38 protein-coding genes and 1 pseudogene are annotated in these 46,273 nt (G+C 42.4%); 18 read left to right on the top strand and 21 right to left on the bottom strand.

Going from position 1 to position 46,273, the window contains the following annotated elements; genetic code table 11:
• From EZ437_RS21785 to EZ437_RS21140, 16 genes are all read left to right on the top strand, one after another.
• Positions 1–214, top strand: a 214-nt coding sequence (locus EZ437_RS21785) for an integrase core domain-containing protein (protein WP_225869647.1), incomplete at its 5' end; no start/stop codon positions are given.
• 375 nt (positions 215–589) lie between these two features.
• A complete protein-coding gene (locus EZ437_RS21070) occupies positions 590–2,947 on the top strand; it encodes a gliding motility-associated C-terminal domain-containing protein (RefSeq protein ID WP_131598114.1) in 2,358 nt (785 codons plus the stop codon).
• A 39-nt stretch (positions 2,948–2,986) separates the two neighbouring features.
• Complete coding sequence (locus EZ437_RS21075) at positions 2,987–3,514, top strand: DUF2911 domain-containing protein (RefSeq protein ID WP_131598115.1); 528 nt, start codon at positions 2,987–2,989, stop codon at positions 3,512–3,514.
• A gap of 153 nt (positions 3,515–3,667) precedes the next feature.
• Positions 3,668–4,897 (top strand): glutamyl-tRNA reductase, encoded by a 1,230-nt coding sequence (gene hemA, locus EZ437_RS21080; protein ID WP_131598116.1) that lies wholly within the window; start codon positions 3,668–3,670, stop codon positions 4,895–4,897.
• A gap of 23 nt (positions 4,898–4,920) precedes the next feature.
• A complete protein-coding gene (hemC, locus tag EZ437_RS21085) occupies positions 4,921–6,501 on the top strand; it encodes a hydroxymethylbilane synthase (protein WP_131598117.1) in 1,581 nt (526 codons plus the stop codon).
• Between the two features lie 4 nt (positions 6,502–6,505).
• The gene (hemB, locus tag EZ437_RS21090; protein ID WP_131598118.1) at positions 6,506–7,474 is read left to right on the top strand and encodes a porphobilinogen synthase; all 969 of its coding nucleotides are present in this window, start codon (positions 6,506–6,508) and stop codon (positions 7,472–7,474) included.
• Position 7,475: 1 nt separating this feature from the next.
• Positions 7,476–8,849, top strand: coding sequence for a glutamate-1-semialdehyde 2,1-aminomutase (hemL, locus tag EZ437_RS21095; RefSeq protein WP_131598119.1), 1,374 nt, complete (start codon positions 7,476–7,478; stop codon positions 8,847–8,849).
• A gap of 57 nt (positions 8,850–8,906) precedes the next feature.
• Complete coding sequence (locus EZ437_RS21100; RefSeq protein WP_131598120.1) at positions 8,907–9,773, top strand: sensor histidine kinase; 867 nt, start codon at positions 8,907–8,909, stop codon at positions 9,771–9,773.
• A 2-nt stretch (positions 9,774–9,775) separates the two neighbouring features.
• Positions 9,776–10,480, top strand: a complete 705-nt coding sequence (locus EZ437_RS21105; protein ID WP_108203296.1) for a response regulator transcription factor — start codon at positions 9,776–9,778, stop codon at positions 10,478–10,480.
• A complete protein-coding gene (locus EZ437_RS21110) occupies positions 10,480–10,995 on the top strand; it encodes a hypothetical protein (protein WP_131598121.1) in 516 nt (171 codons plus the stop codon). Before EZ437_RS21105 ends, EZ437_RS21110 begins: the two co-directional genes overlap by 1 nt.
• Before the next feature lie 17 nt (positions 10,996–11,012).
• The gene (gene hemE, locus EZ437_RS21115; RefSeq protein WP_131598122.1) at positions 11,013–12,035 is read left to right on the top strand and encodes a uroporphyrinogen decarboxylase; all 1,023 of its coding nucleotides are present in this window, start codon (positions 11,013–11,015) and stop codon (positions 12,033–12,035) included.
• A 6-nt stretch (positions 12,036–12,041) separates the two neighbouring features.
• Positions 12,042–12,590, top strand: coding sequence for a protoporphyrinogen oxidase HemJ (gene hemJ / locus EZ437_RS21120; RefSeq protein ID WP_131598123.1), 549 nt, complete (start codon positions 12,042–12,044; stop codon positions 12,588–12,590).
• A gap of 96 nt (positions 12,591–12,686) precedes the next feature.
• On the top strand, positions 12,687–13,253 hold the full coding sequence (locus EZ437_RS21125) for an RNA polymerase sigma factor (RefSeq protein ID WP_131598124.1): 567 nt from the start codon (positions 12,687–12,689) through the stop codon (positions 13,251–13,253).
• Positions 13,243–13,953 carry a hypothetical protein gene (locus tag EZ437_RS21130; protein WP_131598125.1) on the top strand — a complete coding sequence of 237 codons (711 nt, stop codon included), beginning with the start codon at positions 13,243–13,245 and terminating at the stop codon, positions 13,951–13,953. The genes EZ437_RS21125 and EZ437_RS21130 overlap by 11 nt, the downstream gene beginning before the upstream one ends.
• Before the next feature lie 21 nt (positions 13,954–13,974).
• Positions 13,975–14,826 (top strand): outer membrane beta-barrel protein, encoded by an 852-nt coding sequence (locus EZ437_RS21135; RefSeq protein WP_131598126.1) that lies wholly within the window; start codon positions 13,975–13,977, stop codon positions 14,824–14,826.
• Positions 14,827–14,917: 91 nt separating this feature from the next.
• Positions 14,918–15,910 (top strand): ABC transporter ATP-binding protein, encoded by a 993-nt coding sequence (locus tag EZ437_RS21140; protein ID WP_131598127.1) that lies wholly within the window; start codon positions 14,918–14,920, stop codon positions 15,908–15,910.
• Positions 15,911–15,917: 7 nt separating this feature from the next.
• On the opposite strand, the gene EZ437_RS21145 is transcribed toward EZ437_RS21140, so the two are convergent.
• The 17 genes from EZ437_RS21145 to atpD all read right to left on the bottom strand — a co-directional run bounded on the left by EZ437_RS21145 (position 15,918) and on the right by atpD (position 38,755).
• Entirely contained in the window at positions 15,918–17,864 is a 1,947-nt protein-coding gene (locus tag EZ437_RS21145; RefSeq protein WP_131598128.1) for an OmpA family protein, read from the bottom strand.
• Between the two features lie 36 nt (positions 17,865–17,900).
• The gene (locus EZ437_RS21150) at positions 17,901–20,015 is read right to left on the bottom strand and encodes an InlB B-repeat-containing protein (protein WP_131598129.1); all 2,115 of its coding nucleotides are present in this window, start codon (positions 20,013–20,015) and stop codon (positions 17,901–17,903) included.
• Between the two features lie 616 nt (positions 20,016–20,631).
• A complete protein-coding gene (locus EZ437_RS21155) occupies positions 20,632–21,042 on the bottom strand; it encodes a hypothetical protein (RefSeq protein ID WP_131598130.1) in 411 nt (136 codons plus the stop codon).
• Positions 21,043–21,168: 126 nt separating this feature from the next.
• A complete protein-coding gene (gene ilvA / locus EZ437_RS21160; protein WP_131598131.1) occupies positions 21,169–22,404 on the bottom strand; it encodes a threonine ammonia-lyase IlvA in 1,236 nt (411 codons plus the stop codon).
• Positions 22,405–22,416: 12 nt separating this feature from the next.
• Positions 22,417–23,475, bottom strand: coding sequence for a 3-isopropylmalate dehydrogenase (gene leuB / locus EZ437_RS21165; RefSeq protein ID WP_131598132.1), 1,059 nt, complete (start codon positions 23,473–23,475; stop codon positions 22,417–22,419).
• A 125-nt stretch (positions 23,476–23,600) separates the two neighbouring features.
• Entirely contained in the window at positions 23,601–25,118 is a 1,518-nt protein-coding gene (locus tag EZ437_RS21170) for an alpha-isopropylmalate synthase regulatory domain-containing protein (protein ID WP_131598133.1), read from the bottom strand.
• Between the two features lie 18 nt (positions 25,119–25,136).
• Positions 25,137–25,733, bottom strand: coding sequence for a 3-isopropylmalate dehydratase small subunit (gene leuD, locus EZ437_RS21175; protein WP_131598134.1), 597 nt, complete (start codon positions 25,731–25,733; stop codon positions 25,137–25,139).
• Positions 25,734–25,752: 19 nt separating this feature from the next.
• The gene (gene leuC, locus EZ437_RS21180; protein ID WP_131598135.1) at positions 25,753–27,168 is read right to left on the bottom strand and encodes a 3-isopropylmalate dehydratase large subunit; all 1,416 of its coding nucleotides are present in this window, start codon (positions 27,166–27,168) and stop codon (positions 25,753–25,755) included.
• Between the two features lie 14 nt (positions 27,169–27,182).
• The gene (locus EZ437_RS21185; RefSeq protein ID WP_131598136.1) at positions 27,183–28,352 is read right to left on the bottom strand and encodes a 2-isopropylmalate synthase; all 1,170 of its coding nucleotides are present in this window, start codon (positions 28,350–28,352) and stop codon (positions 27,183–27,185) included.
• A 36-nt stretch (positions 28,353–28,388) separates the two neighbouring features.
• The gene (locus tag EZ437_RS21190; RefSeq protein ID WP_131598137.1) at positions 28,389–29,852 is read right to left on the bottom strand and encodes an ATP-binding cassette domain-containing protein; all 1,464 of its coding nucleotides are present in this window, start codon (positions 29,850–29,852) and stop codon (positions 28,389–28,391) included.
• A 1-nt stretch (position 29,853) separates the two neighbouring features.
• Positions 29,854–31,335 carry a ketol-acid reductoisomerase gene (ilvC, locus tag EZ437_RS21195; protein ID WP_131598138.1) on the bottom strand — a complete coding sequence of 494 codons (1,482 nt, stop codon included), beginning with the start codon at positions 31,333–31,335 and terminating at the stop codon, positions 29,854–29,856.
• Positions 31,336–31,419: 84 nt separating this feature from the next.
• A complete protein-coding gene (gene ilvN, locus EZ437_RS21200; protein ID WP_131598139.1) occupies positions 31,420–32,037 on the bottom strand; it encodes an acetolactate synthase small subunit in 618 nt (205 codons plus the stop codon).
• Between the two features lie 10 nt (positions 32,038–32,047).
• The gene (ilvB, locus tag EZ437_RS21205) at positions 32,048–33,787 is read right to left on the bottom strand and encodes a biosynthetic-type acetolactate synthase large subunit (RefSeq protein WP_131598140.1); all 1,740 of its coding nucleotides are present in this window, start codon (positions 33,785–33,787) and stop codon (positions 32,048–32,050) included.
• Positions 33,788–33,816: 29 nt separating this feature from the next.
• Entirely contained in the window at positions 33,817–35,514 is a 1,698-nt protein-coding gene (ilvD, locus tag EZ437_RS21210) for a dihydroxy-acid dehydratase (RefSeq protein ID WP_131598141.1), read from the bottom strand.
• A gap of 83 nt (positions 35,515–35,597) precedes the next feature.
• Positions 35,598–36,488, bottom strand: a complete 891-nt coding sequence (locus EZ437_RS21215; RefSeq protein ID WP_131598142.1) for a branched-chain amino acid transaminase — start codon at positions 36,486–36,488, stop codon at positions 35,598–35,600.
• Between the two features lie 520 nt (positions 36,489–37,008).
• Positions 37,009–37,251 carry an ATP synthase F1 subunit epsilon gene (gene atpC / locus EZ437_RS21220; RefSeq protein ID WP_131598143.1) on the bottom strand — a complete coding sequence of 81 codons (243 nt, stop codon included), beginning with the start codon at positions 37,249–37,251 and terminating at the stop codon, positions 37,009–37,011.
• 1 nt (position 37,252) lies between these two features.
• Entirely contained in the window at positions 37,253–38,755 is a 1,503-nt protein-coding gene (atpD, locus tag EZ437_RS21225) for a F0F1 ATP synthase subunit beta (RefSeq protein WP_131598144.1), read from the bottom strand.
• Between the two features lie 151 nt (positions 38,756–38,906).
• Here atpD and EZ437_RS21230 point away from each other — a divergent pair, with 151 nt between their 5' ends.
• Entirely contained in the window at positions 38,907–39,812 is a 906-nt protein-coding gene (locus EZ437_RS21230; protein ID WP_131598145.1) for an SDR family oxidoreductase, read from the top strand.
• Between the two features lie 22 nt (positions 39,813–39,834).
• On the opposite strand, the gene EZ437_RS21235 is transcribed toward EZ437_RS21230, so the two are convergent.
• From EZ437_RS21235 to EZ437_RS21250, 4 genes are all read right to left on the bottom strand, one after another.
• Positions 39,835–42,609: a hypothetical protein gene (locus EZ437_RS21235; RefSeq protein WP_131598146.1), complete on the bottom strand. Its 2,775-nt coding sequence runs from the start codon at positions 42,607–42,609 to the stop codon at positions 39,835–39,837.
• Positions 42,610–42,652: 43 nt separating this feature from the next.
• The gene (locus EZ437_RS21240) at positions 42,653–44,176 is read right to left on the bottom strand and encodes a hypothetical protein (RefSeq protein ID WP_131598147.1); all 1,524 of its coding nucleotides are present in this window, start codon (positions 44,174–44,176) and stop codon (positions 42,653–42,655) included.
• 12 nt (positions 44,177–44,188) lie between these two features.
• Positions 44,189–45,001 (bottom strand): fimbrial biogenesis chaperone, encoded by an 813-nt coding sequence (locus tag EZ437_RS21245; protein WP_131598148.1) that lies wholly within the window; start codon positions 44,999–45,001, stop codon positions 44,189–44,191.
• Between the two features lie 100 nt (positions 45,002–45,101).
• Positions 45,102–45,614 carry a hypothetical protein gene (locus tag EZ437_RS21250; protein WP_131598149.1) on the bottom strand — a complete coding sequence of 171 codons (513 nt, stop codon included), beginning with the start codon at positions 45,612–45,614 and terminating at the stop codon, positions 45,102–45,104.
• Between the two features lie 420 nt (positions 45,615–46,034).
• Between EZ437_RS21250 and EZ437_RS21255 the strand changes: the two are divergent.
• Positions 46,035–46,273, top strand: a pseudogene (locus EZ437_RS21255) (hypothetical protein); the annotation flags it as partial.

Here is a 46,273-nt window from a genome sequence, read left to right on the forward strand (position 1 = left end):
TGGCATCTTAAAAACAGAATTTGGCCTGTATCAGACATTCCAATCTTATTCCAAGGCGGTGGGACCGGTCTGCAAGGCAATAGAAAAATATAACAACGTAAGACCCCACATGAGCTGTGAAATGATGACACCCGACAAAAGACACAACCAGGAATTTAGCCAATACCAAAAAAACAGTGTAAGGGCATATCTGTATGATGAAAATTTGATGTAAGGATATATCAGTATATCTTTTTATAATTGTAAGGATTTAACCGTTTAACTATCCGATTTTTGTAAGGACAATTCAGTATAAGACATTCTGTTTGTCTTCAATCTGTGTACTTATCACCTTCGGACGGGCAACTAACCATCATCGGGCCAGCTGCGGCTCACAATCGGGTTTTTCCGAGCGTGGTCCGAACCTGAGCCGAACCTGAGCCGAAGCTGGCCCGAAGCTGAAAGGGTAGCAGACCGTTAACAAATGAGACGATTCCTCAATTTGTTCCTAATATGGCTATACCCAAATCATTCGCAAACATTCTGCAAATCATTTCTCAAAGGCTAATTTTTGTTTAAAATATTACGGGCGAATTAAGTAAATTGCCTTATGAAATTATCCTCTCTGGTTACACTTTTGTTGCTGATGATGTCTTTGCAGGGCTTTTCTCAGCTTCAATTGCAGCTGGACCCTACGCCTTTTATGCAGGGGGTGGAGATGGGCAAGGTGATAGTGTGTAAAGACGACCAATCGGTATGGGCGCTGTCCGCTGCAGGCAAGGTGTATGTAAAGCGTGCTGCGGATTCCGATTTTTCTCTGTATGCACCTATGAGTGCGCGCACAGTGATTGACCTGGATGGATATAGCTACAATGAAATGTATTTTCTGACGGCCCCGGCCACCATTTACTATTTTAAGAATCAGGTGGGTACCACTATGAGCCTTTCTAGCGTAACAAAAATAAACAATATCGCGATAGTTTATGGCTCGCAGAACAGTACATTGACGGGTTACTATGACAACCGCGACTGGCTTGCTGCGGCTACAAGTACGGGCATCCATCCGATCTTTAGAAATGATATAACTGGTTCTGCGCCGGCTCCGCTTGGCGGAATGCCGGTATTAGCAGGTAATCCTGAATGGCGTATTACCAATTCAGGCTTTAAATCTATTGACTTTCAATTTAAACATCAGAGCACTGATCCCTGTGCGGGTGCAACTACACATCAGTATTACAATATGATAGGTAGTAATTATAAGACAACGCGACTACCTGAAGCGCCTTCGCCCAATGATGTGGTAACCTGCACTTACTTTGAAGCTCCGTTTAATCACGCTAAGAATGGTGGCAGTACCCTGATAAACTTTTGGGGTACTATGGATGGCTTGTATGCCATGTCCCCGGATGGCTGCGCTGGTGACGAGTCAAAGTTGCTGGGTGGTAAGGCAATCTATGACATTGAGGAAATTTACGGGATGCGCGATGTGATGAACGACAAGTTTGTATTGGTGGCTACCAGTGAGGGTTTGTTCTATACACCTTCCCGGCTTTTAGGAAACCAGAAGTTTGATTTTCAGTTCACAAACTTAGTGTCTGCCAATGCTGCTCTGGGCAAGGTGCTGAGTATTGCTACGGAAATTAAGGAGGAAAATAACCTCTGCCAGAAGGTGATCTGGCTGGCTACCGCTAACGGAATAAGAAAGCTAACGGCAAATATGACTTCTGAACTCCTTGCAAGACCAGGTATGCTAACCTATTACGAGCCCTCGCTTAACCCGCAAATAACAATCTATAGAATGTGTAAAGACAGGGAAATTAGGATAACGGCCAACGTACCGAGTGATTACCTCGGCAAATATCAGATCTCCTGGCTTAAAAATAATGTGGAGGTGATGGATTTAAGAGATAAGGCAGACGTATTTATTAAGGAGTACGGAGATTACGAATTCAGATTGACCGAGATCTGCAGCGGTGCATTTACGAAGCTTGGAAATATCTTTCTTCTCAGGGCAGAGGATCCGGAAATAACATTTAAAAACAACGGGGACATAAATATTTGCGCAGGTGGGAGCACTACTTTCACAACTAAGAAGCCCGCAGATAATTCATACAATTATCAATGGGTGCGCAATGGGGTAGACATTGACAATGCGACAAACAATACTTATACGGCTAGTTTGCCTGGGATGTATAAGGTGAAGGTAGGCAATTGCATGGAGACTTTTTTTGAATCGGAGGAGGTAAGGGTGAACGTTGCTGATATGGATATACCTGTGATCACGCGAAGCAACAATAAGTCGCTCTGCTTTGGTGAAACCGTAAACCTGAGCATACCGGTGGTAAACGGGGCTACCTATAAATGGAATTCGGGCGAGACTACTGCTGCCATTGATGTGAAGAAGACGGGTAACTATAGGGTAGAGGTGAAAATGGGCACCTGCGGGGTGGTCAGTGAATATGTAAATGTAACGGTAGCAGATGAAATAGTGCTGGACAAGGTGCCTGATGTAAAGATCTGCGTGCTGAGGCAGGACCAGGTGAAATTGACGGCAGCGGATGGCTATGCTTTTTATACCTGGAATGGCCTGAGGGGTACTGATACTGTATTTACCGTAAGCCAGCCTGGGCAGTATACACTTGAAATTGAGGACCTGAATGGTTGCAAGGCAAATACAGTTTATGTAGTCTTGTCTTACTGCGCTGTGCTGGCCCCTCCCAATGCGTTTAGCCCCAACGGTGATGGTACCAACGATCTGTGGGTGGTAGAAGGCCTCGAGGCTGATCCGGATGCCACAATTATAGTATACAATCGCTTTGGTGTGCAGGTTTTCAGCACCAAGGGGAGCAAGCCTGTATGGGATGGTAGGTCGCACAATGTAGAGGTGCCGGCAGGCGTTTATTACTATGTAGTTACTTCAAAGAATGTATCAAAGCCGTTAAAGGGAGCAATAAGTGTAATCAGATAAAGTATTTTACCTATATTAGTTAGCAAAATTATAAATGTTATGAAAAAACTATTTGTATTGACCCTTATTGCAGGGCTATTTACGGCAGGGGCAGTGTCTGCTCAGGAGAAAAAAGAAGATAAAAGCAAGCGGCCAAGTCCGCCTGCAGTGGCTACAGGAACTATAAAATCTGGTGCTGAGATCACTATTGATTATAGCCAGCCATCGGTGAAAGGCAGGACCATTGGTGCTGAAATTGCTCCCTATGGGAAAGTTTGGCGCACAGGAGCCAACGAAGCAACCACATTTAAGGTAAGCAAAGATGTGAAGGTAGAAGGCAAAGCCCTTGCTGCAGGTCTGTATTCGCTGCACTCGGTTCCGGGTGAGAAAGAGTGGACAATCATCTTTAACAAAACTGCAAACCAATGGGGTTCTTATGAGTACAAAGAAGCTGATGATGTGCTGAGAGTAGCGGTAAAACCTGCTAAAGCAGCTGCAGCTACAGAGAAGATGACCTTTTCGATCGATAAATCTGGTAAGGTAAGCTTACTCTGGGGTAATGTTATTGTTCCATTTAACGTAAAATAAACCTGATTATTTTGATAAAGAGGGCGCCAATAGCTAATTGGCGCCCTCTTTTATTTAAATACATTCTAAATAGCTCTTAATTACAGCATAATGACAGTGGAGCAAAGGCGTCTTATTACTTTTGTTTCGCTAAAAATAACAGGATAACAGATTTTGGAATATTTAAAGATCATTGCTTTTACGCATAAACAGATTGACCTTAAGTCTTTGGGTAAATTGGTAATATGTGAGCAGACGCTGGATGACAGGTTGAGAAACCTTCAGGCAGAGTTGGGCGTTAAAGAAATATTCTACGTTGGTACCTGCAACCGGGTCGAATTTGTATTCACTTCTGCAAGTGAAGTAGATAAAGCTTTTATACATCGTTTTCTAACCGTGCTGGATATGGGACTGCCAGTCGAATATATGGATCAGTTTGTAGAAAACGTTTCTGTATATGAAAAGGGGGAGGCTTTTAACCATCTGCTCCGCACTTCATGCTCTTTAGAGAGTTTGGTAGTAGGGGAAAAGGAAATACTGGCCCAGATCCGTAAGGCATATGAGGCTTGCCGAGTGGCCGGATTTACGGGCGACTATATGCGGATGATCATGAACCGGGTAGTGAAAACGGCTAAAGAGGTATATACGCATACCAATATCTCTAAAAATCCTGTGTCTATCGTTTCCCTGGCCTACCGTAAGCTACGCGATTTAAAGTTGTGCGCCAATGATGCCAAATTGCTCATCATAGGTGCAGGTGAAACCAACAAGAATCTGGCCCAGTACCTGAAAAAACATAAATACACTAATTTCTCTATATTCAACCGTACACTGGAAAATGCTGAATCACTGGCCAAAGAGCTGAACGGGAAAGCATATCCGCTTACGGAACTTCAAAACTATACCAATGGCTTTGATGTGATCATCACCTGCACAGGTGCTACTGAGCCGATCATTACTGAAGAAATCTATAAAAGCCTTCTAAACGGCGATACGGGCAAGAAGGTCATTGTTGACCTCGCCATTCCAAATGATACTGCACCTGAGGTGCTGGAGAATCACCCCATCCATTACATAGAGGTGGAGTCGCTGAAAGAGGTAGCCCGCAAAAATATTCAGGAACGATATGATGAGCTGATCAATGCGGAGCACATCATTGAAGAAAATATCAATGATTTTGAACTGGTAATGCGCCACCGTAAGATAGAAATTGCGATGAGCAGCGTGCCTCAGAAAATTAAAGAAATCAAGCATAAAGCCATCAATGGTGTCTTTGCCGATGAAATAAATAACCTTGATGAAAACTCAAGATTGGTGCTGGAACGTGTAATGAACTACATGGAAAAAAAATACATCAGCGTACCAATGGTTATGGCAAAGGAGATATTGGTAAAGAATAGCTAAATTCGCGACAAAATTAGCATCACGTGAAAAGACTTACTATCGGTACTAGGGGCAGTGACCTCGCTTTATGGCAAGCCAATTATATCAAAGATCTACTGGCAGGGATCGGCGTGGAAGCCGAATTAAAGATTATTAAAACACAGGGAGACAAGATACTGAACTTACGGTTGGACAAACTGGAAGGGAAAGGTTTTTTTACCAAAGAGCTGGAAGAGGAACTGCTTGATGGTACTATTGATATCGCAGTTCATTCGCATAAAGATTTGCCTACCAATCATCCGGCAGGCCTCATCATTGCTGCGGTACCGGAGCGCGAAGATCCTTCTGAATTATTACTAATTTTAAAAGATTGTGTGGATGTTACCCAAAAGCTTTCGTTGAAAACGGGCGCTATGGTGGGAACATCGTCTAACAGGCGTAAGGCTCAGTTGCTGGCACTACGTCCTGATTTAAATATTGAAGACCTAAGGGGCAATGTGCCTACCAGGATCGGAAAACTGCGCGATGAAGATTATGATGCGATCTTGCTGGCCAAGGCTGGAGTAAACCGTTTACAGATAGATCTTTCTGAATTTCATGTGGAGGTGGTAGATACTACTGAACTGGTGCCTGCTCCTGCACAGGGTGCACTGGCGATACAGATCAGGGAAAATGATACGGAATTATTTGATTTACTCCAGAAGATCCATCACCGGGAAACTGCAGAAGAAATAGCGGTAGAGCGTAAGGTGCTCAACCTGTTTGAGGGTGGATGCCACATGCCGCTTGGCTGCTATTGTAAAAAAGAAAACGGGCAGTTTGAAGTATGGACTTCTAAAGCGGAGACCGATGAGCATTTTCCGGACAGGTTGTTTTACAGGGTAGATAACCTGGAAGGCCTGGCAGAAAAGATAGTCAGTAAGTTTGCTGCCGACAGAAAAAAGCCCGCTAAGGTTTTTATTTCAAGAGAGATCGGCGAGCATAGTTATTTTAGAAAGGCACTGGAAAAACACAAAATAGAAATAGAAGGCAGGTCATTGATCCGTACTTTCCCTATTGTAAATAAACTGGACCCTTTCTATCTGAAAAACATAGACTGGATCTTTTTCAGCAGCAGAAATGCGGTAGATTACTTCTTCAAACTGGAGCCGGTCCTTTCTAAAAAGATCAGGTTTGGCGTAGTGGGAAGAGGATCGGAAGATGCATTGCGCAAGCATGGTCACCTGGCCGGCTTTGTTGGCGAAAGCGGGGACATTGAGGAGATAGCTGGGGAGTTTGCTAAACTGGTTGCAGGGCAGCGGGTGATGTTCCCCCGTGCACAGGACTCACTGCTGAGCATTCAGAAGTCGCTTGGAGAGGATACTAAAGTTATTGATTTACCTATATATGAAACTGTGGTGGAGGATGATATAGACCAGACGCATGCTGATGTGCTGATCTTTACCAGCCCCTCTAATGTGGATGCATATTTTGCAGACAATTTGCTGGATCCCGGACAGCAGGTGATAGCCATCGGTAATTCTACAGGTAAAAAGTTTGAGGAAATGGGTGTTAAATACAGCCTGCCTTATTCTCCTGATGAGATTGGATTGTCCGAAGCTGTATTCGGAATTGATATAAAATAAAATTATGTTGCACCGCCCACGTAGATTGAGAAAGAATCCTGTAGTAAGGGAGATGGTAGCTGAAACACGGTTATCAAAAGACATGTTCATTTATCCGTACTTTGTAGTGCCTGGTAAAAATGTAGTTCATGCGCTGGATGCCATGCCGGGCATCAGCCATTTTTCTGAGGATACCCTGATCAAAGATGTGGAAGAGGGCTTGAAACTTGGGGTAAACAAGATCATGCTTTTTGGGGTGGGTGATGAGAAAAGTGCAGATGCTAAGTCTGCCTATCATGATCATTCCCTGGTGCCTTCGGCAGTTCGCACGCTGAAAAAAGCTTTTGGTGATGACCTTTATGTAGTGACAGATGTGTGTGTGTGTTCTTACACTACCCACGGGCACTGTGGTATTCTCGAAAATGATTATGTGCAGAATGATGCTACAGTAGAAGTAATTGCCAAAATGGGGCTGACCCATGCACAGGCCGGAGCGGATATGCTGGCTCCTTCGGATATGATGGACGGAAGGGTAGGCGCGATGAGGAGTGTGCTGGATGGTGCCGGGTTTGTAAATACGGCAATCATGTCGCATGCTACGAAATTTGCATCGGCTTATTATGGCCCCTTCAGGGAAGCTGCAGATTGCGCGCCTAGTAAGGGTGATAGAAAAGCTTACCAGATGGATTTCAGGAACGGCAATGAGGCAGTAAGAGAAGCGTTGCTGGATGAGAGCGAGGGTGCCGATGTGCTGATGGTGAAACCTGCACTGGCCTATCTGGATGTGATCCATAAGCTTAAACAACATACAGATTTGCCGATTGCATGTTACAATGTATCTGGAGAGTACTCCATGGTAAAAGCAGCAGCAGCAAAAGGCTGGATAGATGAACAAAAAGTAGTGATGGAGACCATGCATGCATTTGCACGTGCCGGGGCAAGCATTATAACAACTTACCATATAAGGGATATTGTAGAAAAGAATTGGATGTAATATGTTAGAGTCTTTAAAAAAAATGTTTTCGGGAAATGAAGGGGAAGTGCCGGTAAATACGGGCAGCAAACCGGATATATCAAGGGAGAAGTCGGCAGAGTTGTACGAGAAAGCTAAGAACTATTTTCCGGGAGGAGTTAATTCCCCGGTCAGGGCCTTTAAATCAGTATATGGTACACCATTGTTCATCCAAAAGGGTGATGGTTGCTTTGTATGGGATGCGGACGGCAACCAGTTTATAGACTTTTGCGGCAGTTGGGGGCCATTGATACTCGGGCATAACAATGCTAAAGTCCGTGAGAAGGTGACTGAGGTAATGCAGAACGGAATGAGCTTTGGTGCGCCAACTGCACTGGAAAATGAGCTTGCCGAGCTGATCATTAAGAACAACAAGTTTGTAGAGAAGATCAGGTTTACCAGTTCAGGTACGGAGGCGGTAATGTCGGCCATCAGGCTGGCTCGTGGCTATACCGGCCGAGATAAGATTATCAAGTTTGAAGGTTGCTATCATGGCCACAGCGATTCACTGCTGGTAAAGGCAGGATCGGGACTGGTTACTTTTGGAGAAACTTCTTCTGCGGGTGTGCCTAAATCTTTTGCACAGGAAACTATTGTTATTCCTCTGAATGACACAAAAGCTTTGGAAGGAGCATTTGAACAATTTAAAGATCAGGTGGCGGCGGTGATCATTGAAGGCATCCCTGCTAACAACGGATTGCTGATGCAGGATGTAGAATATGTGCAGTTTCTGCAAAAGATCTGTAATGACAACAAAGCTTTATTAATATTTGACGAGGTAATCACCGGATTCAGGTTGGGATTTGAAGGTGCAGCAGGACATTATGGCATTAAGCCTGACATTGTTACCTATGGTAAAATTATCGGTGGTGGATTGCCTGTAGGAATGTATGGAGCTTCGGCAGAAATAATGGGACATATATCGCCAGATGGAGGCGTTTATCAGGCAGGTACGTTGTCGGGAAATCCGGTAGCAATGGCTGCAGGGATTGCTCAGTTGACCGAGTTGCTGCGTTCTGGTTTTTATAAAGAACTAAATACCAAGACCACCGAATTTGCCGATAGCATCCAGCGTTTTGCTACCGCCAGAAACTATAAATTTAAAGTATTTCAAATAGGTTCTATCTTTTGGCTGGCCTTTACCGAGAAGGAAAAGATCCAGTGCGCGGAGGATATCGATCCGGCAAGCATGGAGAAATTTAAGGTAATGCACAGGGAACTGCTGAACAGGGGTATTTACCTCGGCCCATCAGGTTATGAAGTAGGTTTTGTATCGGCATCACATACTAAAATAGAACTGGAAAAGGCCAAAAGGGCAATATTTGATAGTCTGGACGTAGTTTTTAGAAACAAGTAATTTTTGAGTATCTGAGTAATTTTATCTAAGTTTATAAAGCAGAATAATTAACAAACCGTGAAGAAATCAATCGTAATATTTTATTTTCTATTGCTGTACTCACTGGTGCAACTGATATCATGGGGAACCCTGGTAGTGAGGTTGGAGAAGTCCAGAATGGCGATGGTGATGGGTGAGGGATCGGTATTTCTGTTCTTACTCTGCATAGGTGCTTATTTCCTGCATAAGGCGATCAAGAAAGAAGATAAGCTCAGAGAACAGCAGCAGAATTTTTTACTTTCTGTAACACATGAGCTTAAATCGCCGTTGGCGGCTATAAAATTATCTTTGCAGACTATCGTAAAACGTGATCTGGATAAAGCCAGGCAAACTTCTTTACTAAACAATTCATTGAAGGACATTGAGCGCCTGGATGACCTGGTAGAGAACATGCTGCTGGCGACTAAGATAGAAAATCGCTCTTATTCCTTTCCTAAGGAGGAATTTGACCTTTCAGATATGGTGTCTAAAATCACTGACCGCCTGCAGATCCATTCATGTGGCTGTGAGCAGATCATTACACCCAAGATACAGCCGGGTGTGAAAGTAGTGGGAGACGAGTTTACACTTTCATCGGTGGTTACGAACCTGGTGGAAAATGCTGTGAAATATTCTGGACCTTGTGCAGAGGTGGGAGTAGAATTGACGAACAAAGATGGGCATCCGTTTTTGAGGGTAACTGACAAAGGGCCAGGTATTCCTGATGACGAAAAGATGCTGATTTTTGACAAATTTTACCGTGTTGGTGATGAGAATGTCAGAAAATCTAAAGGAACAGGTTTAGGCCTGTTTATTGTTAAGGAAGTTCTACAACACCATGACGCTGATATCAGCGTTAAAGATAACGTACCGCAAGGTGCAATTTTTGAAATAACATTTAGCTGATTATGCCACAGAAACTAAGAATACTTCTGGTTGAAGATGAAGACCACCTACTGGATGCGATAAAATTAAACCTTGAATTGGAAGGTTATAAAGTTCACGCTGTAAAAGACGGAAAGACTGCGTTGAAAGTTTTTAAAGAAGAACGTTTTAACCTGATCATACTGGATGTAATGCTCCCTGAGATGGATGGCTTCCAGGTTTGCGAAACCATTCGTCTGGAAAATACCGAAGTTCCGATTCTCTTCTTAACGGCTAAAAATACAAGTGAAGACCGCGTAATGGGTCTGAAGAAAGGTGCGGATGACTATCTGGTTAAACCGTTTAACCTCGAAGAACTGATCCTTAGGGTAGGTATTTTGGTGAAACGCAGCATGAAAGCAGATGATCTGAAAGAACTGAACTCCTACAAGATCGGTGATAAAACCATTTATTTCAATTCATTTGAATTGAAACAAGATGATGGGGTAATCGTACCGCTTACTAAAAAAGAAACCATGCTGCTTAAATTACTGATCGAACGTAAGAACGAGGCAGTATCGCGTGAGCAGATCCTGGAGACAGTATGGAACTATGATGTTTATCCGTCTACCCGTACCATCGACAACTTTATATTGACCTTCCGCAAGTACTTTGAGCCTGATCAAAAGAATCCGGTATACTTTCATTCAATAAGAGGCGTAGGTTATAAATTCACTGATATTCATTAATGTATAACTCCAGAGGCAGGTATGCCCTGATGGCACTCTTTGTGGTTGCCGCCATCGTATGCCTTTTTTTAGATCAGATTCAACTGGCGGCTTTGGCCGGTTTATTTTTTGCGTTTGTTGTATGGAGCCATTATAAACACAGCTCCATTTTACAGGCATCAAAACATTTTAGAAACGGTAACCACGAGAAGGCAGAAAGCCTGCTGGCTGAAGTGCCCAATCCCGATAGGCTGGCGAGAAACAGACGTGGTTACTATGAGTTTATGCTTGCAAATATTGCCCTGAAAAAAGAAGAGTACGATGTTGCCGAAACTCATTTTCAGATAGCCAGCCGTTTTCCTTTGGGCGGTAAGAATGATAAGGCCTTTGTACTAATACACCTGGCCAATCTCGCCCTTAGAAAGAAGGACAAGGAAAGGGCAACTGCTTATGTAAGCAAAGCAAAAGAACTGGCCAATACCCCAAAAGCACAAGAGATTATTATTAAAATAGAGCAAGAAGCAAATAGCTTATAAAAACCCAATAGACATAGATGAACACGTTATTTTTAGATGCAGCATTTTCAAAGCAAACAGAACGCCCACCGGTATGGATGATGCGCCAGGCAGGCCGTTTTATGCCAGAGTACTGGGAAATCAAAAACAAATATTCCTTCCTGGAGATGTGCAAAACGCCAGAGATTGCTGCTGATGTAACGATGTTACCTGTTGACCTGTTGGGCATAGATGCAGCCATTTTGTTTTCTGATATTTTGGTTACGGGTGAAGCAATGGGTGGCGATCTGAGTTTTACTCAGGGGGTAGGTCCTAAGTTTGCCAATCCGGTACGCACCTTAAAAGATGTCGACGCGCTTGAAGTAGATGTTTTAGATCGGTTGCAGTATGTAGCAGATGCCATTAAGGTGATCCAGCAGCGTTTGAATGGTAGCATCCCGTTGATTGGATTTGCCGGTGCGCCATTTACGGTAATGAGTTACCTGGTAGAAGGTGGTTCTTCTAAAGATTTTAAGCTGACCAAGCTGCTGATGCACAATCAGCCTGAGGTGGCACATAAGCTGTTGGCAAAAATTGCCAAAGTTACTGCTGATTACCTCAATCTGCAGATCGCTGCGGGGGTAAATGCAGTTCAAATATTTGACAGCTGGGCGTTGGCTTTGTCATGGAATGATTATCAGGAGTTTTCACACAGGTATATTCAGGAAATCATCAGCAATCTGAATAGAAAAGATATTCCGGTCATCTCTTTTTGCAAAGGCAGTTCGGTATTTGCACCGATTATGGCTGAAGCGAAACCCGATGTGATCTCGGTAGACTGGAATGCAGACCTGCTGAATATTAAAAACAGCCTTCCTGCGGGTATCGCTGTGCAGGGCAATTTAGATCCGCATATCCTGTATGCAGATAAACCTGTTATTAAAAAGGAAATACTCAGATTATTTGAGCGCATGCGCGGAGAAAAAGGATTTATCTTTAACCTGGGACATGGCATTATGCCCGATATTCCTTTTGATCATGTGAAATATGCCATCGAGGTAATCAAAGAATTTAAATATTAAATTTAAATGGAGCAGTACTACCTGTATGTCCTTTCTGTTCATATCATCTTCGTAGTAAGCTGGATGGCCGGATTGTTCTATAGTGTACGCCTGTTCATTTATCACACCGAAGCCGAAGACAGGCCTGAAATTGAACGTACCATTCTTCAAAAAGAGTACGAAAAGATAGAGGCAAAGCTTTGGAATATCATTACTACACCGGCGATGGCACTAACTGTCCTTGCCGGTGCAGGTATGGTCTGTATCAGGCCATACACGCTGCAGATGCCCTGGTTTCACGTAAAACTGGCTTTTGTAGTGCTGTTGCTGATCTATCATTTCATTTGTCAGAAGATCATGAAGCAGCTAAAGCAAGGTAAATGCAAAATCAGCTCCTTTAAATTACGTTTATGGAATGAAGTGGCGACTGTGCTGCTTGTTGCCATTGTGTTTACCGTTGTGCTTAAAAGTGCGGTCAACTGGATCTACGGTCTGATAGGTCTTATCCTTTTCTCCGCAGTAATTATGATCGCTGTAAAATGGTACAAACACTACCGCAAAAAGCACGACTGCTAGCGATCTCCTTCCCCCTCTGTACCGGAGAAAAAAAATATTTTCAACTTCATGCAACCTTTATATTAGTGTCGCCATCTTCTATATACCAAACACACAATGAAATTGACGCAATATAACATAGACGAACTATTGGAGGGATGCAAAGCAGGCAACCGGAAGATGCAGGAAGCGCTTTATAAGCAAACTGCATCCAAGATGATGGCTGTCTGCATGCGCTACGCCAAAGATAGGATGGAAGCAGAAGATGTATTACAGATTGGGTACATCAAGATCTTCCAGAAGGTAAAAGACTACCGGGGAGACGGTTCTTTTGAAGGATGGATAAGAAGGATTATGGTAAATACCGCAATAGAAAGTTACCGTAAAAACCTGAGGTCACTAAATGTAGTGCCTATTGAAGATGCATATGAACAGCCGGCTACAGGTTTTGACTTTAGCAGACTGGGAATGCAGGACCTGATGAAAGTGATACAAAAACTGGCAGATGGTTACAGAATGGTTTTCAATATGTACATCATAGAGGGATACTCACACAAGGAAATAGCCGAAACACTGGGCATTTCTGAAGGAGCAAGTAAATCGCAATTGTCGAGGGCAAGAGCAATATTAAAAGAAGAGATTTTAAAAATGGAGGGCATAAATTATGCAACACATGCAGGATAAAGAATTTGATCAGTTATTTAGGGATAAGTTTGAGGATGCTGAAATAGAACCATCAGCTAATCTATGGGGTAATATAGCACAGGAACTGGAACCGCGTAAAAAAAGGGTATTGCCAATATACTGGATGGCAGCTGCGGTAGCAATAGTAGCGGTGTCGGTTGGCCTGCTGATGCCTGAAAAAGAAACCATCAGACTGCAGGGTTCGGACTTTGCTACTACTACGTCAGTTACTGAGCCAGTAGTAAAGCCGGAGAATGCAGGTATCACAACTGATAAATCATCAGATGAAAATGTGTCTAAAAGCACTCCTTTAGTGATCGCTCCGCGTTTGACGGCAGCTGATGTGGAAAAAGATTTTGTGGCCATGCAACCAAAAGTATCCAAAGTTCATCCTGTTAATATGGAGCCTGAAATTGTACAGTCGGTAGTTAGCCAAATAGTGAATGAAGCGGCGGTTCCTGAAGCTGATATAGTGATCGCAAGTGCAAATGTTCCGGATGAAAGTAATGCAATTACCGAAACTGAAACTGCCGAGCGCAAAGGAATCAGAAATGTGGGCGACATAGTGAATTACGTAGTAGACAAAGTAGATAAAAGAGAAAAGAAGTTTTTAAAGTTCAATACAGACGATGACGATAATTCATCTTTGGTAGCGATCAACATAGGTATTTTAAGGTTTAACAAAAGATCAGATAAATAACACACACAAACAAACAAGATAATGAGACATCTAATATTTTCAGCACTTTTGGTAAGCGGGCTTGCCGGTGCTTCAGCGCTAAACTCAAATGCACAGGGAAAGGTTGATACCACTGTGACCACAGTGACTACCACCACCACTACCACCACTAATAATGGAAAAAAAGAAGGTAAATTTACCCTGACCATTGGCAGTGATCACATTGGAGGACCTAAAAAAGACAGCCTAAAAATTGCCGATGCAAATAAAGGACGTTTTGTAGGGGGTATCACATTTACCAGGGTAGATTTGGGTTATACCCGGCTTATCGACAACGGCAGCTTTACCTTATCACCTGAAAATGACTTCTTAGATTATCGTGGCGGAAAAACCAGTACTTTCTCTTTCGATATTTTACAGATGGGATACCGTTTTAGCCAGAACTTTAAGATCTATGTAGCAGGAGGTTTCGATTGGACACATATCAGACTGAACAAAGACATCACCATCCAAAGAAACCAAAATACATTGACCTATGTAGAAGACGAGATTCATTTCTCGAAAAATCGTTTCTCCAGCAGTTATGTGCACATCCCACTAAACTTTGAATTGAGAACAAAAGAGAATAGCAACGGTAAAAGATTTTACTTTGTAGCCGGACCTGAAGTTAGCTTTTTACTAAATGGAAAAGTAAAACAAGTAAGTAATGAACGCGGAAAAGAGAAATTTAAAGATGACTATAATTTCCAGGCCTTAAGATATGGCGCTACTGCCAGGTTTGGATATGACGGAATAGGCTTGTTTACGAAATTCTATTTCAATGACATGTTTGCCACGACAGCCCAAAAAGGCCTGACAAATATGGCCTTCGGTATCACCTTCGGCTTGAACTAAGCTATATCTAGAATCTAAAAACACACACACACAAATGATTTCAATCCCGTAGCCCGGAGCTACGGGATTTTTTATTTCTTATCTTTACCCTGTGGAAGAACAGATCATCGTTGTTAAAAACCTTACAAAACAATACCATGCCGGCCAGAATGCAGGTGTACGAAATGTAAACTTTGCTATAAAGAGAGGTAGTATTGTAGCCATCATAGGTGAAAGCGGTAGCGGAAAATCTACACTGCTGAAGTGCATTTACGGATTGCTGAAGGTAGACGAAGGGGAGATCCTCCTGAATGGTAAAAGAATCCTTGGCCCTGACGAGCAACTGATCCCCGGTCATAAGGAGATGAAGATGGTGACCCAGGATTTTTCATTGAACATCTATGCCAAAGTATACGATAATATTGCCTCCATGCTGTCCAATACCAATGTGCAGAGTAAGCATGATAAGACCATGGAGATGATGCAGCACCTGCACATTGAACACCTGAAGGATAAGAAGATTACCCAGCTAAGTGGGGGTGAGCAGCAGCGTGTGGCCATAGCCAAAGCGCTGGTAAGTGATACGTCGGTTTTGCTACTTGACGAGCCGTTCAGCCAGGTAGATGCTTTATTGAAGAACCAGTTGCGCGCCGATATCAAAAGAATTGCTGCAGAAACTGGCGTTACGGTGATCATGGTTTCGCACGATCCTGCAGACGGTTTGTTTTTGTCTGACGAATTACTGATCATAAAAGACGGACATTTGCTTCAGCATGGGAAGCCAGCTCATATATACAATCATCCCGATCATATTTATACCGCCCAGATTCTTGGAAATGCAGTGGTACTGCCGCATGAAGATGCAGCGAAGCTGGGTATGGAAATCAATGAAGGCCATGCGGTATTTTACCCTGAATGGGTGGAACTGAAAAGCTCCTGGAACAGCAGGCGTTTTGAGGTAAAAGATGTGTATTATAAAGGGTTTTATGAGGAATTGCTCCTGGAACGCAATGGCGTAAAAATTAGGGCTATACAGCTGAACAGGGGAGAGCATAAAAAAAACGACCATGTTCAAGCGAACATTGGTCGTTTTTTAAGTAAATAAAATTTAACTATTTATAAGAAACAATATCAATGATTACGGTTCTGTTATAGAATCGTTCTTCAGGTGTATTGTTGTCAAATGGCGACTTATCTTCCGCTTCTCCTAAACCTGAAGTTTCAAACTTTACATTTGATTTGCCGGCTTTGGTTAATGAAGCTTCGAGAATTTGTTGCGCCTGTCTGGCCCTTCTGTCAGATAGTTTTGTATTGTAGTCTTCCGTACCGATAATATCGGTATGACCGTGTATGATCACTGTAGATCCATCTGCTATAAGTGGTGCTACTACATTTTCCAGAAACTGCCTGTAAGTAGCAACAGTGGTAGATTTATTAAAATTGAACAGGATGCTATGGCGTAAACCATTCTCTACCTGTTCCTCCTGAATTGCCAAATGCACAGCGCCTTCTTTTCTGATGGCAGCCCCACTTTTTGTCGTACCTGACAGCACAACTTTATAGTCTCCGCTTGTTTTATCGCCGAGTATGGTTTTTCCTGGTATGCTTTCCTGATTTTTTGTAAATGGTCCAAAATGCTGTACTTTACCACTTTCATCTGTGAGGTCTATTGAGTAAGCACTAAGTACATTTTCGGCTTTATCTACATTGAAAACAACATGACTGTCCATAGGATCAGACTGGGTAGTATTCATCTGCACCGGCTTCATCATTCCACCGCCAACTTCCATCATCAATTCCGGAGAAGTGCTTTGGATGTCAACTCTGCGGTCTCCTGCTCTTAGCAATGCTAGTTCTTTATTTCCTCCGGGTTGTTCTGATGGAACTAAAGGTTTGATGCGGCCATTAATGGCAATTCTGCTCGGGTCAATCTGAAATACATCTACCAGATAAGTTTTCATATTGGAAGCAAACAGTTTGCCTTCATCCGCACCTTTTAGCGAAGCTCCGCTCAAAGTGATCTTTGCCTGCGGGTTAGACCTCATACGGTCACCGATGATATTAAGGACGTTATAGTAGACGTTTAACTGCCTGGCCGAGCGTCCGGTTAGGGTAGCAGATTGCTCTTCCTGCAGCTGGACTTCTTTAAAATTCTGTGCCTGTTCCTTAGAGAGCACGACATAACGGCTTGGTATCTCAGCAGTTCCTTCATCAAAAAACACATAGTTTAATAAAGGAAGTGTTTCACTTACTACACGCTTCATCAGGATAGTTTTAGGCGCGCGCACGGCGAAGCTCACGTCAGCAGTCGGTGCTACCGGTGCTACTGTCGTAGTTTCTTCTCTTACCACTTTCTTTCCTTTACCGAGTTTTAACGCAATACCTGCCCGTACTGTACTCACCGACCAGCTTTCTATGCTTCTAACATCTTGTCCGAAATACGGATGGTAGGAAACAAAAGGAGAGATCACAAATTTCGTAGTGCTGCTTGCTGGGGAAACCTGAATATCATACCCGATACCCGCCTGTCCGGAAATAACCGTTTTACGCATTTCACTAAACTCCGCATCCGTATTAGGTTGCTTAAGCTGGGTATAAGAAAAGTCCTTTTCTAAATTAATGCCAACACGGGGGCCAGCAAACATATAGAAATTACCGCCACCGGGACTAAAACGCAAGCTCGGTTCGATGGTCAAATAACTCGTATTCGTTTTTAAGGTTGCTGGGCAATCACATGGCGCGATTACATCATAAAATTTACCTCCGCGACCGTCATAACCGAGGTTCAATAAGCCGCCCCACACATTGCCGGGACGGTATTCTATTAAAAATGAACCAAATGGCTTAACACCATCACCTTTATGAAATGCAGCGGGCACGATCAGCGAGCTGTTGAGCCTCTGGGTAGTACCTTCATAGAAGTTAACATTTGCACCTCCTGAAATACCAAACCACCATTTTGGCTGTGTAGTAGTTTGTGCGAATACACTTGTCTGCACAAGCAGTGTCATCACACAGCCGATAGCAATTTTTTGAATAATTTTATTTATGGATATCATATGTTTTTTAAATTATTTTCTTTGTTGAGGATCTGATTAGTTAGCAGGAACATTGATGGTTGTATTTACCATGGTAACAGAAGCAACCAAAGAAAGTGCTCTACCATTCAATACTGTTTGCACTGCATTTCCAGCTGTGGAGAAAGTTACTCCGGCTGATGAAATGATGGTTCCTGTCATAATTCCACCGCCTGCAGCGTTGATTACTGCAGCACTACCAACATACCAATATACATTTTTAGCCTGCGCACCGCCAGTCAATATAACGCTTTTAGCACCAGTAGGACCAGCTATGCCGACTGTAAGACCTGCTGCTGTCTGGAAAATCCATTCCGCATTGGCATCTCCTTTAGCGTCAAGCGTAAGGTTGCCATTCGTTATTTTAAAGGTTCCGCTTGCTGATTTATATACGCCTGGAGCCAATGTTAATCCGCCCAGTTCACCTGCGCCAGGATCTGTACCACCAGGTTTTGATGCTGGCGAAATACTGTTGTAAGCGATATTTGCATCAGCTAATCCTTTTTGAGCTACTGCAAACGATGTTGCAGTTCCCGGAGCGGGAGGCGCCGTATAAATTCTGCCTTTTACATTACCGACATTAAGTGGAGTTTCTGTATAGATATCACCGGTTGTTCCGTCATGAAATCCTGTGATCAAGGTCGAAGCTCCTGTTGTGCCGATGCTACCATTGTTGATCACTGTATTGAGTCCCTGATTGGTTATTCCAGCGCTTCCGCCGAATGCACCAAACAGAGCCGCGCTTCCCAATATAGATGGAGGTGGAACTACGGGGATTAATGTGAAGTTTGCAGTGATGCTTTTATTGGCGTTCATTACCACTGTAAGCGGATTTACTGAGCCCGTAGCGTCATTGCTCCATGAGGTAAACACGTAGCCTGCATTTGGAGTGGCCGTAAGTATAACTGTCGCACCATGATTGTAAGTAGCCTGGTTAGGAACTTTAAGCACCGTCCCATTTTCGGCGGTTACCGTCAACGTATAAGTATTGCGGACAAAGTTTGCTACCAGCGTTCGGTTTGTTGTAAGTGCAAAAGTATAGCTTGCGCTTGTTGATACCACTGTTCCGGATGTTTTATCAGTCCAGTTTGTGAAAGTGTATCCGGTATTTTTTGTAGCCAGAATGGTTACAGATGTACCTGAAGCATACGATCCCTCTCCGTCAGTAGTTCCACCAGCAGCAGGGCTGGACGATAAGATTACTGCAAACTGAGAAGCAGGTACCTGTTTGAAATTGGCTACAAATGTCCTGTTGGCTGTCAAGTTAAACTGGAAACTCGAACTGGTTGAAACAATTACCCCATTTTCTGTCCAGTTCATAAATGTATAACCTGTATTAGCGGACGCAGTGATTGTTACTAGCGTACCAGTGGCATAAGAACCTGAACCGGTGGTCGTTCCGCCTGCTGCAGGACTGGATGACAGGTTTACTGCAAAGTTACCAATAGGCACTGCTGTGAAATTGGCCACTAGCGTTCTGTTTGCTGCGATGGTGAACTGATAGCTCGAACTGGTAGATACTTCCGTTCCGTTTTCCGTCCAGTTGGTAAAAGTATAGCCCGTATTTGGTGTAGCTACCACTGTTGCAGATGAACCTTGTGCAAATGTACCACCTCCGGAAGTTGTTCCTCCGATAGCGGGGTTAGCTGATAAACTTATTAGGGGAATAGTGGTAAAACTCCAAACATAATCACTGACCATAGCGGTATGAAATATGTCTTTAGCTCCCGTGGTGACTGTGCCTGAGTATACAGCAAATGGCAATAAAGCCACATCAGGTTTAAAAATGAAAGTCTTTGCATCTGCACCCTGACGATACTTGCCTGATACTAGGGTTGCCCCTTGCTTGATGGTAAATGTAGTGCTATTAATGCTTGAAGAATCCATTTCCGTATTGAACGTAATAGAAATTTCTTTATTAAGTGCCACATCTACTGCCTTGTCCATCGGATCAGTCGAAACAATTACCGGACAAAGACCAACGACTTCGCCTTCAAAATCATCCTTTTTACATCCTGCTACCAAGGTAGCGAGCACTACTAAAGAAGAGAAGATCAAAAGACCTAATTTGGAATAGCGCGGGTGCATGCGCAAAGAACTGCAACCCTGGATTAAAGTAATTTTTTTGTTCATTTTGTGTAGATTATTTATTTGTACTCATGAGGGTATAAACAACGATATTTGGTCATTTAAAGAGTACAGGATGATTTTGTTTTAACCCCTCAATTACCAATGGAGTTTACAAAACGGATGCCCTTATTATTTCAAAATAAAGCGCAAATGGAGAATTATAGCTGGGACACTAACATTCGCATAATAGCCTATAGCTCTAGCGTCAAAACTTTAATTATATATCTACCTATGTAATATTTTAATTAAGGAAGACATATTTTCTAAATAAGATATTTAATTTAAATATTATAATAAATTATTTGTGATCTGTTTAAAGGAGTAAAGTGTATTCCTGCAACGAATAAGTTACTCAATTAGTAGTTTTGACATTTCAAAAGGTTAATGACCATTGCTGCACCAGTTCATTTGCGGTGGTAGATTGCGATTTGCGACTATGGACGTAAAGCAGGCGATGTTTAACTATACTATAAAGCAAGTCCTAATCAACCCATAAACTGGGGATGAATAGGGTTAGGCATGGATAATAACGAAGAATGTAATATTATAAAAAAGGCCAATGTTTTTAAATAACATTGGCCTTTTTCAGGTATCAATTAATATATCTTATTATCGCTAATTACTCAGACCTAATTACAACAACTTTAGCTCTAATTACGCGAGCAGGTTTTATTGGGGTTACGTCTTGATTATCTGAGCTTTGAATGTCGATTGCGATGCCCCCATCAAATAATTCATAGCTGTATGCATCTACATTGTATACGTAAGGTAATTGGATATCGCTATTGGAATTGATCGGATGCGACAGATATACCAGTACGCCATCATAATCTAACGTCTCACCATTAATAGCACCATCGCTATCCCATTCATAAGTATAGGAGAGACCATCTCCACTCAATACCCACTGATTAGGTTGAATGTTGAAAGTGTAAGTCCTGTTCAATGGCTCCTGGATAATGGTGTCTTTTTTGCACGACACCAGGCCCAGCGTGGTGGTACAAAGGATTAGTAAAAGCAGTTTTTTCATTGTGTGAGTATTTGATTTGTGTGTTTAATTTAATGAACGCAAATTCATTGCCACAAAATATAATTCAAAAATATATTTTATACTGTAATTAAAATGTTATGCAAAACAAAGTTGTAAAATTAGTCCTTAAACCAAATATTCAAACAAAGTCTGGTCGTTATTGAGTTCGATGATTTCGAATTTGAATTCTTTCATACGTGCAACTAGCGAATCATAATCTGTAGGCTGTGTTAGCTCTATCCCCACAAGGGCCGGGCCATTTTCACGGTTGGTCTTCTTGATAAATTCAAAACGGGTAATGTCATCATGCGGCCCAAGTACACTATTTACAAATAGCTTTAATGCCCCCGGTCTTTGCGGAAAACGAACAATAAAGTAGTGCTTTAGTCCTTCATACAACAGAGATTTTTCCTTGATCTCCTGCATTCTTTCGATATCATTATTGCCACCGCTAATTACGCAAACTACCTTTTTACCTTTTATTTTATCCTTATAAGCATCCAGCGCAGTTACTGAAAGAGCACCGGCGGGCTCAACCACAATTGCATCCTCATTGTATAACTTTAATATAGTGGTGCAGATCTTTCCTTCAGCCACTAGCTGCATGTCATCCAGTACTTTTTCGCAAAGTTGGTAAGTCAGCTGGCCTACTCGCTTTACAGAAGCACCATCAACGAAACGATTTATCTCAGGTAAAGTTAAAGGCCCGCCATGCTCAAATGCTTTTAACATAGAAGGGGCGCCCTCGGGTTCAACACCAAATAACAATATGTCAGGATTTTTGCTTTTTAAGTAGCTGCCTACACCTGCTGCCAAACCGCCCCCGCCAACAGGCATGATCACCACCTCAACATCCGGTAAGTCTTCAAAGATCTCCACACCAACGGTGCCCTGTCCCTCAATAATGCTATAATTATCAAAGGGAGGGATGAAAGTCATGTTGTGTGCTGCGGTATAAGCCAGGGCTTCTATAAGACAATCGTCAAAGGTATCGCCGACCAACACCAGTTCCACGCTATTGTTACCAAACATCTCTGTTTGCTTCACCTTTTGCTTTGGCGTAATTTCAGGCATGAAGATCACACCTTTTGTACCCAGTTTGTCGCAGGAAAAAGCTACTCCCTGGGCATGGTTGCCTGCACTTGCACAAACGATTCCCCTGCTCAATTCCTCAGGACTCAACTGGCTGATCATATTGTAGGCACCACGTAGTTTGTACGAACGAACGATCTGCATGTCTTCCCGCTTCAGGTATATTTCAGCTTCGTACTTTTCAGACAGTTTAGCATTATAGATTAGCGGAGTGTGTTTTACCACACCCGCTAATCTTTTGGCAGCTGCTTTGGAATCTAATAGGGTCATGTATTGCAGCTACTATATGTTATTGGCCAGCCAATCACCTACTTCACTGGTTTTGTATGCTTTATTTTTTCCGGAAAGGTCTTCCGTTACAATACCTTCTGCTAAGGACTTGTTTACAACTGATCTGATCAGTTCTGCTTCTTCTTTCAATCCGAAGGCATCTTCAAACATCATAGCGGCAGACAATACTGTGGCTAAAGGGTTAGCAATATCCTTGCCTGCAGCTTGCGGATAAGAACCGTGGATAGGCTCAAACAAAGAAGTATGAATTCCGATTGAAGCAGAAGGCATCAAGCCCATAGAACCCGAAATAACCGAGGCTTCATCAGTCAGGATATCACCAAACAGGTTTTCTGTGATCAGTACATCATACGAATTTGGCCACTGTACCAAACGCATCGCTACCGCATCTACAAATTCATAGCTTACAGTTACTTCCGGAAAGTCTTTTTCCATATCCTGTACAGTCTCTCTCCACAAACGTGATGTTTCCAATACGTTTGCTTTGTCTACGCAGCAAAGTCTTTTACTACGTGTCATTGCCATTTCAAAACCCAATTTGGCCAGACGCTGAACCTCTGCTCTTGTGTAGGTACAGGTATCAAAAGCGGTGTTGCCATCGTCTTTTCTTCCTCTTTCACCAAAATAGATACCACCTGTCAGCTCCCTTAGGATAATCAGGTCAGTTCCTTCTATACGCTCTCTTTTTAATGGCGAATTATCAATTAAAGAAGGGAAAGTAAATGTTGGGCGTACGTTTGCAAATAAGCCCAGCTTTTGGCGCATTTTCAGCAATCCTTGTTCAGGACGGACCGTAGCTTTTGGGTCATTGTCATATCTTGGATGGCCGATAGCGCCAAACAAGACCGCATCGGCTGCCATGCAGATTTCATGGGTAGCATCCGGATAGGGCTCGCCGACTTCATCAATTGCCGCAGCGCCTGTAATGCCCGACGTCCATATTATTTCGTGGTTAAATTTCTTTGCTACTGCATTTGACACTTTTACAGCCTGGTCTATTACCTCTGGCCCGATCCCATCTCCTGCTAGAAGAGCAATATTGAGTTTCATATAGTTTAATTTTAGTTTTTAACTGGTAATATCGACGTTATATCATTAATAAAAGACAATCGGTCTCTTTTTCGCAATCGTCATCATGGAGTTACTTCAGGATGACGCCGCTTTATAATAAATACTTAAATAATGTTCAGCATTTTTTGGGTAGATTTGATGGCACTTACAGTCTGGTCTGAATCCAGTCCCCTGGTTATGAATATCTTCTGACCTATTTCCCAGGTGATAATCGTTTCGCACAATGCATCTGAATTACTGCCGGGGGCGATCCTTACGGCGTAATCAATTAGTTGTGGCAGACTTCTGCTTTTTTTATCGTACACATTAGTAAGTGCATTCATAAAGGCATCAAACTGACCATCTCCCTGTGCATGCTCTTCAAATTTCTCTCCGTCTATCACCACCGAGATGGTAGCCGAAGGGCGAAGGCCCATTGCATTGGTGAGTACATATGATTGCACACTTACTTTTTCTTCATAAAGATTGCTGTCCAGCACATCTGATATGATGTATGGCAGGTCTTCCTTAGTCACAGTTTCCTTTTTATCACCCAGTTCAATCACCCTTTGGGTCACTTTCTTCAGGTCTTCATCGTTTAGCTTTAAACCTAATTCCTGCAGGTTCTTTTCTATGTTTGCTTTGCCCGACGTCTTGCCGAGTGCGTACTGGCGTTTTCTTCCAAAACGTTCAGGCAGCAAGTCGTTAAAGTACAAGTTGTTCTTGTTGTCGCCATCTGCATGGATACCCGCAGTCTGGGTAAATACATGATCACCAACGATTGGCTTGTTGGACGGGATCCTGACACCAGAAAAGGTTTCTACCAGTTTACTCACTTTATAAATAGACGATTCCTTCAACTGGATCTCGACTTCAGGTACGAAATCTTTGATTACGGCAACGGCGCTGGCCATCGCAGCGTTCCCTGCTCGTTCACCCATGCCATTAACCGTCAGGTGCAGACCGCTTATTCCAGCTTTTACAGCTTCCAAAACGTTTGCTGTGCCCAGATCGTAATCATTGTGTGCATGGAAATCAAAATGGATATCAGGATACCTGGATTGTAATGCAGTTATATATTTAAAGGTTTCCGATGGCGTTAAAATACCCAGCGTATCAGGAAGCAGTATTCTTTTTACCGGTTGGGTAGAAAGAAAGTCGAGGTATTGATAAACGTACTCCGGAGAGTTGCGCATACCGTTGCTCCAGTCTTCCAGATAAACATTGGTAGCAATATTATTGGAACCGGCAAGGTCAATTACGTGTTTGATCTCTGCAAAATGCTGTTCAGGTGTCTTTTTAAGCTGATGAGTGAGGTGGTTTAAAGAGCCTTTAGTCAACAAGTTCTGAACTTTAACACCTGCATTGATCATCCACTCGATCGAAACACCGTTGTCTACGAAAGACAGCACCTCTATCCGGTCTTCATATCCGTTTGCTGTTGCCCAGTTTAAGATGGCCTTTACTGCCTGAAACTCGCCATCCGATACGCGTGCAGAAGCAATCTCTGCTCTGTCTACATGAAGCTCTTCCAATAATAACTGGGTGATGGTTAGTTTTTCTGAAATGGAAAATGACACTCCCGATGTTTGTTCACCATCGCGGAGTGTAGTATCCATTATCTCTATTTTCCTTCTTTCCATGTGCAAGCTTTTGCTTTATTAAAGAGGAAGTTGTAACGCAAACTGCTCAATTTCCGGCTTGATGCTCTGCAGATAGTCAATGTCATCAAAGCCATTCAGCATATTGTCCTTTTTGTACGGACTTATTTCGAAAGTTTCTTTTTCTCCTGTTGCCAAAAGCGTAATCGTTTGGTCAGGTAAGTTTACTTCCAGTTCTGTATTAGGATCAGCAAAGATTGCCGCAAAGATCTTTTCAGAAAATTCAGCACTGACCTGTACAGGCAATACGCCAATATTCAAACAGTTATTTCTAAAAATATCAGCAAAGAAGCTGGATACTACACACCTGAATCCATAGTCATACACTGACCATGCGGCATGCTCCCTTGACGATCCTGAACCGAAGTTCTTACCGCCGACGAGTATTTTACCACTGTAAACAGGGTTGTTCAATACAAAATCTTTTTTTGGTGTGTTGTCAGGATTATACCTCCAGTCGCGAAAAAGGTTGTCGCCAAATCCAACGCGTTCTGTAGCTTTTAAAAAGCGTGCAGGGATCAACTGATCAGTATCCACGTTTTCTATTGGAAGCGGAACCGCAGTGCTTGTAAGTATATTAAATTTATCGTAGGCCATTTTAATCTTTTATTGTGTGTTATACAAGTTCTTCAACTTTCTCTATTAATGTTCTAGGGTCGGTAACTACACCAGTAACAGCTGCAGCAGCGGCAACCAATGGACTGGCCAGCATGGTTCTTGAACCAGGCCCTTGTCTTCCTTCAAAATTTCTGTTGGAGGTACTTACCGCATATTTTCCTGCAGGTATCTTGTCGTCATTCATCGCTAAACAAGCAGAACAGCCTGGCTGACGCAAGGTAAAACCAGCTTCATTTAATATATCCAGCAGACCTTCCTCTTTGATTTGAGCTTCAACAATGTGAGATCCTGGAACCAGCCAAACGGTAACATCCTCAGCTTTGTGCCTGCCTTTTACTATAGAGGTAAATGCCCTGAAATCTTCGATACGGCCATTGGTACAGCTGCCGACAAATACGAAATCTACTTTCTTGCCGATCATTGATTCACCCTCAGAGAAACCCATATAACCCAATGATTTGGCATATGTTGCAGCACCACCCTCTGCATGGGCAGCATCAGGAATGTCATGAGAAATCCCCATTCCCATTCCAGGATTGGTGCCATATGTGATCATTGGCTCGATTGAAGAGCCATCAAAGACTAGTTCTTTATCAAAAACAGCATCAGGATCAGTTTTTAACGTTTTGTAGTAAGCCAATGCTCTGTCCCAGGCTTCGCCTTTAGGGCTAAACTCACGGCCTTTTACATATTCAATAGTTGTTTCGTCCGGAGCGATCATACCGCCGCGGGCACCCATTTCAATGCTCAGGTTACAAACAGTCATCCTGCCTTCCATGCTCATATTCTCAAAAACATCACCAGCATATTCTACGAAATATCCGGTTGCACCGGAAGTAGTAAGCTGAGAGATAATGAACAGTGCCACATCCTTAGGGGTAACACCTATACCTAGCTTACCATTTACATTGATACGCATCTTTTTAGGTTTTGGCTGCATGATGCATTGCGTAGAAAGTACCATTTCTACCTCAGAGGTACCAATACCAAAGGCAATCGCTCCAAATGCCCCATGAGTAGAGGTATGTGAGTCGCCGCAAACAATAGTTGCCCCTGGCTGTGTAATGCCATATTCCGGCCCAACTACGTGAACGATACCGTTTTTTTGATGGCCTAATCCCCAGTGACTGATCCCGTATTCATTTGAGTTTGATTCCAGTGCTTTTAACTGATTAGCAGAAAGAGGATCGGCAACCGGCAGGTGCTGGTCGATGGTTGGTGTGTTATGGTCTGCCGTAGCAAATGTACGTTCAGGATATAACACTGTGATTCCTCTGCTCTTTAATCCTAAAAAGGCAACCGGACTGGTAACTTCGTGAATAAGATGGCGGTCTATAAAAAGCACATCCGGGCCACCTTCTATCTTACGTACTACGTGAGTGTCCCACACCTTATCAAATAATGTCTTGCTCATTTTTTATATTTTTATTATAAGTTTTTTACCAACGCGCCACTCATCATTACTAAGAGATCTTCGTCATTAATATCCATTTTACTATCAGCCAATGTCAGGAAGCGATGATACGCTTCGCCTAGTTCCTCTTTGCTAAGGTTAAATCCCAGTCGTTCCAAATGGAATTTTAAAGCGTGTCTGCCACTGCGTGCGGTAAGCACAATACTTGCGCTCGGGAAACCAACATCCTCTGGTCTGATGATCTCATAGTTCTCCCGGTTTTTCAAGAATCCGTCCTGATGAATGCCTGAACTGTGGGCAAACGCATTGCTGCCTACTATTGCTTTATTTGGCTGTACGGGCATGCGCATTTGTGAGCTTACCATACGGCTGATCTCGTAGAAATTTTTAGTATTGATATGGGTGTGCAAGCCAAGTATCGGATGTGTCTTTAAGATCATGACGACTTCCTCCACAGAGGTATTTCCTGCACGTTCACCAATACCGTTAATGGTACCTTCAATCTGGCGGGCGCCATTTTGCAAACCGGCAATAGAGTTTGCGGTAGCTAAACCCAAATCATTGTGGCAATGCACCGAGATAATTGCCTGATCAATGTTTTTAACATTTTCCTTCAAAAATTTGATCTTGCTTCCATACTGGTCGGGCAAACAATAGCCATTTGTATCTGGTATATTCACCACAGTGGCTCCGGCTGCAATAACAGCTTCTACCATTTGTGCCAGAAAATGGATATCTGCACGTCCGGCATCTTCAGCGTAAAACTCTATGTCTTCTACAAATTGCTTGGCATATTTGACCGCTTCAACGCCACGCGCCAGGATATCTTCCCTGGTGCTGTTAAATTTATGTTTAATGTGCATGTCAGACGAACCGATTCCAGTATGGATCCTTGGTCGTTTGGCGAACTTTAATGCTGCAACGGCAGCATCAATATCACCTTTATTGGCACGTGTTAGCGCACAGATAATCGGTTCAGATACTGCTTTTGAGAGCTCTACAACACTTTGGAAATCGCCAGGACTTGAAATAGGAAACCCCGCTTCAATAATGTCCACGCCGAGTGCTTCCAGTTCTTTGGCAATTTCTATTTTTTCCGGGGTTGTCAACTGACAACCCGGCACTTGTTCACCATCCCTCAAGGTGGTGTCAAACACATAAACTCTATTCGGATCGTGTAACATAATTCTTAGTGTTGGTTTATATATAATTTCATGGCATTATGCATTTTCTAATAGAGTTTCTACAGATTTTACTTCGCCGTTTTTTAATACAATTCTTTTTTCAATACATGCTGGCAGTTGCGACTCAAAATGGCCCACATAGATCAATGTGGTTCCATTTTCACATAACTCATCTACCAGCTGATTAAAATGCTTTGTTTGTTGCTGATCCAGGCCCTGACATGGTTCATCCAATATCAGTAGTTCCGGATTTTTGATGATCGTACGTGCCAGCAGTGCCAGCCTTTGGTGGCCAAGCGGCAGTTCGCTCATCAATACATTTTTATATTCCTCCAGTCCGAAATAATGGACCAGCTCATCGGTTTGCTTACGTTTTGTATATCCCGGATCGCAGAATAATCCTGAACTGTCATAAAATCCGGATGCAATGCTCTGCCATACAGTGGCAGAAGGATCGAAGTACCAGTGCAGCTCAGGTGATATCAGACCTATGCGCTGCTTAATTTCCCAAATGCTTTCCCCGCTGCCTCTCTTATTGCCAAACAAATAGAAATTGTTGGCATAAGCCTGAGGGTGGTCGCCTGTAATCAAGCTGAGTAACGTCGACTTTCCTGAGCCATTAGGTCCTTGTAAAAGCCATTTCTCACCCGCATTAACTTCCCAGTTGATGTTTTTTAATACATGTTTTTCACCATAGCTGATGTTGACATCTATCATCTTAATGATCTGGAAAGAAGAAAATACAGTAGGGTTACTTAAAAATTCTGGAACCGGCCTGGTTACTTGTTGCTGCAAGCCGGAAAAGCGTTGCCCAGCCGCTATCTCATGCAGTCTACCATCTCTGATCTCTGCATAACGATGAATGGAAGCAGGTATTTCCTGTTCGTTACTGATCAGGATCAATTGCGTTCCATGGCTGCAAACTTCCTCCAGTAAAATGTTTAAGTTTTGACGGGAACGGGCATCCAGACCGTTGTAAGGCTGGTCAAGGATTAGCAATTGTGGTTTCAGCCATATCGCTTTGGTAAGCTGTAGTTTTTTATGCTCGCCGCTAGACAACTGGATCAATGTTGCATCCAGTAATTCTGTAAAGTCTAAAGCATCCAAAATTGCTACAACTTCGCTTAAATGAAGCTGATGTTTCCTGGCGTAGTTTTCTAGTTCAGCACGTACAGAAGCAGTTGTCTCGGTAGACTGCTTGTTGTACCGCTGCTGATAGTAAAAGTTAGATTGCCCTTCCAGGTCTTTAAACTGATACCAGTTTGCCACATAGTGCGCTGCGGCCGGCAGCGCACATGAGGTGTCAAAATTTATTTTAATGTTACCGCTATAGCTGATTTGTCCGGCAATGGCTTTGGCCACTGAAGTTTTTCCACTACCGCTTTTACCACAAACCAACCAGTTCTCCCCCCGTTGTATGGCCCAATCCAAACCCTGTAGCACCGTATTTTGACGGTACCTTAGATTAAGATTGGTGATATGGACGACGGGTTGTGACATATTATGCGGTTTTGATTGCTTTCATTGCAGTCATTGCTTTACGCAATTCAGCTCCGATCTGTTCTACCTGGTGTGAGCGGACCGCATCGTTTACAGCTATCAGATTTCTGTTGTCAACCGCCCCGTCTTTGCCTTCATTAAAGTTCTTGCCAACAAGGTCTGTATCTACTTTTGACATAAAATCAGCCAATAGTGGCTTACAGGCCTGGTCAAATAAATAACAGCCATATTCAGCAGTATCGGAGATTACGCGGTTCATTTCAAATAATTTCTTACGTGCAATGGTATTAGCGATAAGCGGCGTTTCATGCAATGATTCGTAGTAAGCGGATTCTGGTTTGATACCAGCCTGAACCATTGTTTCAAATGCCAGTTCCACACCCGCCCTTACAAAAGCAACCATTAAGGTGTAATTATCAAAATATTCCTGTTCGCCGATCTTAACATCCCCCGCTGGTGTTTTTTCAAAAGCAGTTTCACCTGTTTCTGCACGCCATGCTAATAAGTTCTTATCACCTGCAGCCCAGTCTTCCATCATGATACGGCTGAATTCACCACTCATGATGTCATCCTGGTGTTTCTGGAACAATGGACGCATAATGTCTTTCAATTCTTCTGATACTTCAAATGCCCTGATCTTAGCCACATTGCTCAATCTGTCCATCATTGCAGTGATACCACCTTGCTTTAAAGCCTCAGTGATCACTTCAACCCCATACTGAACCAGTTTAGATGCATAACCTGCATCGATTCCTTTTTCAACCATTTTGTCGAAAGACAGGATGGAACCTGTTTGCAACAAACCACAAAGGATTGTCTGCTCGCCCATCAAATCTGACTTTACTTCTGCCACAAAAGATGACCTCAATACACCCGCTCTGTGTCCGCCTGTACCTACGCAATAAGCTTTTGCCTGTGCCAGTCCTTTTCCTTCCGGGTCATTCTCTGGGTGAACAGCGATAAGGGTTGGTACGCCAAATCCTCTTACATATTCAGCCCTTACTTCACTTCCAGGACATTTTGGTGCCACCATGATCACAGTGATGTCTTTACGGACCTGCATGCCTTCTTCAACGATATTGAAGCCATGTGAGTATAACAAAGTCGCACCTTGTTTCATCAAAGGCATAATTGCATTTACCACCGCAGTGTGCTGCTTGTCAGGAGTAAGGTTGATCACTATGTCAGCCGAGGGAATTAATTCTTCATAAGTTCCTACAGTGAAATTGTTTTCTGTAGCATTCTTCCATGAATCTCTTTTGCCTTCAATGGCTTCTTTACGCAAAGTATAAGCAACGTCCAAACCACTGTCTCTTAAGTTTAAACCTTGGTTCAATCCCTGGGCACCGCAACCTACGATTACCAGTTTTTTACCTTTCAGTGCATTTACGCCATCCAGAAATTCTGAGCTTTCCATGAAATCGCATACACCCAGTTGGTTTAATTTTTCTCTAAGAGGCAGTGTGTTAAAATAATTTGACATCGTTTTTATTGTTTTTTTGATTTATTGGTTCGTTTATATTTTGTTTATTTCTTATCTATTTTTTTAGCTTGTTGTTACGGTCTGTTACATGCTAAACACGTTCTTTTCTTTATCCAGATACTCGTTCTCAATCACATCCTCACCAGGCTGCCTGCGCTCAAACTCTCTTAGTTTCCTGTTAAAGCCGTCACTGTCCTTGATGATCGCTACCCTAGCACTTCGTACAAATTCAATTAATCCAAAAGGCTGCAATACCTCAATCAGCTTATCAGTTTCCTCTCTGTGGCCGGTAGCTTCAAATACTGTATAATCTTTTCTGATCACTACCACCCTCGCTCCATTTTCGCGGAGCAGACGCTCTACCAAAACCTTTTCTGCTACAATGTCGGTTGGTACTTTATACAAAGCCATTTCCTGCCAGATGATATCTTCATTGGTATTATAATATACCTTCAGTACTTCCACCTGCTTTTCTATCTGACGTGAAAGCTTACGCACTACTTCCTCCGTTTCATGGATCAGGATATTGAAGCGGTGAATGTGTTCAATTTCTGAAGGTGAAGTATTCAGGCTTTCTATATTGATCTTTCTTCTTGAGAAGATGATGGCGATCCGGTTAAGGATTCCTATGCGGTTTTCAGTATAAGCGGTAATGGTAAATTCCTGCTTTCCTGTTATTTCTGTATCGTTTGAATTGCTCATGATCTACTAATTATTTAAGTCTGATTTCGCTTACACTCATGCCTTGTGGTACCATTGGAAATACATTGTTTTCTTTAGCTACCATTACTTCCAAAAGGTACGATCCTTTGTGGTTCAGCATTTCTTCCAGTGCGGCTTCCAGGTCTTCACGTACCTCAACTTTTTTGCCTGCTATGTAATAGGCCTCAGCCAACTTCACGAAATCAGGACTGGTGATGTCAACAAATGAGTAACGTTTTTCGTGAAATAACTGTTGCCATTGACGAACCATACCCAGAAACCTGTTGTTCAATATCATGATCTTTACATCAATGCCACTTTGCATAATGGTGCCGAGCTCCTGGCAGGTCATTTGAAATCCTCCATCGCCGATAATGGCAACTACTGTCCGGTCAGGTGTGCCAAATTTAGCACCTATAGCCGCAGGAAGGCCAAATCCCATTGTGCCCAGACCACCGCTGGTGATGTTACTTCTTGTCTGGTTGAATTTTGCATACCGGCATGCCACCATTTGATGCTGACCCACATCTGTTACAATTACTGCTTCACCTTTTGTTAGGAAATTCAGTTTATTAATCACTTCGCCCATGGTCATTTCACCACTTTGAGGGTTCAGTTCCTCATGAATGACGGTATCAACTTCTGTTTTGTCGTATGCCCTGAATTCTGCCAGCCATTCAGTATGTACTTTCTGATCGATCAATGCAGTCAGCATAGGTAAGGTTTCTTTGCAGTCTCCCCATACCGGTACATCTGCCTTTACATTCTTATCTATTTCAGCAGGATCAATATCCAGGTGGATCACTTTAGCCTGTTTGGCATATTTGTCAAGGCGACCAGTTACACGGTCGTCAAAGCGCATCCCTATGGCAATCATCACATCACAGGAGTTGGTCTGTACATTGGGGCCATAATTCCCATGCATACCCAACATACCCACGTTAAGTGGATGATCAGTCGGGATGGCACCTGCTCCGAGTATTGTCCATGCTGCAGGAATACCACTTTTCTCTACAAAAGCTTTAAATTCTGCTTCTGCGCTACCAAGCAAAACGCCTTGTCCGAAAAGAATAAATGGTTTTTTAGCTGAATTGATCATTGCAGCGGCTTCTTCCACATATTCTTTCCTTACCAATGGTTTCGGGCGATAGCTGCGGATATGCTCGCAAGGAACATAACCTTCGTATTCGAACATTTGTAACTGTGCGTTTTTAGTGATGTCTATCAGTACAGGTCCTGGCCGGCCGCTACGTGCAATGTAAAATGCTTTTGCCAATACACTCGGAATCTCTGAGGCATCTGTGATCTGGTAGTTCCATTTGGTTACCGGGGTAGTGATATTGATTACATCAGTTTCCTGGAAAGCATCGGTGCCCAAAAGATGTGCAAACACCTGTCCGGTGATGCATACCATAGGGGTGCTGTCGATCTGTGCATCAGCCAAACCTGTTACCAGGTTCGTAGCCCCAGGGCCACTGGTGGCAAATGCCACGCCCACTTTTCCTGAGGTCCGGGCATAACCCTGAGCAGCATGTGTACCGCCCTGCTCATGACGTACCAAAATATGTTTTAGTTTATCGTTATAATCGTAAAGTGCATCATATATCGGCATGATTGCACCGCCTGGGTAACCAAAAATGGTTTCAACACCCTCGGCTATTAGTCCTTCCAATAAAGCTACAGATCCTGAAACTGTTGTCGTTTTTTTAGGCGCTGTCAAAGTGCTTGCTTCTGCTTGTATGGTATCCATTTTATACTTTTTTAAAGGGGTTTTCAATTCTAACCTGTGTAGGCATCTGTTACGCAACCTTCACTGGCATTACTTACTTGTTTCAAATATTTGTAGAGTACTCCTTTTGTGACGGGTGGAGGAAGTTGTTTCCATACCGCCCGGCGTGTAGCAAGCTGCTCATCAGTAAGGTGTACATCGATAGAGTTGTTTACCGCATCGATGGTTATGATGTCGTCATCATGTACCAGTGCGATGTTTCCGCCATCCCATGCTTCCGGGGTAATGTGCCCTACCACAAATCCGTGTGTGCCTCCTGAAAAACGTCCATCTGTGATCAGGGCAACCGATTTACCAAGGCCTGCACCAATAATCAATGAGGTAGGTTTCAGCATCTCTGGCATACCAGGAGCTCCTTTAGGGCCAACTTGTCTGATCACCACCACATCTCCGCTTTTCAGGCGCCCACTCTGGATGCCAGCCATAAGCGATTTTTCTCCATCAAATACACGCGCAGGTCCAGTAAATTTCTCACCTTCTTTACCGCTGATTTTGGCTACTGCGCCACTTGTTGCCAGGTTGCCATACAACATCTGAAGGTGGCCGGTTGCTTTTATCGGGGATTCCACGGGGAAGATGATTTTTTGTGTTTCAAATTCAAGGTCCACTGCATCAGCAACGTTTTCTGCAATGGTATTTCCTGTTACAGTAAGGCAATCGCCATGGATCAGGCCAACTTTAAGCAGGTATTTCATTACCGCAGGTACACCACCTATATTATGCAGATCTTCCATTAGGTAAGTTCCGCTTGGCTTAAGATCGCCAAGTACAGGTGTGCTGTCACTAATTCTCTGGAAGTCATTCAGTGTAAGGTTTAGGCCAACAGATTTAGCCATAGCGATTAAATGCAACACTGCATTTGTAGATCCGCCAAGAACCATCACCAGTACGATTGCATTGTGAAATGCTTTGTCGGTCATGATGTCTGAAGGCAATATATTTCTTTCCAGCAGTACCCTGATGGCCTTGCCTGCAGCCAGACATTCGTTCTTTTTTTCTTCGCTAACAGCAGGGTAGGAGGAGCTGTAAGGTAAGCTCATGCCTAAAGCTTCAATCGCTGAAGCCATGGTGTTGGCTGTATACATTCCACCGCATGCGCCGGCACCTGGACAGGCGTTTTTAATTACTCCCTGAAAATCTTCTTCTTCTAAATTGCCTGCTAATTTTTGCCCTAAAGCTTCAAATGCAGACACAATGTTCAATGCCTGTCCTTTGTAGTTGCCTGAATGGATACTTCCTCCATATACCATGATAGAAGGACGGTTCAAGCGGCCCATCGCCATAATAGAGCCTGGCATGTTTTTGTCACAGCCAGGGATGGTAATTAGTCCGTCGTAATATTGACCACCGCAAATGGTTTCTATAGAATCAGCAATTACGTCTCTTGAAACCAAAGAATAGCGCATACCATCTGTTCCGTTAGACATGCCATCACTTACACCGATGGTACCGAAAGTTAAACCAACCATGTCATTTTTCCAGACACCGTCTTTCACAATCTTAGCCAAATCATTCAAGTGCATGTTGCAGGTATTTCCATCGTATCCCATACTGGCAATACCAACCTGGGCTTTATCCATGTCCGCTTTGGTCAGTCCAATTCCATAAAGCATCGCCTGTGCAGCTGGTTGGGTAGGATCTTGTGTAAATGTTTTACTATATCTGTTAATTTCTGGTGTTTGTGACATAATTAGGTCTGTATCTTGGTTATTCGTGTTGTGTTAATTTTATTATTTGTTTTTTTTAAGCTGTTTATCGTACTATCTAGCTACTAAATAATTACTTCATAATTCTGTTTTTCCAGCACAAGGTTTTTATAGGTGCGTTGTAATGTGGCGCCAGCACTATCAGTCCATTTTAGCGGGAAGTGATATTCGTCAACTAAACTAATTCCTGCTATTTCAGTAGCTGTGCCACAGAAAAAAGCACTGTCGGCTTGTTTTAAATCTGCTACGGTCAACTGCTTTTCAATGATCTCAATATCCAATACATGGCATAATTCTATGATTGTCGCCCGCGTAATCCCTGCCAGGATATTTCCAAGCGCCGGTGTATACAGTTTGCCTTTCTTTTCAATAAAGATATTTGCACCTGGTGCTTCGGCAATATTTCCATTCATATCCAGCAATAATGCCTCATCAAATCCTTTTCTTTTAGCTGCTGTAGTGGCCAGGATCGAGTTTACATAATTTCCACTCACTTTGGCCTGTATAGGTGTTGATTTTGGATTAGGCCGCTCATATTCTGAAATACATACTTTAAGCAATTTATGCCCAAGGTAAGCACCCCAATCCCATGCACAGATCATAATGGAAGCATCATTGCCGGCAATTAGCGACATATTGGCCGGGCAGTAAACCAACGGGCGAATATAAGCATCCTTTAAATTGTTAATTTCAAGTACTTTATATGTTTTATTGATCAGGTCATCGATATCCCATGGGAAAGGCATAGCTACCAGCTCAGCTGATTTTTTTAACCTTTCAAAATGCGCCCTTGCTTTAAAAATACGGGTGCCGTTGTGCGTATTGTAAGCTCGTATACCTTCAAAAACTGCATACCCATAATGCAGCGACTGTCCGTATAGATCAGTGGTTGCTTCTGCTGCTTTCTCAAACTGCCCGTTTAAGTAAAGTGTCGTATTTGAGTTATAATATTGCATTTTGAGGTATATGATTGTATAATAGGTGTTTCATTAAAAAAGCGCCACTTTGGGTGGCGCTTTTGAGTATTTATAAGTATTAAATATTCTTTTACAGCGCCTTTTCCTTCTGAATAATCAGCAGGAGAATTACATTAATAATGACAGTAAATAAGACGTTGACTGAAAGATTCATTTGTTCTCTATTTGTTGTTGTTTATAAAAACCAATTTAGTGCTTGATGTTTAAACTATCAATAGTTCAGTGAAAATATTTGAAAAAAAATATTATACTGTTATTTTTTATTAATTCGATATAATATTCTTAGTTTAAGTGGTAATTCATGTCTTAAAGTGGTGGCTTGTATACCGAATATGAAATCGGTATTCGGTATAGGTGTTATGCTAGCATCATAAATATCCTCGTTTTCTTCTTAAAATACCTAAAGTGCTGACAAAAGTTGATGAAATTCCGGCTTTGTGAACAACAAAAAAGCCCTTTGAATATTCAAAGGGCTTTTCAATATTATCTGATTTAAATATTAAGCAACCCCTTCGGCCAGAACAATAATTTTGTTTTTTAAAACTTCTACCACACCACCTTTAATAATGAAGGTATCTTCACCTGTTTTACTTCTAATAATTACCGGTCCGTCTTCTAAAGTTGAAATAATGGGGGCATGGTCTTTCAAAATCTGGAAAGAACCCATCACACCCGGTACGGTAACCGCAGTTACTTCACCTTCAAAAACTTTCTTATCTGGGGTTAATATTTCTAATGTCATACTAGTTTGCTTCAGCTAATAGTTTTTTACCTTTTTCTATCGCTTCTTCTATGCTTCCAACCAGGTTAAATGCAGCTTCCGGATATTCATCAACCTCACCATCCATGATCATGTTAAATCCTTTGATGGTATCTTTAATGTCAACCAATACACCTTTCAATCCAGTGAATTGCTCAGCAACATGGAATGGCTGAGACAAGAAACGTTGAACACGACGCGCACGAGATACAATCAGTTTATCTTCTTCAGACAACTCGTCCATACCAAGAATCGCAATGATATCCTGTAATTCTTTATAACGTTGTAAAGTTTCTTTTACACGTTGAGCAGTATCATAGTGCTCATCACCTAAAATAGCACGGGAAAGGATACGTGAAGTAGAATCCAATGGATCCACTGCAGGATAGATACCTAACTCAGCAATTTTACGTGACAATACAGTAGTTGCATCTAAGTGGGCAAAGGTTGTGGCCGGAGCCGGGTCAGTTAAATCATCCGCCGGTACATAAACAGCCTGTACGGATGTAATTGAACCACGTTTAGTTGAAGTAATACGCTCCTGCATCAAACCCATCTCGGTAGCCAAAGTTGGCTGGTAACCTACGGCTGAAGGCATGCGACCTAATAGAGCCGATACTTCAGAACCTGCCTGAGTGAAACGGAAGATATTGTCAACGAAGAAAAGGATGTCCTTTCCAGCGCCTTCGCCATCACCATCACGGAAATATTCTGCAACTGTTAGTCCTGATAAAGCCACACGTGCACGTGCACCAGGAGGCTCGTTCATCTGACCAAATACAAGGGTTGCTTTAGATTCTTTTAACTTTTCAATATCAACTGTTTTCAGGTCCCATCCACCTTTTTCCATTGAATGAAGGAATTCGTCGCCATAGTTGATTACACCAGATTCGATAAACTCACGCAAAAGGTCATTACCTTCACGTGTACGCTCACCCACACCAGCGAAAACTGATAAACCAGCATAAGCTTTCGCAATGTTGTTTACCAATTCCATGATCAATACTGTTTTTCCTACACCCGCACCACCAAACAAACCGATCTTACCACCTTTAGCATAAGGCTCTAATAAGTCAATAACTTTAATACCTGTAAAAAGTACTTCCGTTTCAGTTGACAGATCTTCAAATCTTGGAGGAGCATTGTGAATTGGTCGTCCACCGGTTTTATCCACAGCATTGATGCCGTCAATTGCTTCACCAACAACATTGAACAAACGGCCTTTGATCTGATCACCAACGGGCATCTGGATAGCGGCACCTGTATCTACTGCTTTCATTCCGCGAACCAAACCATCAGTTGAGTCCATGGCGATTGCGCGTATACGATCCTCTCCAAGGTGTTGTTGAACTTCTAAAACGACTTTCTGTCCGTTTTCTTTTGTAATCTCTAATGCAGAGAAAATTTCAGGTAAATGAGCATCGTCAGCAAAACTCACGTCAACTACCGGTCCTATGATCTGCGCTATCTTTCCAATGTTAGGCATATATTGTTTTGGGTAAAATTATAAATATCAAATTGTTAAAGGCTGTTTTACAAGTCCGCAATTCGGTTTGCAAAGTTAAAATTTTTCAACAAGAATTACATATATAAATAAAAAGTTTTTCCACAGTTTTTTTATCGATATTTTAGCGGGTATGAAAACAATATTAGTAACTGGCAGCAATGGCCTTTTAGGACAGAAAATAACGCAGCAGGTCTTGTTAACAAGGCAGTTTAACCTTATCGCTACGGCTAAAGGCCCGGACCGTTATCCGGTCCGAAGTGGTTATATATATGCCGATATGGATATCCTCGATCCCGTTGCCGTAAAAAATGTTGTTGAAATTCATAAACCTGATGCCATTATCCACACCGCGGCTATGACCAACGTAGATACCTGTGAGGATCAAAAAGAGCTGGCTTACCAGTTAAATGTAACAGCGGTAAGGACTTTGGTCGAACTCTGTCAGATTCACAATATCCAGCTCGTCCATTTGTCTACGGACTTCATTTTTGATGGTGAGCATGGCCCTTATGATGAAATGGCAGCGCCCAATCCACTAAGTTATTATGGACAGACCAAGCTCGAAGCCGAAGAAGCGATCAAAACAGCCCAGTGCAAATGGGCTATCCTGCGTACCATCATTGTATATGGTATCGTGAGCGATATGAGTCGCAGTAATATAGTACTTTGGGCCAAGGGGGCTTTAGAAAAGGGAGCGCCTATTAATGTAGTGAACGATCAATGGCGAATGCCTACACTCGCCGAAGACCTTGCTGATTGCTGCCTGCTTGCTGTCGAGAAAGATGCATTTGGTGTTTACAACGCTTCAGGTAAAGATATGATGAGCATTTCTGAACTGGTAGGGAGGGTGGCCGACTACTGGCATCTGGACAAATCACTAATTAATGAGATAAGTGCCGAAACATTAAATCAGACTGCTAAAAGACCCGCCAGAACCGGCTTTATCTTAGATAAGACGATCAGGGAGCTGGGATATAATCCACATAGTTTTGAAGAAGGATTGCAGATTTTGGATCAGCAATTGGCCGGCAACTAAGCGCAGGGTCAGTTTGTATAAATTATTTCCGCAAAGAGGGAGAGGAGAATCTCTTGGTTTCTATTTTCCTCTGTTTTACATTCAATATCAGATTGACAGATTTAATTTCACCGGAGATGATTTCTGTTTGTTGATCTCCCTGCAGGTTTTCTATTTCAGGTGGTAAATTTTCCGTATTGATACGTATGGTATATTTTCCGGTAGGAATAAAAAAGATGTACGAACCATCAGTATTGGTTCTTGTCAGGTAACTTTGGCCATTTTCTCCCATTGCAGTGATTGCCAATCCTTCTTTTTGCTGACCTATTTCGTAGCTGAATTCATTGTAATCATAGGATATGGTACCTTTCAGTGTGCCTGTTTTTTGCAGTGGAATTTCAATTCTTTGTTTTTTTTCAAAGTTGATTTTCTGGTCAGGCGCATACCAGCCCTTTATTTTTGGTACAGATATCCGGTATTCTCCCTGAGGCAGATTTTTATAGTTGATGGTTCCGTCTTTACCGCTTATAAATGCTACATCATTTACGTAAACTAGAAAATTAGAAGCAACTGAATCAGTAGCGTCGTAAATTCCATTTTGGTTGACGTCTTTAAACATCAGAACCTGTAGTGTACCATTGCGGGACCCAATTTTGGAACCCTTTAATTTTTTGGTAATGCCTATTTCAAAAACGTCCGACCGATATTCGCCTATCGCTGACATGTAAGTGTTGCTGTTCACACTGCCAAAAAGCTGTAGTTTAGGAAGAATTTCATATTCAGTCCGGCAGTTTAACTGCATGTTCTTACCAAAGCTATTGTCACTAAAATAATTGAAGCCGCCTTCAGCTCTCAGTTTCCCTTTGAAAAAGGTATGCTGCAAGGTGGGACTGATGTTCACTGTCGACTGTTTTGCCCGTTTTTCTATAAAGTTATTCACCGCTTCTCCAACGTAAAATGACCCTTGCTGGACAGACATGTTCAGATTAAAAAAACGATAGTTATAATTGGCATTCAGTCGGGTATGAAATTGCTTTTTAGAATCCATTGATGAGTTATAATAGCCATTTTGAGTGTTGACGGACATGTATTGGTGTTCAGAAATAGGTATGTTTATCGTAGCATTTACATTCCACGACTGCAGACTGGCTGAACTATTCAACTGCGAATTTAGAACAATGGCATTGTTTGTCTCCGTTTTATAGTTTGGGGAAATGGATATGGTGAACTTATTAAAGAGTTTATGTGAAAATCCAATTTCTGCACTTAGCGTTTTAAATGAAGCATTAAATAACGATAACATTCCAATACTCGCAGGGGCGTAATTATAGTAATCCACACTCGCCCATGTACTCACCGAATTTCCGCGATACATGATACGCTCAGCAAGATTAGTCGCTCCCTGTCTTGAGCCAGGGTAGTATTTTGTACTTACGAAATTTGTACTCGATATTGTCAGCTTATCGAAGCTGCCTGCAAAATCCAAGCTGCCGGCAAAACCATAGTTTGAAACCGGACCATTTAATACATGATCGATTCTCCCTCCGTTTATGCTGCCACTATATTGAAATTTTTTGCCGTTTAGTCCGAATTGATTATGAATAAGAAAGTTGGTAGTTTTCAGAAAGTTGTTGTTCTGATATATGGCTCCGCTTTTAAAATTCCATCTCTTTGTCTGGTGACTAAAACTACCCCAGGCGGCTTCTCCGCTTGAAAAAAGATTTTGAAATCTTTCTCCTAGCAAATTTACACTGTTCTTCACATACCCGCCCTCATACCTGTTATCATTTGTTGTGTCAGCTACATAAAATTCTCCGCCTTTACCCATGATATTGAGATCCAGTGATTTATTTATATTCCCCGCCTTTAATCCCATGTTATGTGCCTCATACCCCAGGTAGGTATTCCTGAGCATGGTAGGTGAAAAACTGCTATTTTTGTACGCTGTCAAGTCTACATTATAGGCCATATTTCCCTGAGGTAAGTTCAGTGTCCCCCTGCCTGTTAGCTGATATAACTCATTAGGACTACCCAGGCCCTGAGAGCCAAGACTAAAACTGTTGTTGTCACGGTTGTTGTTCATGCCTCGTTCCTCAAATTGTCGGTTACTTTTAGCGTTCTGGACACGTACATAATTCGCTTCAAACAATTCCCCATTTGCATATAAACCCGCAATTGTGATGTCAAACCCTTCATTTCCAAACATTTTTCTGTTCACTGGTCTGCTGGAATAGATAAGCGTATCTCCACCAGCCGGTATCGTGAGGAGGATAGCTTTCTCAAAGTCTCCGGTTTCCACAGCATTGGGATAGTTAATTACCAGAGATATTTTTTGTGTTGTATTTCCCTGATTTTGTACCCTTATTGGAATTTTAATGGAGTCCGTCATGTTCTGCAGCAGAATATTGTTAACCTGGGCAAAAAATGTAACATTTTTTTTCATGATGACTTGTAGTTTGCAAATATCACTACTGATAGTAGTTTTTGCTGTGTCTGTTAGCACCGCGTTCACAAGGTATTCTCTGGCAGATTGTGCTTTATTGGAAATGAATAATTTCGTTGGTAAAAAAAGACTGTCACCCGGATTCAGACGGATGATACGGCTAGCCCTCGAGATGAGCTCGAGATCTTCATCGTGTGTGATTTTGGCAGTAGCTACTAATACTTTGCTACTGTTGTTCGTCACTTTAACAGTTAGATTAATCAGCTCCTGATTGCCACCAGTAAGAGTTTTTTCAATGAAATTGATAGAAACATCGTTTTTTAGCTGTGCCATAGCAGCACCTTGCAATACTGTCAAAATGATTATCGTCAGCATAAACCGGAACTTAAAATTATATTTTAACACTCCGGAGCGCATGTTAATTTGGTATGGCGATAAAAACAACACTGGTTGAAAAAGTTCCGTTTGCACCTGAAAATACAGAATTGCCCGGTGCGGTAGAAAACCTTATATTGTATTCTACTTCCTGCTGGGTGTGGTGACTGACCGGATTAGTGATAAAAACCTGGTCAGAAGCCGACAGTGATCGGGTATAGACCACAATGCCCGCATTGGTAGTAGTATATTTCGTCAGCTCCAAACTTACAGCACTAACAGGAATCGTATATGAACTCGATGTAGAAGTAAGATTTGCTGTGCTGGTCTTTACAATCACCTGATGGCTTCCATAGCCAACTATCTTCATTCCCCTGACTTTGGACACTGAAACGCCACTGGCCAGCGCACCTGGAGCACTGAAGTTCATGTTTACGAGGTCTGCTGTATTTTGTAATACAAGGGAAAAGCTATTGGCAGAGGACTGTACCTGAAACGTAGCATTGATGGTTGTGGTGCTGATCAACTGGTTAGCAGCATTATACAGCGAAAATACAATTCCCCCGGTATAACTGCCATTTGGCACTAGCAAATGTATGCCTCCGGCAATAACCAGGTCAAACTTGTGTACCGTACCCCCATTGAAGGAGTCGCCAGACGAATTGATCAGTACCGCATCCGAATTGCTGAGGGCCACCGGGGTATTGGTTACGCCGATCGCGCTTGCCGTCGGACTTCCCGAACTTACCCGGTTAAACTTGAGCGATATATTTTGTGGTGCAACAGTATTCGCACCGTTTACAAAATTTCCCGCTACCCTTGCTTTCACAGTCCAGCCGCGGCAGGTTGCACCATTAGGCGCGTATTGCAGGGTTACTGCCTCATTTGCAGTCGCACCCGCCATCTGCTGTGCATAATTGTTAAAGGTATACTGATTATTGGAGTATCCGGATATCACAGTGCCGGTACAGGTATTGCTGAAAACTACGTTAAAACTTGTAGTGATTTCCTTTGTAGAAATTGCGATATTACTGCTGTTATATAAGGTAAATCTCAATATCGCGGTATAAGTACCTGAACCCACCAGAAGGTGACTTCCGCCTGCTACCACCATATCAAATTTGTGTGCAGCATAATAAGTGGGAGGTGTAGCAAATGCTGCATTAGAATTAATTAAAGTTACCTCTGTGGTGTTCAACGGCACGAGGACATTAGACACTCCCATTGCGCCGGCAGAAGGAGCTCCGGCATCTACCCTGTTAAATCGAATAGAAATATACTGTGGATTTATATTGGCACTTCCATTGGTAAAATTACCTAAAGCCCTGACTTTTATCTTCCAGTTTGGACAGTTAACAGGGGCGGCTAGATTATAGGTAAGTGTGATAAATTCATTAAATGTTTCTCCGGCCAGTACATCAGAATAACTGTCAAATGAATTCCAAATTGGTCCGCTTGCCGATCCGTTCATATCAATACCCGTACATTGCCCGCTTGTTTTCAAAGTAGAAAATGCCATCATACTCATGGTGATAAAAAATATGCATAAGTTATATCCGGATTTCATACTTGTGTTAGTTTAGCGTTCAAATTCCAGCTCTACTACTTTCAATTCATCTTTATTGCCATAACTGATGACGGCTGTTGCATTATACTTTCCTTTTTTTAAATTCGCAGGCAGAGTTATCCTTACAGTGCGTTTATCGCCAGGTAAAGAATACATATCCACATTGTTGATCTTTTCCTTGGCACCGGTTTGTGTATTTAGCAGCTCAAGTTTAATTTTGCTGTCGAGCCAGATATTGCTGGTGTTTTCTACTTCCAATTCAAGGTAGCCAGGCAGTTCTTTATGTTGAGGATCTATTTTATCTATAAAATTCAGAACCTCCATATTTCTTTTTTCTGGCTGGGGAAAAGAATGATACACTTTAACACCCATTCTTACGCTTACTTTAATCATAGAGCCATCTTCTCTCCTGGCATCGCCAGGATTCAACTGAGTAAAGAAAATCATCGCAGTATGCACGCCAACATCTGTCTTTGTATCAGGAGGGGGAGTTATTGAGATGGTGACTTCTCTTTGCTCTCGGGCGCCTAATGTAAAGTAAGAACCGGGCAGCACTTCGATCCAGTTGGTGCAGGATGTTTTAATTGTATTTGCATCATGCATAATGTTGTTGCCAAAAGCATCATAGCTCCAGTCAGATAGAGATACGCCTACCTGGAGTTCCCTGTTATTTGGATTACTTACTTGAATTTTCTGTATTGTAGGTTCTCCGGTGGCAGATTTAAAATAAACCTTGCCCGGACTCACTGTTATGCCGGCCTGGGCATAAACATGATTGCTGAAAAAAATCAGGCCTATTACACAAATATTGATCAAAGTTTTCATGTAATGAATTGCTGGGAATGAATCAAAATAGCGCAAAAGTGTTTAAAGCATAAAAGGCCCTTATTAAGCCTTTTATGTTAAAAAAAGTATCAGGTTCAGCCTATGGCTGAGTTACTGTATATACCACTGGTATAACATTGTTGTTCGCTGATGTTAAGTTGGCAAACTTACCATTTTTACCCACCAAATACTTCACATCAAATGTGTTGGAATCATTTGCTCCATTCCATGATGAACTAGTTTTAGTAATCACTGCTTGCTCCGTTCCTGACAATGTACTAGTAGCGAAGGGATCAAAGTCTGCAGTACTTCCGTTGTTACCGGTTGCGATGCTAGGAGTAATATCTACTGCTCCAGTAGGTAGCACAGAGGTACCTGTAATACTCCCCTCTTTTGCTGTAATCACATAACCAACCGAACTTTTTACAACAATCTGGTTAACTGCTGTAAACTCAATACCATCAGAATATTTAGCGGTGTTGTCGAAGTTCATGGTCATTGCTCCGTCCTGGTTAACTGTCATTTCAAGTACATCAGATAACGTGATATTTAAGTTAACTGTACGGGTTACTTGTCCGAAGGTTTTGCCGGCCGATAGCACTACTATCATCATCACGGCAACTAGGATAATTTTTTTCATTTTAATTTGGTTTTAAAGAGTTGGGTTTTCACGAAAGCTGCAATTTAAATGCCGTCAGCAAAAACTGCATTTAAGCTAAATTAAAGGTCAAATAGCAAGGTGTTTGATGTTTTGTGTGGGTAATATTTTTCTTATTTGGGCAATAAATTCCCCTGTATGTCGTTTTTTTTAGAGAATAATGTACCAAAAACCGGGGTTTTTTATCAGAATTTATTGTTTAAGTAAACCTTTAGTATAAGAAATTTAAATTCTTGGTTAAGAAATTACCCTGGAACCTAATCCTGATCTACTTCCTTCAAAATTTCCTGTATAAATCATTGACAAAGATTTGTGTCTGTCTATTCCTAAAATTGCCTTACCAAATTCGGACTAACCATTTAACTTTATATTACTATGGAAAAACCGAGAAAAGGGACACAGACAGGGACATTTGTTACCTATGAGGATTCTTTTAAAATTGCCGTTGCCCGGGAATACCTTGAAGGCAAACTGAGCCAGGCGCAGCTTGGCCGTAAGTATGGGCTTAGCAGCGGCGAAGTAGTTCGCTATTTCGTGAACTGGTACAAAAAGTACATCAGCCAGGCCGAGGTTTGGGAGTCGGGCAGCCCGCTTGCGTCAAATGCTGATCAGGG

The sequence above is a fragment of the Pedobacter psychroterrae genome, from assembly GCF_004331695.1.
Taxonomy (GTDB): domain Bacteria; phylum Bacteroidota; class Bacteroidia; order Sphingobacteriales; family Sphingobacteriaceae; genus Pedobacter; species Pedobacter psychroterrae.

Coding starts and splice junctions, on each gene's coding strand:
- ilvD (WP_131598141.1), bottom strand. CDS start 35,514: ATGTCACAAACACCAGAAATTAACAGATATAGTAAAACATTTACACAA.
- leuC (WP_131598135.1), bottom strand. CDS start 27,168: ATGAGCAAGACATTATTTGATAAGGTGTGGGACACTCACGTAGTACGT.
- EZ437_RS21250 (WP_131598149.1), bottom strand. CDS start 45,614: ATGATGATAGTAGTGCTATCGGCCGGCAAAACCTTCGGACAAGTAACC.
- EZ437_RS21190 (WP_131598137.1), bottom strand. CDS start 29,852: ATGTCACAACCCGTCGTCCATATCACCAATCTTAATCTAAGGTACCGT.
- EZ437_RS21245 (WP_131598148.1), bottom strand. CDS start 45,001: ATGAAAACTTTGATCAATATTTGTGTAATAGGCCTGATTTTTTTCAGC.
- ilvB (WP_131598140.1), bottom strand. CDS start 33,787: ATGGATACCATACAAGCAGAAGCAAGCACTTTGACAGCGCCTAAAAAA.
- EZ437_RS21145 (WP_131598128.1), bottom strand. CDS start 17,864: ATGATATCCATAAATAAAATTATTCAAAAAATTGCTATCGGCTGTGTG.
- leuD (WP_131598134.1), bottom strand. CDS start 25,733: ATGGCCTACGATAAATTTAATATACTTACAAGCACTGCGGTTCCGCTT.
- EZ437_RS21110 (WP_131598121.1), top strand. CDS start 10,480: ATGTATAACTCCAGAGGCAGGTATGCCCTGATGGCACTCTTTGTGGTT.
- EZ437_RS21075 (WP_131598115.1), top strand. CDS start 2,987: ATGAAAAAACTATTTGTATTGACCCTTATTGCAGGGCTATTTACGGCA.
- EZ437_RS21130 (WP_131598125.1), top strand. CDS start 13,243: ATGCAGGATAAAGAATTTGATCAGTTATTTAGGGATAAGTTTGAGGAT.
- EZ437_RS21170 (WP_131598133.1), bottom strand. CDS start 25,118: ATGGAAAGAAGGAAAATAGAGATAATGGATACTACACTCCGCGATGGT.
- EZ437_RS21240 (WP_131598147.1), bottom strand. CDS start 44,176: ATGAAATCCGGATATAACTTATGCATATTTTTTATCACCATGAGTATG.
- EZ437_RS21185 (WP_131598136.1), bottom strand. CDS start 28,352: ATGTTACACGATCCGAATAGAGTTTATGTGTTTGACACCACCTTGAGG.
- ilvC (WP_131598138.1), bottom strand. CDS start 31,335: ATGTCAAATTATTTTAACACACTGCCTCTTAGAGAAAAATTAAACCAA.
- hemL (WP_131598119.1), top strand. CDS start 7,476: ATGTTAGAGTCTTTAAAAAAAATGTTTTCGGGAAATGAAGGGGAAGTG.
- EZ437_RS21230 (WP_131598145.1), top strand. CDS start 38,907: ATGAAAACAATATTAGTAACTGGCAGCAATGGCCTTTTAGGACAGAAA.
- EZ437_RS21105 (WP_108203296.1), top strand. CDS start 9,776: ATGCCACAGAAACTAAGAATACTTCTGGTTGAAGATGAAGACCACCTA.
- hemE (WP_131598122.1), top strand. CDS start 11,013: ATGAACACGTTATTTTTAGATGCAGCATTTTCAAAGCAAACAGAACGC.
- atpC (WP_131598143.1), bottom strand. CDS start 37,251: ATGACATTAGAAATATTAACCCCAGATAAGAAAGTTTTTGAAGGTGAA.
- EZ437_RS21155 (WP_131598130.1), bottom strand. CDS start 21,042: ATGAAAAAACTGCTTTTACTAATCCTTTGTACCACCACGCTGGGCCTG.
- atpD (WP_131598144.1), bottom strand. CDS start 38,755: ATGCCTAACATTGGAAAGATAGCGCAGATCATAGGACCGGTAGTTGAC.
- EZ437_RS21070 (WP_131598114.1), top strand. CDS start 590: ATGAAATTATCCTCTCTGGTTACACTTTTGTTGCTGATGATGTCTTTG.
- hemJ (WP_131598123.1), top strand. CDS start 12,042: ATGGAGCAGTACTACCTGTATGTCCTTTCTGTTCATATCATCTTCGTA.
- EZ437_RS21235 (WP_131598146.1), bottom strand. CDS start 42,609: ATGCTGACGATAATCATTTTGACAGTATTGCAAGGTGCTGCTATGGCA.
- ilvA (WP_131598131.1), bottom strand. CDS start 22,404: ATGACCCTATTAGATTCCAAAGCAGCTGCCAAAAGATTAGCGGGTGTG.
- EZ437_RS21135 (WP_131598126.1), top strand. CDS start 13,975: ATGAGACATCTAATATTTTCAGCACTTTTGGTAAGCGGGCTTGCCGGT.
- hemB (WP_131598118.1), top strand. CDS start 6,506: ATGTTGCACCGCCCACGTAGATTGAGAAAGAATCCTGTAGTAAGGGAG.
- ilvN (WP_131598139.1), bottom strand. CDS start 32,037: ATGAGCAATTCAAACGATACAGAAATAACAGGAAAGCAGGAATTTACC.
- EZ437_RS21215 (WP_131598142.1), bottom strand. CDS start 36,488: ATGCAATATTATAACTCAAATACGACACTTTACTTAAACGGGCAGTTT.
- EZ437_RS21150 (WP_131598129.1), bottom strand. CDS start 20,015: ATGAACAAAAAAATTACTTTAATCCAGGGTTGCAGTTCTTTGCGCATG.
- EZ437_RS21125 (WP_131598124.1), top strand. CDS start 12,687: ATGAAATTGACGCAATATAACATAGACGAACTATTGGAGGGATGCAAA.
- leuB (WP_131598132.1), bottom strand. CDS start 23,475: ATGAAACTCAATATTGCTCTTCTAGCAGGAGATGGGATCGGGCCAGAG.